This is a genomic window from Rhodoferax sp. ZS1R25, assembly GCF_056521335.1.
In genome coordinates this window covers 2,136,923-2,193,518 of record NZ_JBWMAZ010000001.1, presented here as the reverse complement: position 1 = coordinate 2,193,518, position 56,596 = coordinate 2,136,923, and the positions used below count along the sequence as shown (strand labels likewise).

Genomic DNA, 56,596 nt, shown 5'->3' with positions numbered 1-56,596 from the left:
GCAACGCGTTTCAGGTGCGTTCCATGATCGAGCGCGAGGCGGTGCTCAACTTCGTGCGCAGCGCCAGCGACGCCGAGCTCGCCGCCATCGAGGCCAGCCACCGCGACATCCTGCGTCGCGCCGAAGCGCCCGACGCCCTGAACGACGACGCCCTGCTGGATGACACCCAGGCCGTGGACTGGGGTCTGCACGACCGCATGGTGGACGCGCTGGGCAACGACATCATTTCCGAGCAGTACCGCGTAAACAGCCTGCGCGTGCGCCTCATCAAGTTGGAGCACAGCGTGATCACCCCAGGCCGATTAGTACCTGCCATGCAGGAGCACCTGCGCTTTATTGATGCGCTGCGCCAGCGCGACGCCGCGCTGGCCATGGAGCTACTGGAGGCCCATATCAGCAGTGCCCGCAACCGCGTGATGCATGCGCCACTGGAACAAGTACGCAGCGAATGGACCCTTCCCCCTCAACCCGCCAGGAGAACCCCTTGAACCCAGCTATCCAAGGCCTGTGGCCTGCCCTGCTGCTGCCCGTCAGCACCACGGGCGTGCTCGACACCCCCCGCACCATTGCCCACGCCCAGCGCTTGCTGGCCGCGGGCTGCGATGGCATCACCCTGTTTGGCACCACGGGCGAGGGTCCCGCCTTCACCATGACCGAGCGCAAGGGCCTGCTGAAATCCCTGCTGGGCAGCGGCGTCAGGCCGGACCAGATCGTCGTCACTATCACCGCATTGGCACTCGGTGATGCGATTGAACTGGGCCAACATGCAGCCCGCCATGGGGTCCACCGCCAGATGCTGATGCCGCCCTTCTTCTTCAACCAGCCCAAAGACGCAGGCATCATTGAAGCCGTGTCACAAGTGGTGCGTGGCATTGGAGACGACGACCTCAAGTTGCTGCTGTATCACTTCCCCGCCATGAGTACGTTTGGCTTCTCGCACCCGGCCATTGCCGAGCTGGTGCGACGCCACCCCCAGCAAGTCGTGGGGGTGAAGGACAGCAGTGCCAACCTGGAACACTCGCTAGCCCTTACCAAAACTTTTCCCGAGCTAGCCATTCTGGTGGGCGCGGAGCCTCATGTAGCCCCCGTGATGGCGCAGGGCGGTGCCGGCTCCATCAACGGACTGGCCAATATCGCGCCCAGGCTAATGCGCCGGGTAATGGGCAAACCCAGTCAGGTGGACCCGGAAGACGCGCGGCTGATTCTGGACATCCTGGCGCTGATGTCGGCGCGCCCAGACATGCCGTTTGTCGGCGTCTACAAAGGCATGCTGGCCGAACAAACCCGCGACGATGCCTGGCTGCACATGCGCGCACCGCTGAGCCCACTGGACCCCACCGAGCTGGCCATTGTGCGCAGCGGTTATCGTGCGTTGGGTGCCAGGCTGGACCGCCTGTAAGCGCGCCCCCCCGACCATTCATAAAAACACAGGAGACAAGACCATGATTACATCCCACCTGAACCGCCGCACCCTGCTGGGTGCCGCCGCCGCCCTGGGTGCCAGCGCCCTGCCCGCCATGGCGCAGACCAAGACCGTGCTGCGCATTTCCACCCCTGCCGTGCCCGACGACTGGCACGCCAAGATGTGGACCGTGTTCAAGGAGCAGCTCGACAAGACCGCCCCCGGCGAATTCGACGTGCAGATCAACCTGAACGCCACGCTGTTCAAGCAGGGCGCAGAGCCCGCCGCCATGGCACGCGGCAACCTCGAGCTGTCCAGCATCTCGGCCTTTGACATTGCCAAGCTGGTGCCTGAGTTCTCCATCTTCACGGCCGGCTATGTGGTGCGCGACCCCGAGCAGCAGCAAAAGATTTTCAACGGCCCCATCGGCGCTGAGCTGTTCAAGCTAGTGGCCGAGAAGATGGACGTCACACCGCTGTCCACGGTCTACCTGGGCACGCGCCAGGTCAATCTGCGCGAAGCCAAGCCCGTCAAAACCCCGGCCGACCTCAAGGGCGTGAAGCTGCGCATGCCCGGCTCCAAGGAATGGCTGTTCCTGGGTGATGCGCTGGGCGCCACAGCCACGCCGCTGGCCTTTGGCGAGGTCTATATGGGCCTGAAGACCGGCACCATCGATGGCCAGGACAACCCCCTTCCCTCGGTGCGCGCCGCCAAGTTCTACGAGGTGACCAAACAACTGGTGCTGACCAGCCACCTGGTGGACGGCATCTTCATTGCCATCTCCAACAAGAGCTTCAACGCGCTGACCGCTGCGCAAAAGCAAAAGGTGACTGCCGCCGCCCAAGCCGCAGCCGCCTACAACAACGAAAACCGCATCAAGGAAGAAGCGCAACTCGTCGAGTTCTTCAAGAAAGAAGGCCTGCAAGTCGTTACGCCCGATGTGGACGCCTTCCGCAAATCCGTGCAAGCCACCTACCAGGCGTCCGACTACGCCAAGGTCTGGCCCAAGGGTCTGCTGGACCGCATCAACGCGACCAAGTAAGACACCCGCCCCATGCTGCGCCGACTGCAACAGGCCGCCAATCTTCTGGGCGGTGGCCTCTTCCTGACTCTCTTCGTCGTCTTCATCGTCCAGATCGCGGCACGCTTTGGCTTCAACAAGCCGCTGCCATGGACCGATGAGGCCGCCGTGATTCTCTATGTGTGGGTCATCCTCTGGGGTGCCGCCGCCATCGTGCCTGAGCGCGAGCATGTGGTGTTTGACCTGGTGTGGAACAGCGTGAACTACCGTACCCGCCAGGCCATGCGGATCGTCGGCAACCTGCTGGTGGGCGGCTTGGCGCTGGTGGGCATTCCCGCCAGTTGGGACTACGTGCACTTCATGGCCCGCGAGGGTTCGCCGGTGCTTGGCATTTCCTTCATGTGGATTTTCTTGCCCTTTGTGCTGCTGCTGATCGCTCTGGTGATCCGCTGCGCCTGGGCTATCTGGAACGCCGTGCGTGGCATCGGCCTCGAAGCGGAGTTGCGCATATGACTACGGGTATCTGGATTTTGGTGTTGGTGCTGATCGCGGGCATGCTGCTGCGCATGCCGATTGGCTTCTCAATGCTGGTCTCCGGCATCGCCTACCTAGTGGCCAAGGGCCAGGACATCGGCCTGGTGGCCGAACAGATCTGCAATGGCCTGTACAACAGCTATGTGCTGCTGGCCGTGCCGCTCTTCGTGTTTGCCGCCAACATCATGAATGCGGGCACCGTGAGCGAGCGCATTTTTGACTTCTGCCGCATCCTGGTGGGCCGCATGCGCGGGGGCTTGGCGCAGGTGGACATTCTGGTCAGCGTGATCTTCTCGGGCATGAGTGGCAGCGCCATTGCCGATGCGGCCGGGCCGGGCCTGGTGACGATCCGCCAGATGCTCAAGAAGCCCGAATACACGCGCGGCTTTGCCGGCGCCGTGGTGGTGGCCAGCGCCACACTGGGCCCCATCATTCCGCCCAGCATTCCCATGGTGATTTATGCGCTGGTGTCGGGTGCATCGGTGGGCGCACTGTTCCTGGGCGGCGTGGTGCCGGGCTTTCTCATGGCGGCACTCATGATGGGGGTGGTGCACATCATTGCCGTCAAACGCAATATGCCGCGAGATGAACCCGTACCCCGCTCTGAGTGGGCTGGCCTGATCTTTCGCGGCGCCCTGCCGCTGTCCATGCCCATCGTGTTGCTGGGCGGCATTTACTCCGGCGCGTTCACGCCCACGGAGGCCGCCGCCGTGGCCGCGCTGCATGCGCTGATCCTCGCCGCCGTGGTGTTCCGCGCGCTGACCTGGCGCAGCTTCTGGGGCGTGGTGATGGAATCCACGCGCGGCAGCGCCGTGATCACGCTGATCCTGGCCGGCTCCTTCATGCTGAACTACGCGTTCACCGCCGAGGGCGTACCCCAAAGCATGGCGATGTGGGTGGACAGCATGCAGCTCTCCAGGCTGCAGTTTCTCCTGCTGGTGAACGTGATGTTCCTGGTGTTGGGCTGCTTTCTGGACGTGTCGGTGCTGCTGCTGGTCTTCGTGCCCATGCTGCTGCCTGCGGCCAAGCTGCTCGGTGTGGACCTCGTGCACTTCGGCGTGCTGGTGGTGCTCAACATGATGATCGGCCTGATCCACCCACCGTTTGGCATGCTGCTGTTTGTCACCAAGGCGCTCACGGGCATCCCGATTGGCGAAATGATGAAGGAGGGTTGGCCCTTCCTGGTCATGCTCTTGTGCCTGCTGCTGGCCATGACCGTATTTCCACAAATCGTCTTGTGGCTGCCCCAAACTATGGGCTACGTAACCCACTAGCCTTTCGGACTCCCCATGCAACTCACCCCTGACAACACCCTACCTGCAGACGGCACCACGGGCGCACTGGCTGCGCGCATTTGGCGCGAAGACCAGCAAGGCCCCAGCGTGGTGGCCCTGCGCGACGGCCAGGTGGTCGACATCACGCGCAGCTACCCCACCATGCGCGACCTGTGCGAGGCACCAGACCCCGCCGCCGCCCTGCGCCAGGCTACCGGCAACGTGCTGTGCGCGGTGGCGGAGCTGCTGGGCAACACCGTTACCCGCAACCCGGCGTTGCCCTGGCTACTAGCACCATGCGACCTGCAGGCCATCAAGGCGGCAGGCGTGACCTTTGCGACCTCCATGCTGGAGCGCGTGATTGAAGAAAAGGCGCGCGGCAACCCGGCTGCAGCCGCCACCATCCGCACCGAAATTCAGGCCCTGATTGGCGACGACCTGTCGCGTCTGAAGCCCGGCTCCGACGCGGCCATGGCGCTCAAACAGGTGCTGATTGCCCAAGGCGCCTGGAGCCAGTACCTCGAAGTGGGCATCGGGCCGGACGCAGAAATTTTCACCAAAGCACCGGCCATGGCGGCCGTGGGTACCGGTGCGGACGCCGGTTTGCATCCCGCCTCCACCTGGAACAACCCCGAGCCCGAGGTGGTGCTGGCCGTCAACTCGCGCGGCACCATTGTGGGCGCCAGCCTGGGCAACGATGTGAATCTGCGCGACGTGGAAGGCCGCTCTGCCCTGCTGCTGGGCAAGGCCAAGGACAACAATGCGTCAGCCGCCATTGGCCCGTTCATCCGCTTCTTTGACGCCAGCTTTTCCCTGGACGATGTGCGCCAGGCCACGCTGACCCTGCGCGTAGAGGGAACGGACGGCTTTGTGATGGACGGTTTCTCCAGCATGGCCCGCATCAGCCGCGACCCGGCGGATTTGGCTGCGCAAATGATGGGCCCCCACCACCAGTACCCAGACGGCGCCATGCTGTTCCTGGGCACCCTGTTTGCTCCTGTGCAGGACCGTGACACTCCCGGTGGCGGCTTTACCCACAAGCTGGGCGATGTGGTCACCATCACCACGCCCAAGCTGGGCACGCTGACCAACCGCATGCAGTACACGGACCAGTGCCCGCCCTGGACCTTTGGTGCATCGCACCTGATGCGCAACCTAGCGCAGCGCGGCCTGTTGTAAAGCCACGGCAGTAGCCCGGTTGGATCAGGCGCAACGGCCGGAGGGTGGGTAACATGCTTCACAGCACCGTATTTATCCACCCACCTTCAGGGCTTACACCATGGCTGTCACCCGCTTTCCCACCCAACTCCTGATCAACGGCCAGCGCGTTACAGGTGAGGGGCGCGCAGAGTCCATCCTGAACCCGTCCACCGGGGAACAGCTCTGTGAAGTGCGCGAGGCTAGCGCCGACCAGTTGCGCTTGGCGGTCGACGCGGCCCATGCCGCCTTCCCCGCCTGGGCCGCGCTCACCCCACGAGACCGTGGTGCCTACCTGTTCAAAATTGCGGATGCCATCGAAGCGAATGGTGACGAGTTCGCCATGCTGGAGTCGCTGAACTGCGGCAAGCCGCTGGCCGCGGCGCGCAATGACGAGATTCCGGCGATTGCCGATGTCTACCGCTTCTTCGCGGGTGCCATCCGCACTATGTCGGGGGCCCTGGCGGGCGAATACCTGCCAGGCCACACCAGCATGATCCGCCGCGATCCGCTGGGCGTGGTGGCCTCCATCGCCCCATGGAACTACCCGCTCATGATGGCCGCCTGGAAGCTGGGCCCCGCCATTGCCATGGGCAACACCGTGGTGCTCAAGCCCTCGGAAATGACGCCGCTGACCACGCTGCGCATGGGTGAGCTGCTGGCCGAGATACTGCCGCCCGGCGTGGTCAATATCGTGTGTGGCCGGGGTGACACGGTGGGCGCTCCGTTGATCCGTGACCCGCGCATCCGCATGGCATCTCTCACCGGCGATGTGTCCACCGGCAGCAAGATCATGGAGTCGGCCGCACATGGCATCAAACGCACCCACCTGGAGCTGGGTGGCAAGGCGCCGGTGATCGTGCTGGACGATGCCGATCTGGGCAGTGTGGTGGAAGGCCTGCGTACCTTTGGCTACTACAACGCCGGCCAGGACTGCACCGCCGCCTGCCGCGTCTACGCCACCGAAGGCATTTACGAGAAGCTGGTGGCAGACCTGAGCAGCGCGGTGTCCACCATCAAGACCGGCACCCAGCAAGAAGCTGGTGTGGAAATGGGCCCGCTGATCTCGGCCCGCCAACGCGACCGCGTGGCCAGCTTTGTAGAACGCGCCCGCCAGTTGCCGCATGCGGAAATTACGGCCGGTGGCCATACTGTGGGCAGCAATGGTTTTTTCTACCAGCCCACCGTGGTGGCCGGCGCCCTGCAAGACGACGAGATTGTGCGCAGCGAAGTCTTTGGCCCCGTGGTGTCCATCACCCGCGTGAAAGATGCCGATCAGGCCGTGGCCTGGGCCAACGACTCGGACTACGGACTCTCCAGCTCGGTGTGGACCCGCGATGTGGGCCGCGCCATGGGCATTGCGTCACGCTTGCAGTACGGCTGCACCTGGGTCAACACGCACTTCATGCTGGTGTCTGAAATGCCACACGGCGGCATGAAACATTCGGGCTATGGCAAGGACATGTCGGTCTATGCGCTGGAAGACTACAGCTGCGCCCGCCATATCATGGTCAAGCACAACGCCTAAGTGGAGAGTAACTCGCGCTGGCACCACGTCGGCTAGCCCAAATCAAAGCGCTATTGCCCCTGCTCAATGCTCTGCCCCATTTGGATACGTTGCTCTAGAAAACGCCAGAGGCGTTCGTCCTGGCTGAAAGCTACGTTAAAGCGCAGCCAACCGGTAGGCCGTGGCTCTACCAAAAACAACTGCCCCGGCCCAAGCATGATGCCTTCACCGGTGCCTGCCTGAGACAATTCTGCGCTGTCGGGCAAGTCGGGATGACGAGCCCACAGGTACATGCCAGCCTCGGGCTCGCGAAAGAGTTCAAAGCCCAAGTTGTCCAAACGGCGACCCACTTGGCGTTGTGCGTCTCCGAGCCGGTCTCGCAATGATTTGAGGTGCTTGCGCCAGCGTCCGTCGGTGATGACACCAAAAGTAACGCGCTCCGCAATGTCTGACGATGTCAGGCCCGCAATCATCTTGAGTTGCACAAACTCGGCCAGCAGATCAGGACGCGCCAGCAAATAGCCCACCCGCAGGTTGGGCGAAATGGTCTTGGAATAGCTGCCCACGTACACCACCCGCCGCAGTTGGTCCAAGCTGGACAACGTGGAACGGGAGGACACATCCATGTCAGCGTATATGTCGTTTTCCACCAGCACAAAATCATGCTGCTCCGCCAATTGCAACAACCTATGCAAGTGCGCGACGGAAGCCACCGAACACGTGGGACTTTGCAAGCGCGGCTGGGTAAAAAAGGCCTTGGGCTTGTGCTCAGTTACCAGCGCTTCGAGTGCAGCCAAATCGTAGCCAGCGGGTGTGCGCGGCACGCCAATGGGTCGAGCGCCCAAAAAACGCAACATAAACAACAGGTTGGGGTAGCCAGGGTCGTCGACCAGCACCGCGTCGCCCGGTTTCAAGAGGCAGCGTGCGACCAGGTCCAACGCCTGGCTGGATCCGTGGGTCAGTAACACCTGCCCCGCTTCTACCGAAATTTGATGCTCGGCCATGGCCTCGGCAATGATCATGCGCAGCGCCATGTGCCCATAGGGCAATCCGTAGCCGTCCAGCTCCGGGCCATCGTTGGACAGCTGGCGCATGCTGCGGCGCACAGCATCGCCAAACAGCCAATCGTGTGGCAACCAGCCACAACCGGGCTTCAAGGGCAGGTTGCGGTTCTCAAAAATCTGTTTGAGGTACCAGCGTGCATCAAAACGGGGCGCTTCCGGGGCCAACCTCGCGGCGCCTGCCCCCGAAACACCACCGTCATCACGTCGTTTGACAAAAAAACCAGCGTGCGCGCGGGATACCAACCAACCCTGTGCCACCAGCCGGTCATACGCTTCAACCACGGTAAACACACTGACGTTGTGGGAGACAGCAAACGCGCGGATGGAGGGCAATTTGCTACCGGGTTTGAGCACTTGTCCGGCAATGAGCCCGCGCAACCCATCCACGATCTGGCTAACCAATGGCGTTGAAATATCCGGGCTGAGTGTGAGCATTGAAAGAGAAAAAAGAGTGGATTTTGCGGCAGCACCGTCCGCACCAAATCAGGGAAACCCCGTACAGGATCCCAGACCTGCACAGTGTGCAGAAATTCGTGTCGTTGTGTACATGGACGGTCTTGGATGCGCTTCTTATAGTACCTCCACTTCATTCACAACCGCGCAAAACCATGCAACAAGACAACCCCGCCACCAATGCCGCCCTTTTCGCCCGCCGCCAAGCTGCGGTGGCACGCGGTGTGGGCCAAGCCCACGAAATTTTCATCAAGAATGCTTTGAACGCCGAGTTCTGGGACGTTGAGGGCCGTCGCTTCATTGACTTTGCTGGTGGCATTGCCGTGCTCAATACCGGCCACCTGCACCCGCAGGTGATCGAGGCTGTGAAAGCACAACTCGACCTCTACACCCACACCTGTTTCCAGGTGGTGGCTTATGAACCCTATGTGGAAGTGTGTGAACGCCTTAACGCCATGGCCCCCGGCAGCTTTGCAAAGAAGAGCCTGCTGCTAACCACTGGCGCTGAAGCGGTGGAAAACGCCATCAAGATCGCCCGCGCCTACACCAAGCGCCCTGGCGTGATCGCGTTCACCGGCGGCTACCACGGCCGTACCAACCTGACGCTAGGCCTGACGGGCAAAGTCGTCCCCTACAAAGTGGGTTTTGGCCCCTTCCCCGGCGAAGTGTTCCACGCCCTGTTCCCCAACCCCTTGCACGGCGTGAGCGTGGCTGACGCACTTCATTCGGTGGAGTTGATCTTCAAGAATGATGTGGAACCAGAGCGTGTGGCGGCTTTTATTGTGGAGCCTGTGCAAGGCGAAGGCGGTTTTTATGTAGCGCCGCCCGAGTTCATCAGCGGTCTCAAGGCACTGGCAGACCGCTATGGCATTCTGTTGATTGCCGACGAGGTCCAGACCGGTGCAGGGCGCACAGGCACTTGGTTTGCCAGCGAGCAATGGCCTGTGGCCCCGGATCTGATTGCCACCGCGAAATCCTTGGCAGGTGGCTTCCCCCTGTCAGGCGTCGTGGGACGCGCCGACGTAATCGATGCACCCGCAGCGGGCGGCTTGGGTGGCACCTACGCTGGCAGCCCCGTCGCGTGCGCCGCCGCCCTGGCCGTCATCAAGGCCTTTGAAGATGAAAAATTGTTGACCCGCAGCCAGGACATGGGTGCCTTGTTGGTCCGTGCACTCAAAGACCTGGCCACCAAGGTACCTGCCATCGGTGATGTGCGCGGTCTGGGCGCCATGGTCGCGATTGAGCTGTTTGAAAGTGGCGACGTGCATCGCCCCGACGCGGCTCTGACAAAGAAGGTGGTTACCGAGGCAGCACGCCGAGGCTTGGTACTGTTGTCGTGCGGCACCTATGGCAACGTGATTCGCATCCTCGTTCCGCTCACCGCTTCCGATGCCCTGCTGGAAGAAGGCTTGGCCATTCTGGCCGACAGCTTTGCCGCCGTGGCCTGATTGCCTTCAACGCACGCCATGCAACATCCCTCCTCCACAGACCCCTTAGTGCGCTTCACAGGCGTACAGAAAACGTACGACGGTGAGCAGCTGGTCGTACGTGACCTGAACCTCGACATCCAGCGCGGCGAATTCTTGAGCCTGCTAGGCCCATCGGGGTCCGGCAAAACGACAACGCTCATGATGCTGGCGGGGTTTGAGTCGCCCACAGCCGGAGACATCTCCCTTAACGGGCACCAGATCACCCGCACACCGCCCCACAAGCGCAACTTCGGCATGGTGTTTCAGCACTACGCCCTGTTTCCGCACATGACGGTGGCAGAAAATGTGGCCTACCCGCTGACGGTGCGCAAGGTACTGGCCGCAGACCGGGATGCCAAGGTCAAGCGCGCATTGGAGATGGTGCAAATGGGTGGCATGGGCAACCGCTACCCGGCCCAGATGTCGGGTGGCCAACAGCAGCGCGTGGCCCTGGCCCGCGCACTGGTGTTCGACCCCCAACTGGTGCTCATGGATGAGCCCCTGGGTGCGCTGGACAAACAGCTACGCGAACACATGCAGATCGAATTGAAGGAGCTGCACCGCCAGCTGGGCCTGACCTTTGTTTACGTGACCCACGACCAGTCCGAAGCACTCACCATGTCGGATCGAGTGGCCGTGTTCAACGATGGTGCCATTCAGCAAATTGACGCAGTCACCGCGCTGTATGAGACGCCTGCCAACCGCTTTGTGGCCAATTTCGTAGGTGACAACACGATCTTCAACGGCGCGGTGACCACCACCAGCGAGCGAAAGTGTGAGGTGCGTCTGCCTTGCGGCACATTGCTCTACGGACTCAACATCAACGGTGTGCACACCGGCACGTCGGTGCAGGCCTGCGTCCGCCCCGAGCGCATCGTGGTCCATACCGTGGATGCCAAGCCCGGCGACAACAGCATTCGCGCCGTTCTGAACGACGTCATTTATTTTGGGGATCACCTGCGTCTGCGCTGCACTCTGCAAGAGCAGGCACAAGCCACGGTGAAGATTCCCCTGTCCAGCATTGCAGTGCCGCAACCGGGCCAAGCCCTGTGGTTGCACCTGCCTCCCGAGCATCTGCGCGTCTACCGCTGACACGCCTGCAAATCCCACCAACCTCCGTACACAATTTTTGGAGACACCCATGAAACTCAAACCCATCGTCGTCGCGGCCACGCTTCTGGCTTCCCTTGCCGCCCATGCGCAAAACCAGATCACCGTGGTCAACTTTGGCGGCGCCAATGGCAATGCCCAGAAGAAGGCCTATGTCGAGCCCTTTGAGAAGGCCACGGGCAACAAGATCGTCAGCGTGGAATACAACGGCGAGCAAGCCAAGATCAAGGCCATGGTCGAAGCCAAGAACGTGACCTGGGACGTGGTCGAAGTGGAAAGCCCGGACGTGACCCGCGGCTGCGACGAAGGTCTGTTCGAGAAGCTGGACTACAGCAAGATTGGCAACAAGGCCGACTTCTCGCCCGCGGCCGTGCACGAGTGCGGTATCGGCGTGTTCATCTGGTCCACCGTGATGGCCTACAACGCCGACAAGATCAAAACCGCCCCTGTGACCTGGGCCGATTTCTGGGACACCAAGAAGATTCCCGGCAAGCGCGGCATGCGCAAGGGCGCCCGCTTCAACCTGGAATTCGCTCTGATGGCCGACGGTGTAGCCGTGCAGGACGTGTACAAGGTGCTGGCCACCAAGGACGGCGCCGAGCGCGCGTTCAAGAAGATGACGGAACTGAAACCCAACATCCAGTGGTGGGAAGCCGGCGCGCAGCCGCCCCAGTTCCTGGTGGCGGGTGACGTGGCACTGACCACGGTCTACAACGGCCGCATCGACGCGGCCCAGCGCGAGGGCAAAAACCTTGGCATCACCTGGACCGGCGGCATCTACGACTTGGACTACTGGGTCATGCCCAAGGGCGGCAAGAACCGCGATGTGGCTTTGAAATACATCGCCATGGCCAGCGGTGCCAGCGAGCAGGCGGAGTACGCCAAGCTGATCTCCTACGGCCCCACCAACACCAAGGCCCTGGCCAAGCTGGACGCCAAGACGCTTGCCCTGTTGCCCACATCGCCCGCCAACTCCAAGACTGCGTTGCAGTTCAACGTGAGCTTCTGGGCCGACCAGGGTGAGGCTCTGGAAAAGCGCTTTGCTGCCTGGGCTGCCCAGTAACTTGAGCTGAACACGAGATCGCGATGAACCTGTCCACGACCGCCCCGCCCGCCTCTACCCTATTGCCCGCCGATCTGGCGGGACAGTTGAAACGGGCAGAGCGCCGTAAACGGCTCCTCTCGATCTCGCTCACCATGCCCTTGCTGGTGTTTCTGGTGGTCATCTTCCTAGTTCCCATTGCCGCGCTGCTCATGCGGGCGGCGGAGAACCCGGAAGTAGCCAACACGCTGGGACGCACCGGTGCGGCGCTAGCCCAATGGGACCGCAAATCCCCTCCCCCCGATGCGGCCTATGCCGCCGTAGCCCAGGATATGGCCGCCATCCAGGAACAATCCGATGCGGGCGCACTGGCACGTCGGCTCAATAGCGAAGTCAGCGGTGCCCGCTCTCTGGTGATGAACACCTACCGCGCCCTGCCCTTTGAACAAGGTCTTTCTGCGGCCCAGATCCACGCGCACATACTGTCCATCGACCCGCGCTGGGATGAGATCAGCTACTGGCAGGCCATTGCCAAGAACAGCGAACGCTGGACGCCTGACTACCTGCTCACCGCCGTCGACCTACAGCGCAACGCGCAAGGTGACATCGTTCGCGTACCCGCCGAAGCCGCCGCCTTTGGTCGAATCCTGCTGCGCACCTTCGAGATCAGCGCCGTCGTAACCCTGTTCGCGCTGCTGCTGGGCTACCCGCTGGCGTATTGGCTTTCCACGTTGACGGCGCGCCAGGCCAATATGTGCATGATTCTGGTTCTGGTTCCGTTCTGGACCTCCATTCTGGTGCGCGTGGCAGCCTGGATTGTGCTGCTGCAATCCAACGGTTTGGTGAACCGCGCACTGATGGGTGTGGGGCTGATTGACGAGCCATTGGCCCTGCTGTTTAACCGCCTGGGGGTGGTCATTGCCATGGTGCACATCCTGTTGCCTTTCATGATTTTGCCGCTATACAGCGTGATGAAATCCGTGCCTCCTACTTACCTGCGCGCCGCCGTATCACTGGGCAGTTCGCCATTGGCCGCCTTCTTCAAGGTCTACGTGCCCCAAACCTACCCCGGCATCGGCGCCGGTGGCCTGCTGGTCTTCATTTTGAGCATCGGCTACTACGTCACACCTGCCCTGCTGGGTGGTGCGGACGACCAGATGCTGAGCTACTACATCGCCCAGTACACCAACGTCAATGTCAACTGGGGTATGGCCTGCGCGCTGGGCGCCGTGCTGCTGTTCACCACACTGGTCCTGTACGCCGTGTATCGGCGTGTGGTCAAGTCTGAATTGAGCCTGGGATAAAGAGCCTGCCATGTCCAAACCCATTCTTCCTGTGTTCCCTGCCTACGCCACCTTTGTCGACAAAGTGGGCTGGTATGCCTTTCGCCTCTTGTGTGTCGGCGTATTGGCATTCCTGCTGCTGCCCATCCTGGTCATCATTCCGCTGTCGTTCAGCAACAGCTCCTTCTTGTCCTACCCCATTCCGGGCTGGTCATTACAGTGGTACCACAATCTGTTTTCCTCTGACGACTGGGCCCGTGCTACGCGCAACAGCTTCATCGTCGCCCCGCTGGCTACACTCTTGGCCACAGTGCTGGGCACCATGGCCGCAGTCGGTCTGGCGCGAGTCAATTTCTTCGGCAAAAGCACTCTGATGAGCCTGTTGATCTCGCCCATGGTGGTCCCCATCGTGGTGGTCGGGGTGAGCACCTACCTGTTCTTCGCCAAGATTGGCCTGGCCGACACCTACACCGGCCTCGTGCTGGTGCATGCCGCGCTGGGAGCCCCCTTTGTGCTGACCACGGTGCTGGCCACGCTACAAGGGTTCAACCACAACCTGGTGCGCGCCAGCCTGAGCCTGGGCGCGGGACCGCTGCAAACCTTTTTCCGTGTGACGCTGCCCATCATCGCCCCCGGTGTGATTTCGGGTGGACTGTTCGCCTTTGCCACATCGTTTGACGAAGTGGTGGTCACGTTGTTCATTGCAGGCCCCACGCAGGTCACGCTGCCACGCCAGATGTTCACCGGCATTCGCGAGAATATTTCCCCCACCATTGCAGCGGTGGCGACGCTGCTCATCCTGTTCACCACCGCACTCATGCTAGGGCTGGAGTGGCTGCGGGGCCGTCGGCGTTAGTCCCATGCAACGCGTGAGCAGATTGAAAAACATGAAATTGGGCACACGCTTAGCCCTGGCATTCGGCTTGCTGTTGGTGCTGCTCATGGCAATGGCGACCATGGCCGCGCAGCAGATCGCCGTGATCCATGACGCCCTGGACTACTACACCGCTACGACCACACCTTCCTTCGAAGCGGTGAAATCGTGGCAGGAAAAAGTAGCCGCGATCCGCATGTTGCAGGCCCAACATCTGATGACGGTATCGGCCGACGAAATGGGCACACTCGAAGGCAATATCGATCAAGCCTACACCCAACTCAATCAGGCGCTGGCCGATCACGAAAAGTTGCTGGTCAATGACGAAGACCGCGAACTCTGGAAGGCCGTGACCGAAAGCACCGTGTTGGCCATGGCCAACTGGGACAAGCTTAAAGCCATCGCTCGCCAATCTCTCTCCGAGCCAGACAAGGTCGAGGAAGCACGGCGGCTGTTCACCGGAAAAACGGAGCGCCTGTTTAGGGCCACCATGGGCGCCATCGACAGGGAGTGGGAATTCAAATCCGGTATTGCGACCCAACTCACGAAAAAAGGCAACGCCACCTACAGGCTGTCGCTGTCCTTATTGGCCGCAGCCTGTGCGGTGGCGCTGGCTGTCGGCATAGCCGCTGCGGTGGTCGTGGTGCGCTCCATTGCCCGCCAAATGGGGGGTGAACCAGCAGATGTGGCGCGCATCGCGCTGTCGATTGCCCAAGGAGATTTGACCCTGCAGGTGCAGACCCGTGTCGGCGACGACAGCAGCGTCATGGCCGCCATGGCCACCATGCGGGAGCGGCTGGCCGCATTGGTCGGGGAAGTACGCCAAAGCAGTGACAGGATTGCCACCGGCTCCGCAGAAATTGCCACCGGCAATTCGGACCTGAGCCACCGCACCGAAGAACAGGCCAGTGACTTGCAGCAAACCGTCGCGGCCATGGAGGAACTCACCCACACCGTCAAACACAACGCCGACACGGCCGAACAGGCCAACCGCCTTGCGACCAACGCGTCTACGTCCGCCGTAGCCGGCGGACAGGCCGTAGCACAGGTGGTGACAACCATGCAGGGCATCGCAGCATCTTCGAAGACTATTAGTGACATCACCGGCGTGATTGACGGCATTGCCTTCCAGACCAATTTCTTGGCACTCAACGCCGCCGTAGAAGCCGCCCGTGCAGGCGAACAAGGGCGTGGCTTTGCGGTGGTGGCCAGCGAGGTGCGCTCCCTGGCACACCGCTCCGCAGAGGCCGCCAAGGAAATCAAGAAGCTGATCGGCGACAACGTGGGCAAAGTAGAAGCCGGGACGCGCCAAGTCGATGAAGCCGGCCGTTCGATTCAGGCCATCGTCGCCGAGGTGCAGCATGTGGGTGAGCTGATTCACGACATCCACAACGCCACCGCCCGGCAGTACCAGGGCATCAGCAAAGTCAGTGGTGCAGTCGGCCGCATCGACCAGGTCACCCTGCAAAACGCCGCCTTAGTCGAAGAGAGCAGTGCAGCAGCGGAGAGCTTGCGCGTGCAAGCCGCCAGACTGGCCGAAATAGTGGGCTTGTTTCGTCTCGACCGCGGCGGAGTCTTCCTATCCACACCACCCAACCCCACATTGTTGAGCGCTTGATGCCAACCAAACTCCTGGCCCTAACGGTCCTACTATGCAGCCAAACCTGGGGACAGGGGCTGACCGTCGCCAACTTTGGTGGAGCCAATGGCAAGGCCCAGAGTGCAGCCTTCCTCAAACCCTTCGCGCGAGAGCAAAAAGCCGAAGCGACTGGGGTGGAGTACACCGGCGGCCTAGACGCAATACGGAACATGGTTCAGGACAAAAAGGTCACATGGGACGTGGTGGAAGTGGAGTCCACGGATCTCAAGACCGGCTGTGAATCAGGCCTTTTTGAACGTTTTGACCGCGGCACACTGCCGCACGCAAGTCTGTTGCTGCCGGGCGCGGTACAAGATTGCGGGGTTGGCGCGTTTGTCTGGTCAACCATCATGGCTTTTGATGGCAGCCGTTTTAAAGAACCACCCCGCAAATGGGCAGACTTTTGGGATGTGCAGCGCTTCCCGGGAAAACGCGGCCTGCGCAAGGGCGCGCGTTACAACCTTGAAATTGCACTGATGGCCGACGGCGTGAGCCGGCGTGACGTGTATGCCATGCTGGCGACGGACCAGGGCGTGACCCGGGCTCTGAACAAACTGGAACAGCTGAGCCCGCACATCGTTTGGTGGGAGTCCGGTGCACAGCCACCACAGCGGCTGGCCAGCGGCGAGGTCAGCATGAGCACAGCGTTCAATGGCCGTATTGCAGCGGCGGTCAAAGACGGCGCAACCCAGTTGGGCATAGTTTGGGCGGATGCCATTTATGAGCTGGACTACTGGGCAATTGTCAAAGGAACGCCCAAGCTCAAATTGGCGCAAACCTTCGTCAGTTATGCAACGTCAGAAGAGCCGCAACTGGCTTTTTCCCGCGAGATTCCCTACGGCCCCACGCACATGGGTGCCATCATGCGCGACGACAGCAGCCGCAGCAGGAATGCGACCGCAATTCCATACGCTGTCGATCTTTCGATGGCGGGCAGCGACATTCCTTCTGCACCCAGCAATTTGCGCCGTTCGCTGCCTTTTGATGCGAGCTTCTGGATTCAGAACGGCAATGCCATTGAGAAACGTTTTTCTCAACGTATCAAATGACCTCAAAAAACACCCCTCTCTCCGGCAACGCCATGCCACGCTTCGGTGGCATCGCCAGCATGATGCGCTTGCCCTTGGCCAGTTCTTCGCAGGGGCTAGACGCAGCGTTTATTGGCGTGCCACTGGACATCGGCACCTCCCACCGGCCAGGCGCACGCTTTGGCCCGCGCGAGATCCGCGCAGAGTCCTGCCTGCTGCGTCCCTACAACATGGCCACCGGTGCTGCCCCTTTCGACACCCTGCAAGTGGCGGATCTGGGCGATGTGCCCATCAACACCTATTCACTGGCCAAGTCGCTACCCATCATTACAGCCTTCTATGAAGAGGTCTTGGCCCATGGCTGCATCCCTTTGACCCTGGGCGGCGACCATACCATCGCACTGCCCATCCTGCGCGCCATGGCGACCAAGCATGGCCCGGTGGCCTTGGTCCATGTGGACGCCCATGCTGATGTCAACGACGACATGTTTGGCGAGCGCATTGCACACGGCACGCCGTTTCGCCGTGCGGTGGAGGAAAACCTGCTGGCCTGCGACAAGGTCTACCAGATTGGCCTGCGCGGCACAGGTTACGCGTCCGACGACTTTGACTGGCCACGCCAGCAGGGCTTCACTGTCGTTGCGGCCCACGAAGTCTGGTACCAGTCGCTCGCACCCTTGATGGCCCAGGTACGTGCGCGCATCGGCAACACGCCCTGCTACCTCAGCTTTGACATTGACGGCATCGACCCCGCATACGCCGGTGGTACCGGCACACCGGAGATTGGTGGCCTGAGCGTGCCCCAGGCACTGGAAATCATCCGCGGCTGTCGGGGACTTAACATCGTAGGTGCGGACTTGGTAGAGGTCTCCCCGCCCTATGACACCTCTGGCAACACGGCACTGCTGGGTGCCAACATACTGTTTGAAATGCTGTGCGTGTTGCCTGGCGTCCACTATCGCTAACACTTGTCTATTCAAGGCTTACCTTATGACGTGTCTCCCTCGCCCGTACGCTGTTCCCACTGTGCAAATATCCAACGATCGCGTCATCGTGACCGAATGGAGATTTGCGCCAGGTGCCGAAACAGGCTGGCACATACACGAACACGACTACGTTGTCGTACCGCAAACCTACGGTGTATTGCAACTGGAAACATTGGAAGGAACAAAGACGGTTCCGCTCGTCGCTGGCCAATCCTATGCGCGCAGCGTTGGCGTGCAACATAACGTAATCAACCCTACAGACCACGAGGTAGTCTTCATTGAAATCGAAGTGCGCTAAATAACTAATTCTCTTCTGTCAACATGAACGTCCTATGCAAAACTTGACCCCTCCCCTCTCCCTGCTCAAAGACCCCACCCTCCTTAAGACCGACGCCCTGATCAACGGCGCCTGGGTGCCAGGTGCTACCCGCTTTGATGTGCTGGACCCCGCCACCGGCCAGAAGCTGGCCGATGTGGCCAACCTGGGCCCCAAGGATGCCGAGGCCGCGATTAGCGCGGCCAACGCGGCCCTGCCCGCCTGGAAAGGCAAGACCGCCAAGGAGCGCAGCATCTTGCTGCGCAAGTGGTTTGATCTGCTGATGGCCAATCAGGACGACTTGGCGCGCATCATGACGGCCGAGCAAGGCAAGCCCTTCGCAGAGGCCAAGGGCGAGATCGCCTACGGCGCCAGCTTTGTGGAGTGGTTTGCCGAAGAGGCCAAGCGCGTCAACGGTGAGACCCTGCCCCAGTTCGACAACAACCGCCGCCTGATGGTGATCAAGCAGCCCATCGGCGTGTGCGCAGCCATCACGCCCTGGAACTTCCCCTTGGCCATGATCACCCGGAAGGTCGCGCCAGCGCTGGCTGCCGGATGTACGGTGCTGATCAAGCCCGCAGAACTGACACCGCTGACCGCCCTGGCTGCGGCCGAGCTGGCCATCCGCGCAGGCATTCCGGCCGGCGTTCTCAACATGGTGACCGCCGACAGCGAACAATCCATTGCCGTGGGCAAGGTCATCTGCGCCAGCGATGTGGTGCGCCACCTGAGTTTTACCGGTTCCACCGAGGTGGGCCGCATCCTCATGGCGCAAAGCGCACCCACCGTCAAAAAACTCTCGCTGGAACTAGGCGGCAACGCGCCCTTCATCGTGTTTGACGACGCCGATGTGGACTCCGCCGTGGAAGGCGCTCTGGCCAGCAAGTACCGCAACGCCGGCCAAACCTGCGTCTGCGCCAACCGCTTCTATGTGCAGGCTGGTGTGTACGAGCAGTTCGTGGCGAAGTTCAGCGCCAAAGTGAAAGCCATGAAGGTCGGCAATGGTTTTGAAGACGGCGTGCTGCAGGGCCCACTGATCGAAGACGCCGCGGTAGAGAAGGTCAAACGCCATGTGGCGGATGCCGTGGCCAAGGGCGGCAAGGTGGAAACTGGCGGCCACGCACTGCAAGGCCAGTTCTTCGAGCCCACGGTGGTGTCGGGCGCCACCGCCGACATGCTGTGCGCTCGTGAGGAAACCTTCGGCCCGTTTGCCCCGGTGTTCAAATTCACCACCGAGCAGGAAGCCATTGACGCAGCCAATGCCACCGAATTCGGCCTGGCCAGCTACTTCTATAGCCGCGACATCGGCCGCATCTACCGCGTGGGTGAAGCGCTGGAGTACGGCATGGTGGGCGTGAACGTCGGCATTCTGGCCACCGAACACGTGCCCTTCGGCGGCGTCAAACAGTCCGGCCTGGGCCGCGAAGGCTCCCACTTCGGCATGGACGACTATGTGGAGGTGAAGTACCTTTGCCTAGGTGACATCCAGAAGTAGCCCCAAGCGAAATCACACCCAAAAAGCCAGCGTTTGCTGGCTTTTTTGTTGCCGATTAAATTGCCCAATCAAAAACAGCCTTGACAATTATTGCCTAAGCAATTAATATTCGGGCCATGCAAGATTCCGACACCACCCCCAGCTTTTACTGCGCCGCCGGCTACAAGCCCGAGGGCAGCGTGGGCTATCTGATGCGGCTCATCATCGCCCACGTCGGGCAAGAGGTGGAGCGCCAGTTGGCGCACACCGAACTGACCAATGCCCAGTGGATTCCCCTCTACAAGCTCTACACCAAGCGCGCTTCCACCGTGGCCGAACTGGCGCGCGCATGCCAGCTTGACGCAGGTGCCACCACGCGCATGCTGGACCGGCTGGAAGCCAAGGGCTTGTGCCAGCGCAAGCGCTCGGAAGAAGACCGCCGCGTGGTCCACATAGAACTGACCGAAGCGGGCAACAAAGCTGCATCCGAAATCCCGCGGGTCTTGAGTGGGGTCCAAAACGCCCACTTGGCCGGCTTTTCCACTGAAGAGTTCGAATTGCTCAAGAGCCTGCTGCAGCGCATCTTGGACAACTCCAAAACCATCGCGGCCACCGCGATGGCCCCCAACACAACTATCCCAGGAGGCCCCGATGCGGCTTGATTCCCCTACTTCCGCCCGCTGGGCACGCCACACACTGACCGTGGTGGCCCTGGCTTCGCTGACCGCCTGCGCCAATTTCTCCGGCATCTTTTCACAAGCCAAGCCTATTGCGCCGCAAGCCGTTGGCCTGTCGCAAGACGCCATTCCCGCCGCCAGCCCGGCGCTCGACGCGCAGTGGTGGAAAACCTTTGGCGACAGCCAGCTCAACACCTTGGTCGACCAAGCCCTGGCCAACAGCCCCTCGCTGCGCGTGGCGCAAGCCCGGTTGCAACGGGTGCAGGCCGTCATTGAGAGCGCCGATTCGGCAACCCTGCCCCAAGTCAATGCCAGCCTGGACGCCACCCAGCAGAAGTACACCAAGAACGGCATGATTCCCGCGCCCTTGGCCGGCTCTATCCGCGACAGTGGCACGCTGCAAGCCAGCGCCAGCTGGGAGCTGGACTTGTTTGGCAAGAACCGTGCGGCGCTCGACGCCGCCATTGGCCAAAGCCGTGCCGCCCAGGCCGATGCCCAGGCAGCCCGCATGGTGCTCGCCAGCAACGTGGCGCGCAACTACTTCCAGTGGGTGCGCATCCAAGGCCAGCTGGACGTGGCCCAGCGCACCCTGGCCCAGCGCCAGCAAGCCCAACAACTGGTGCAAGACCGCGTGAAAGCCGGGCTGGACACTGCGCTGGAGCAGCAACAAAGCGATAGCGCCCTGCCCGACGCGCGCTACCAGATCGAGGCACTCAAGGAACAGGAAGCCCTGCTGGTAAACGCACTCACCGCCCTGACTTCACAGCCAAATGGTGCTCTAGCCCTCGTCAAACCTGCGCCAGCAGCTATCAAATCGATAGCAAATGCGCAAGCAGAAGTGAAGTCCATCCCGTTGGACTTGCTGGGTCGCCGGGCCGACGTGTCCGCCGCCCGCTGGCGTGTGGAGGCGGCTACCCACGACGTGAGCAACGCCAAGGCCCAGTTCTATCCCAACATCAACCTGACCGCGTTTGCCGGCTTCTCCAGCATCGGGCTGGAGCGCTTGGTCGAGACCGGCAGCGACCAATGGGGTGTGGGCCCCGCCATTCGCCTGCCCATCTTTGAAGGCGGGCGCCTGCGAGCCAACCTGAAGGGCAAGACCGCGGATCTGGATGCCGCCATCGAGACTTACAACGGCTTGGTGATTGACGCCGTGCGTGACGTGGCCGACCAGTTGGCCAGCACCCAGGCCCTGCGCCGCCAGCAAACCGAGCAGCGCGCTGCGCAAAGCTCGGCGGAATCGGCTTACGCCATTGCCGTGCAACGCTACGAAGCCGGCCTGGGCAACTACCTGAACGTGCTCAACGCCGAAACCGCGGTGCTGACCCAGCGCCGCCTGGCTGTGGACCTGGCCGCCCGCGCGCTGGACACGCAAGTACAGCTGATCCGCGCACTGGGCGGTGGCTACACCGAACCCGACACCACGACCGCCACCACCGTGGCCGCCGCCAAGTAATTGAACCGAACCCCATTCCCTCACTAGGCAGACCCATCATGAACGCACCTACTACCGCCGCATCCACCGCCATCGCCGCTGACGCTCCCAACTCCAAGCGCAAGAAGGCCCTCACCGTCGTATCCATCGTGGTCCTGCTGGGCCTGGCCTATGGCGGCTTTGAGTACTACGGCTCGCGCCACTCCGAGGAAACCGACAATGCCTACGTGCAAGGTAATGTGGTGCAAATCACGCCGCAAATTGGCGGTACCGTAACCGCCATCCTGGCCGACGACACCGACTACGTGAAAGCTGGTCAACCCCTGGTGCAGTTGGACCCCGCTGATGCCAAGGTGGCGCTGGACCAGGCCGAGGCCAACCTGGCCCAAGCCGTACGCCAGGTGCGCACGCTGTACGCCAACAACGGCAGCCTGTCGGCCCAAGTCACCCTGCGCGAATCGGACATCGCCAAGGCACAAACCGAAATCGCCCGCGCCACGGATGACCTGAACCGCCGCCAAGCCCTGTCGGGCAACGGTGCCGTGTCCAAGGAAGAGTTGAACCATGCCAAGTCGCAACTCGCCGCCGCCCAAAACGCGATGGTCGCCGCACAGGCTGGTGTGGCCGCCGCCCGCGAACAGCTCAGCAGCAACCAGAGCCTGACCGAAGGCACCAACGTGGAAGGCCACCCCAGCGTGATGGCCGCCGCCGCCAAGGTGCGTGAGGCCTACCTGGCCCTGCACCGCGCCGCCCTGCCAGCCCCCGTGGATGGCTATGTGGCCAAGCGCACCGTGCAACTGGGCCAGCGCGTGGCCGCCGGCGCACCGCTGATGTCCATCATCCCGTTGAACCAGCTGTGGGTGGATGCCAACTTCAAGGAAGTGCAACTGCGCAACATCCGCATCGGCCAACCGGTCAAGCTCACCGCCGACCTCTACGGCAAGAAGGTGGAATACACAGGCACCGTAGCCGGCCTAGGTGCGGGTACGGGTGCGGCCTTCGCCCTGCTGCCTGCACAAAATGCCACCGGCAACTGGATCAAGGTGGTGCAGCGCGTGCCCGTGCGCGTGGCGCTGGATGCTGAACAACTGGCCAAGAACCCCCTGCGTGTGGGCCTGTCCATGGAAGCTACGGTGGACGTGACCGACCAAAGCGGCAAATCCCTGGCCGATGCGCCCCGCACGGCCAGCAGCGTGCAGACCGAGGTGTACTCCGCCCTGGACGGCCAGGCCGGCAACGAAGTGAAACGCGTGATTGCAGCCAACCTGGGCCATAGCGCTCCGCGGGCTGCGAGCCACGCGGTCGCTCACGCTGCAGCACCCGTGGCCACTGTGCAGGCCAACTAAGCAGGAGCCTCCATGAGCTCCCCCGCCGCTTACACCCCACCGGCGCCACTGCAAGGCTCCGCCCGGCTGTGGGGCACCATTGCCCTGTCCGCTGCCACGTTCATGAACGTGCTGGATTCGTCCATTGCCAACGTCTCGCTGCCCGCCATCGCGGGTGACCTGGGCGTCAGCCCCAACCAGGGCACCTGGGTCATCACCAGCTTTGGTGTGGCCAACGCGATTGCGCTGCCCCTCACCGGCTGGCTGTCGCAGCGCTTTGGCCAAGTGCGCCTGTTTGTCACCAGCGTGCTGCTGTTCGTACTCTCCTCCTGGATGTGCGGGTTGGCTCCCAACATGAACACGCTGATTGCTGCCCGTGCGCTGCAAGGCTTTGTGGCTGGCCCCATGATGCCGCTGGCCCAAACGCTGCTGCTCTCCAGTTACCCGCCGGCCATGGCCGGCATGGCCATGGCGCTCTGGGCCATGACCACGCTGGTGGCGCCCGTGATGGGGCCGCTGCTGGGTGGCTGGATCACCGACAACGCCCACTGGGGATGGATCTTCTTCATCAACATTCCCGTGGGGCTGCTGGCCGGTTTCATCACCTGGACCATCTTCCACAAGCGTGAAACCCCGACCCGCAAACTCCCTATCGACACGGTGGGGCTGGGCTTGCTGGTGGTAGCCGTCACCGCCATCCAGATGATGCTGGACCGCGGCAAGGAGCTGGACTGGTTCCACTCCACCGAAATCGTCACGCTGACGGTGGTGTCCGTGATTGCGTTTGCCTACTTCATCGTCTGGGAGTTCACCGACGACCACCCGGTGGTGGACTTGAAACTGTTCAAGGTGCGCAACTTCTGGACCGGCACGGTGTCCATGTCCGTGGCCTACAGCCTGTTCATGGGCAACCTGGTGTTGCTGCCGCTGTGGTTGCAGCAGTTCATGGGCTATACCTCGACCCAGGCTGGCATGTTGATGGCACCGGTGGGCATCTTCGCCATCATTCTGTCGCCGCTGGTGGGGAAAAACATCGCCAAGTTCGATCCGCGCAAGCTCACTACATTTGCCTTCATCGTGTTTGCCGTGGTGCTGCTCATGCGGTCGCATTTCAATACCTCGGCAGACTTTGGCACCTTGATGATTCCGACGGTGATCCAGGGCGTGGCGCTGGCGTTTTTCTTCATCCCGCTGACCACCATCACCCTGGGTGGTTTGCCGGGCGACAAGATCGCATCCGCCTCGGGTCTGTCCAGCTTTGCGCGGGTCTTGGGCGGGTCGTTCGGCACCTCCATTGCCATCACCATCTGGCAAGACCGCACCACCATGCACCATGCCCAGTTGGCGGAGATGATCAACCGCGGCAACAGCGCCTCGACCAACGCCTTGGCGGGGCTGAATGCCTCGGGCATGAGCAGTGAGCAGGCACTGAGCCAGATCAACCGCATGATTGACCAGCAGGCCGCCACACTGGCTGCCAACGATGTGTTCTACGCCTCGGCCGTGATCTTCATGGTGCTGATTCCGCTGGTGTGGCTGGCACGCCCCAAGCGCATGGGGGCTGCAGCCGCCAAAGAAGCTGCGGCAGGCGCCCACTGATCGGGCGGCAGCTTTACAGGCATAAAAAAACGGGGCTTCAAGCCCCGTTTTTGTTGGCACCGTGTGCTGCGCTTAGCGGCCCAGTTCGGGGCCCTGCGGTGCGGTGGTGGCACGGCTGTTGCGCGCACCGTTGTTCACCGACCAGGGGATCACGGGCGACTGCTCCAGCGGCTTGGCCTTGGTGAACAGCGCCTGCCAGAAGAAACCGCCCTGGAAGGCAATCACTTCAAACAGGATGTAGCTTTGCGAGCTGCTGGACAACCACAGGTTGTACGTGGGGTAAAACACGATGGGTGACACCAGCAGGGGCAACACAATGCGCCCGACCTGCACCGACTCCAGGCCCTTGCCCATGTTGAACAGGTCCCAGTAGTAGTTGGAAAACATGCCCATCACCATCCAGCAGGCCAGGTGCCACACAAACACGATGCCATGGTTGCGCACCAGCAGGGTGATCCAGGGCTGCGAGCCCTCATCGGCGTTCACGATCAGGATCATGAAGGCCCCCGTGGTGAGGAACACCACGGCATAAATGAACATCAGAAATTTAAGCGCTCTGGACATGTTTTCCCCGGGTTTGAATTGGCGATCGCATCTTACCCGGTGTCAGCCCCCTCTCAGAGCAGGGGAACCCCTGTTTTCGCTTGCAATTCCTCGCGGCTCACGCCCGGGGCCAGCTCCACCACTTTCAAGCCTTCAGGGGTTACGTCCATCACCGCCAGGTCGGTGATGATGCGGTCCACCACACCCACGCCCGTCAGTGGCAGGGTGCATTGGGGCAGGATCTTCAGGTCTTCCGTGCCATCTTTCTTCTTGGCCACGTGCTCCATGAGCACAATCACGCGCTTCACACCAGCCACCAGGTCCATGGCACCGCCCATGCCCTTGACCATCTTGCCAGGGATCATCCAGTTGGCCAGGTCGCCCTTGGCGCTGACCTGCATGGCCCCCAGAATGCTCAGATTGATCTTGCCGCCGCGGATCATGGCAAAGCTCTCATGGCTGCCAAAAATGCTGCTGCCCTTGATGGTCGTCACCGTCTGCTTGCCAGCGTTGATCAGGTCGGCGTCCACCTCGTCTTCGGTGGGGAACGGGCCAATGCCGAGCATGCCGTTCTCACTTTGCAGCCACACCTCTTTGTCGGCAGGCACGTGGTTGGCTACCAGTGTGGGAATGCCGATCCCCAGGTTCACATAAAAGCCGTCTTCCAGCTCATGGGCCGCGCGGGCCGCCATTTGGTCTTGGTTCCAGGCCATGGTCAGACTCCTTCTTTCGGGGTGATGGTGCGTTTCTCGATGCGCTTTTCGGGCGTGGCGTTCAGCACAATGCGGTGCACATAAATGCCGGGCAGGTGCACCTGGTCGGGCGCGATGTCGCCGGTTTCCACAATCTCTTCGACTTCCACCACCGTGATCTTGCCGGCCATGGCCGCCGCGGGGTTAAAGTTGCGGGCGGTGTAGCGGAACTGGAGGTTGCCGGATTTGTCGGCACGGTGCGCCTTCACCAGTGCCACATCGGGCACCAGGGCACGCTCCATCACATAGGTCTCGCCGTCAAACTCGCGCAGCTCCTTGCCATCGGCCACGATGGTGCCCACGCCGGTCTTGGTGAAGAAAGCTGGAATGCCCGCACCGCCGGCACGTAGCTTCTCGGCCAGTGTGCCCTGGGGGGTGAACTCCAGTTCCAGCTCGCCCGCCAGGTACTGGCGCTCGAATTCCTTGTTCTCGCCCACGTAGGACGAGATCATTTTCTTGATCTGGCGGGTTTCGAGCAGCTTGCCCAGGCCAAAGCCGTCCACACCCGCGTTGTTGGAAATAGCGGTCAGGTTCTTGGCACCGCTGTCGCGCAGCGCGTCAATCAGCGCCTCGGGAATGCCGCACAGGCCGAAGCCGCCCACGGCCAGCAGTTGGCCGTCCTTGACGATGCCTTCAAGTGCCTTGGCGGCACTGGGATAGATTTTGTTCACTGCGCGTATCTCCTAGGTGGATGAAAACAACATGGCCGCTACGATACTACTTATGTGAATACGTAGTTCTTCGTAAAGCCAAACCCTCGGCCCGACTACCCCACTCCCACGCCCGCTCACCCCATGGACATTGATTACCGCCTTGCTTTCAACATCGCCCCCGTGGGCATGGCCTTGTCGCGCAACCGCAGCATCGTGGACTGCAACCAGCAGCTGTGCGACATGTTTGGGGCCACACGGGAACAGCTCATCGACCAGTCTTTCCAGATTTTGTACCCCAGCGCCGATGAGTTTGAGCGCACCGGCGCCCGCATTGCCCCCATCATGAACCGCGATGGCGCCTACGCAGATGACCGCATCATGAAGCGGGTGGACGGCCGCTTCAAGGGCGAGGCCTTTTGGTGCCACGTGACCGGCCGCGCGCTGAACCAGAGTGCGCCCCACGCGGCCGGCATCTGGTGCTTTGAAGACCTGAGCGCGCGCCGCCCCGTGAAAGCCGAACTCACCCCGCGCGAGCGCGAGGTGGCCGCCTACCTGATGCAGGGCTTGACCTCCAAGCAAATTGGCAAAACACTGACGATCAGCCACCGCACGGTAGAGATTTACCGCGCCCGGCTGATGCGCAAATACAAGGCGTCGACCACCGCGGATCTGGTGCATAAACTAACGGCTGGGTAGCAACATGGCTCTGGGCCGTATCAAAAAATCTGACATGAACCACGAACTGTCCGCTTCCGAACTGATCACGCAAAGAATCGCCGACTTAGGCGACTGGCGCGGTGAAACCCTGCGTACTCTGCGTGCGCTCATCCGCGAGGCGGACCCCGTCGTTGTCGAGGAATGGAAGTGGATGGGCACCCCGGTCTGGTCGCACAACGGCATCCTCTGCACGGGCGAGTCCTACAAAGACAAGGTGAAACTCACCTTTGCCAAAGGCGCATCTCTGGCAGATCCTTCTCAGCTCTTCAACGCAAGCCTGGACGGCAACGCGCGCCGTGCAATTGACATCCATGAGGGGGAAGACGTGGATAGCTCTGCATTCAAGGCCCTCATTCTTGAGGCGGTCGCGCTCAACAGTGCTGCCAAGCCCAAGCCTGCCAAAAAAGCAAAAACCTGATTTGCTGCCATGCCCCGCCTTGCCCAAGCCCCCAATCTGCAAATCGCCACGCTATGGGCCGACGCCTTGCAGGCCGAAGGCATAGACGCGAGCGTGCAGCGGCAGTACCTGGGAAGCGCAGCGGGCGAGCTGCCTCCCGATCAATGCCTGCCAGAGGTGTGGATCAAACACCCGGAGCAAGAAGCCAGCGCCCAACAACTGCTGCACCACCTGCAGAACGTGCCGCAGCACCGATGGACATGCCAATGCGGCGAACTGGTGGAGGGCGGGTTTGAGCAGTGCTGGAACTGCGGCGCGTGGATGCCGCGCTAACGCGCTACGCTGCTCCCGGCTGCACGCCGTCATACCCCTCAATCAGAATCACGTCTGCCGTCGCAGCCCCTAGGCGAAAGCTCTTGGCGTGTTGGTATTCGGGGGAATTCCAGCAGTCCTGTGCGGCCTGGTAGCTGGGAAATTCGATCACCACATTGCGGTTGCGGGCAGCGCCCTCCACCGCGTCAAACAGACCCGAGCGCACCAAAAAACGGGCCCCATATTTGGCAAACGCTGCAGCGTTGGCATCGATGTAGCCCTTGTACTGCTCGAGGTCAGTGACATCCACGCGCGCGATCCAATACCCTTTTGTCATCGTCTAGCTCCTGATTTCAAATACCCGCTATGTTGGGAACCGTACATACCTGCGGATACAAGAATCCGATCATTGTTACGCAGAACATCAGGGACAAAAAAACTTCAAGAACGTTGCCGTGGCGCCACCAGCCGCATGGAAAACGTCCCCATAAAAGTAGACATTGCCATGCTCAGCCCTACCGAAATTCTTGATGCCAGGATCTTGATCATTGACGATCAATTGGCCAACGTTCAATTGCTTGAACTCCTGCTGTCCGACGCGGGCTATACCCAGGTTACGTCTGCGGTCAACTCTGAAGACGCCCACGCGCTGCGACGAAAAACCGACTACGACCTGATCCTCATTGACCAGCAGATGCCCAACCTGAATGGCTTGGCGACAACCACCCATATGCCGGTGATTGTCCTGACGGCCCATCCCAGCCACAGGCTGCGGGCGTTGCAAGCCGGGACCCCCGACATCGTCAGCATGCCGTTCGACCTGGTGGAGATCAAACGGCGTGTCCACACCATGCTGGAAGTCCATCTGCTGCACAAGAAGCTGGATGCGTTTGACCAACTGCTGGAGGCCGCCGTGGTGCAGCGCACCGCCGAACTGCGCGAAAGCGAGGCCCGCTACAAAGCGCTGGCCGAGCTGGCCACCGACTGGTTCTGGGAACAAGACGAGCATGGCAGCTTGACCAAGGTGTCAGGGCCGGTGCATGACATTTTGGGTGTGCCCGCTGCAGAGGGGGCAGACCCAGAGCGCCGCACGCTGCACGCCAAGATCGCTGCGCGCGAACCGTTTTTGAACCACCCCTACAGCTGCCTGACTCCCGATGGCAAGCGCAAACAGTACCTGGTGAGTGGTGAACCCATCTTCGGCCAGTACTGCCGCTTTGTGGGCTACCGCGGCATCGGGCAAGAAACCACATTGCACGCCTGAGGCGGGTTCGCTCAAATCAGATTGCGCATGGCCCGTGCGGTTTCCTGCAACACGGGCAGCACGCGGTTGGCTGCGTCTTCTGTCGATTCATGGGCCATGGGCATGGTCACGTTCAGCGCGCCTACCAACACACCGTGGCGGTCAATCAAAGGGACAGCCACGCCCCGGTGGTGCAGCTCCAACTGTTGCTCCGACCCGGCCCAGCCCTGCAGGCGGACGCGCGCCAGCTCCACGCGCAAGCGGTCTTTGCTGGCAATGGTGTGGGAGGTATAGGCCTTGAGCGGATGCGTAGCCAGCCAGCGCTCCAGCCACTCGGGCTCGCGCATGGACAGCATCAGCATGCCGGCCGCCGTCACCTGGGCGGGCACGCGTGCACCGAGCACAAAGCCGGTATTGGCGCTGCGGTTGCTGCCGTTGCGGGCGATGTAGACGATGTCGTCACCGTCCATCACGCTCACATAGGCGATCTCCTGGGTACCCGCCGTCACCCGCTGCAGAAATGGTTGCACGATGCGTGGCAGCCGCGCCGACTCCAGGTACGACTGCCCCAGGCGCAGCACGCGCGGGGTTAACCAGAACAGCTTGCCGTCGGTGGCCACATAGCCCAGGTGCTGCAGCGTCAGCAGGTAGCGGCGTGCGGCGGTACGCGTCATGCCACAGCGCTCCCCCGCTTGGCTGGCCGTCATGCGGGGGTGGGCATCGTCAAAGGTTTCGATGATGGACAGGCCTTTCTCCAGCCCGGCGATCCAGTCTTTTCTGTCCAGCCCGGGCAGGCGAGGTTCTATCAGTGCGGGGGCGGAGGGGGCGTCAGTTTGCATGGGTGAACCCTGGGAACAGGAAGGGTAATTACCTAGCAAAAACCCTTATTACGATCGATCATCGATCAACATAGATCGATAAACGAACATTTTACAAAGATAACGCTTCGTAAAAATCAAGCCACTCACTACAGTCCGCTGCAAATTGCGCCTATTGCGCGACCTCCGCACAGACCAGACGAGAAAACCCCATGGCTTCCCCCCCCCCCCGCCCCAGCGGCGCAGACCGCGAACACATTGACGAGGGCCCCAACCCCCTGGGCCTGGAGGGCATTGAGTTCATTGAGTACGCCACCTCCAAACCCCAGGCGCTGGGCCAGGTGCTGGAGGCCATGGGTTTCAGGCCCATTGCGCGCCACCGCTCACGCGAGGTGCTGCTGTACCGCCAGGGCGACATCAACATCATCGTCAATGCCCATGGCCGCGGCGCCGCACTGACCGAGAAACCCGTGATTGCTGCCATGGCCCTGCGCGTGCACGACGCCTCGGCCGCCTACCAGCGCGCGTTGGAGCGCGGCGCCTGGGCCGTGCCGGTGCAGGTGGAAGTGATGGAGCTGCACATTCCCGCCATCCATGGCGTGGGCAACAGCCGCATCTACTTTGTGGACCGGCACCGCGAGTTCTCGATTTACGACGTGGACTTCACCCCCGTTCCCGCGGTGGACAAACACCCGCCCGCCATTGCGGGCCTGCACTTCTTTGGTGTGGTGCAGTACATCGGCAATGACCGCAGTGACGACTGGACCGAGTTCTACAGCGCGCTGTTTGGCTTCACCGCCCTGCCCGCAGAAACGCGATTCGGCATCCTGCCCAAGGGGCTGATTTTGCAAAGCCCGTGCAACACCTTTTACCTGCAGCTCATTGAGCCCGAGCCCGGCGTGCTGGACGTGGAAGACGACGAATGCTTCCAGCGCGTGGGCCTGGGTACGCCCGATGTGCCCGCCACCGTAGCGGCGCTGCGCGCACGTGGCGTGGAGTTTGTGCCCAGCAAAGACCCCGCGCAGGACAGCAAGGGCGCGCTGACCCGCCCCACCATGGGTAACGCCATGTTCGAGCTGGTCCACCACACGCGGGGTTGATCACCATGAGCCAATTCGAAGGCAAATTTGACGACTTCGGGATGGACACCATCTCGCTGGCCGGGCCCCTCAAGGCCAAGCTGGACGCCATGCGGGCCGCAGGCTTTGGCCAGGTCATGCTGGCCGCCCGGGACCTGGTGGGCCACCCGCAGGGCTGGGAGGCCGCGGTGCAAGAGGTGAAGGACAGCGGCCTGCGTGTCACCGGCTTTCAGGTGCTGCGCGATTTTGAAGGCCTGTCGGGTCACCTGCATGCCTACAAGATCGACATCGCCAAAAGCATGATGGAAATGTGCCAGGCACTGGGCTGCCGCGTCATGCTGGCCTGCTCCAGCACCTCCACCCACGCCACGGGCGACACCGATGCGCTGGTGCGCGACCTGCGCAAGCTCGCCATGCTGGCCATCCCCATGAACATCAAGGTGGCGTTTGAAGCCCTCTCTTGGGGCCGCACGATCAACGAGTTTCCGCAGGCTTGGGATGTGATCACCCAGGCCGACATGCCCAACCTGGGCCTGGGCTTTGACTCGTTCCACATGTTTGCCACCAAGACCCCGCTGGACGAGCTGGAGATGCTGGACCCCAGCAAGATTTTCCTGGTACAGCTGGCGGACTTCATGTGGAACGAAATCAAGACGGTGGAAGAACGCATCAGCACCGCGCGCACCTTCCGCGTGTTCCCCGGCGAAGGCGTGCACAGCGAGGCCCTGGCCGAGCTGGTGCTCAAGCTGCACCAGTTGGGCTACCGCGGCGACTACAGCTTTGAAGTGTTCAACGACGACTACCAGCAAATGCCCCTGCCCACCGTGGCCGCGCGCGCGCGCCGCGCCGCGCTGTGGCTGGGCGAGGACGTACTGCGCCGCTCTGTGCCCCTGCCCAACCAGCTGCGCCTGAAGCAAGCCACGCGCTAAACACCTTAAGGGAAAGCCCTAGCCGATATTGAAGGAACGGTACAAGCCGTTGAAGGCAGGGTATTGGCGCAAGCCCGTACAGAGACGTAACCTGAGATGCAGATTCTCACTGCATCGTATTGGTTATGAAAACACAAAATCGTTGGATCTGGTCCCTGGTCGCCGCAGCCGTCGGCACATTGGCGTGGGTGCCCGCGCGAGCGGCCACAGACATCACCGTCGCCACGGTGAACAACCGGCAGATGATCGAGATGCAAAAGCTCAGCGTGCATTTCGAAAAGGCCAACCCCGACATCCGCGTCAAGTGGACCACCATGGAAGAGGCCGACCTGCGCCAACGCGTCAGTGCGGACGTGACCAACAAGGGCGGCCAGTTTGACGTGGTCACCATTGGCATGTACGAGACCCCGATTTGGGCCGCCAAGGGCTGGCTGCGCGAGATCACGCCCACCGACGCCTACAACGTGAAGGACCTGATCCCCACGGTGCGCGATGGCCTCTCGTACAACAAGCGCCTGTACGCCGCGCCCTTCTATGGCGAAGGTTCGATGACCATGTACCGCACCGACCTGTTTGACAAGGCAGGCCTCTCCATCAACAACCGCCCTACCTGGGAGCAGATTGCTGCCGCCGCGGCCAAGATCCACAACCCTGCGGCCGGGCTCTACGGCATTTGCCTGCGCGGACGCGCGGGCTGGGGCGACAACATGGCCCTGCTCAGCACCATGGTCAACACCTTTGGCGGCCAGTGGTTCGACATGGCCTGGCGCCCGCAAATCCACACCAAGCCCTGGAAAGACGCGGTGTCGTTCTACGTGAAGCTGCTCAACCAGTACGGCCCCCCCAATGCGGTGAACAACAGCTTCAACGAAAACCTGGACCTGTTTGCCCAGGGCAAATGCGGCATCTGGGTGGACGCCACCAGTGCCGGTGGCGCGCTGATCGATCCCAAGTTCAGCAAGGTGGCCAGCGTCACCGGCTTCTCGCTGGCACCCACCGCGGTCACCACCAAGGGCGCGGGCTGGCTCTGGGCCTGGGCGCTGGCCATACCGGCCAGCAGCAAAAATGCCGACGCAGCCCAGCGCTTTGTGCAGTGGGCCACGTCCGAGCCTTACCTGCGCCTGGTGGCCGATACCAACGGCTGGGCCGCCATGCCATCGGGCACGCGCCTGTCCACCTACCAACGCCCCGAGTTCACCAAGGCCGCGCGCTTTGCCATGACCGAAGCCATTGCCATGGTGACCGCCAACCCGCGGGACGCCACCGAGGGCAAGGCCCCCTATGTGGGTGTGCAGTTTGTGGCCATCCCCGAGTTTCAAGATATTGGTGAGATCACCGGCGCCGAGATCCGTGATGCGCTGGCTGGCAAGCAGACCGTGGACCAGGCCCTGCAAAAAGCCCAGGCCAAAACCGACCTGCTGATGCGCGGGGCGGGTTACTACAAATGACAAGGAGCCCTGCCATGCCCAAACCCTCTTTCTGGACCGTAGGCCGCCAACTGGGCGCGGCCTTTGCCGCCATGGTGGTGCTGGGCCTCATGCTCGCGCTGACCGGCTGGAGTCGCATTGCCGCCATCAACCAGGACCTGCAATCGCTGGTGGACCAGACCCTGCCCACCCTCACCGCGCTGAGCGAGGTGAACGACCGGCTGCAGGTGGTGCGTACGGCCGAACTAAGCCACCTGGCCGCGCTGACCATGCCCGCGAAAGACCGCGAAGAGGCCGCGGTGAAGACCGCCGTGAAAGCGCTGGACACCGCGCTGCAGCGCTACACCGCCACCGGCGGCGCGCAAGACCAAGGCGCCGAGGTGAAGACGCTGACCGATGCACTGGCCAAGTTCAACGCGTCGCGTTCCACCTTCCTGCAAATGTCCAACTCGGCAGCGGGTGCCGAGTCCGAGCGCGCGGTCGAGGCCAGCGACTACTTCAGCGGCCCCAGCCAGCAGGCCTACCAGGGCGCGTACGACGCGGTGCAAAAACTCTGGGCCGCCCACGTAGCGCAGGCCGAAACCGCCAAGGACATGGGCCGCGCCTCGGTGCTACGCGCCAACCTGATGCTGCTCAGCGTCTCGGGCATTGCGGTGCTGGTGTCTATCGTGCTCGGGGTGTTCATCACGCGCCGCCTGCTGGGTGAGCTGGGCGGCCAACCGGCCTATGTGGCGCAGCTGGCGCGCGCCATTGCCGATGCCAACCTGGCCACCCCGATTGCCGTGCGCAGCGGCGACACCACCAGCGTGGTGGCCGCCATGGCGCGCATGCAGGCCTCGCTCACGCGCATCGTGCACGCCGTGCGCCACGGGGCGGACGGCGTGGCCAATGCCAGCTCCGAGATTGCCCAAGGCAACCATGACCTGAGCAGCCGCACCGAACACCAGGCCAGCGCGCTGGAAGAAACCGCCTCCAGCATGGAAGACCTGAACGCCAAGGTGCGGCAAAACGCGCTGAGTGCGGGCCACGCCAACCAGCTGGCGCTGGACGCCTCGGCCGTGGCCGTGCAAGGTGGCGATGTGGTGGGCCAAGTGGTGCAAACCATGAAGGGCATTAACGAAGCCAGCCGCAAGATTGCCGACATCATTTCTGTCATCGACGGCATTGCATTCCAAACCAACATCCTCGCGCTGAACGCGGCGGTGGAAGCCGCGCGCGCTGGCGAACAGGGCCGGGGCTTTGCGGTGGTGGCGTCCGAAGTTCGATCCTTGGCGGGCCGCAGTGCCGAGGCTGCCAAAGAGATCAAGCAGCTCATCAGCACCAGCGTGCAGCGCGTGGAGCAAGGCACGGCGCTGGTGGACCGTGCGGGCAGCACCATGGCCGAGGTGGTGGGCGCCATCCGCAAGGTGACCGACATCGTGGGCGAGATCAGCGCCGCCAGCTCGGACCAGAGCGCGGGGGTCTCGCAGATTGGCGAATCGGTGAACGAGATGGACCAGGTGACCCAGCAAAACGCGGCCTTGGTGGAGCAAATGGCAGCCGCGGCCAGCGGCCTCAAATCGCAGGCCAGCGAACTGGTGCGCGTGGTTGCGGTGTTCCAGACCGACGACAGCGTGCTACAAAATCAGGAGCTGCTTGCGCTGAGTTAACGGGGGCTAGCGGCCTATTTGGCTTACATTCTCGGCCCCAGGCAGTGCCGCACAGGCCTGGGCCACAAACTCACGCAGCAGGCGCAGCGCCGGGGTGAGCTGGCGCCGATCGGGCAGCACCATGTACAGCGGCACATGCTCGGTCTCCCAGTCAGGGCACAGCGCCACCAGCCTGCCCGCAGCCAGGTCATGGGCCACGTCGATCCAGGCCTTGTAGGCCACACCGCGCCCGGCCAGCGCCCAGCGCCGCACCACGTCGCCGTCGTTGGTCACATGGCCGCCCTGCACCCGCACGGCCAGTGGCTGGCCGTCGTGCGCAAAGGTCCAGCGGTGGTTCACCTCACCGCCCAGCATGAAGCACAGACAGTCGTGCTCCGCCAGCGCCTGTGGCGTGGCCGGCGTGCCGTGGGTGCGCAGGTAATCGGGTGATGCCACCAGCACGCGCCGGTTGTCGGGCGCCACCGGCAGCGCCACCAGGCTGGAGTCGCGCGGCTTGCCGTGGCGAAAGGCGGCGTCCACCGGCTCGCTGTACATATTGGCCATGCGGTCGGACAACGTAAGGCGGTACCGCACCTGCGGGTGCTGGTCCTGAAAATCCTCCAGCCAGGGCAGCAGCACATTGCGCCCCATGTCCGACGACGCGGCCAGCCGCAGCACGCCCTGCACCTGGTGGCGACCCGTACTCAGCGCCTGCTGGCCCTCGCCCAGGGTGGTGAGCGCCAGCCGAGCGTGCTCCAGAAACACCGACCCCTCGGGCGTTAGCCGCAGGCTGCGGGTGGAGCGCACCAGCAGGCTGGTGTGCAGCTCGGCCTCCAGCCGCTTGAGCGCGGCACTGGCTGCCGCCGGCGTGATGTCCAGCGCCCGTGCCGTGGCCGACAGGCTGCCGGTGTCCACGGTGCGCACAAAGATGTCCAGGTCTTGCAGGGCTTTCATTTTCAAATTTTATTTGAAAGCTGGTTCAATCCACACCCCATTTTTCTCATTGAGCATAAGACGGAAGATTCGCTCCTCTGTTCAATTTGCAAGGAAACCCACCATGAAAGCCATCGGCTACCAGCATCCCCAGCCCCTCAGCACCGCCACCTCGCTGCAAGACATCACCCTGCCCACGCCTGTGGCCCAGGGGCATGACCTGCTGGTGGAAGTGCGCGCCGTCTCGGTCAACCCTGTGGACACCAAGGTGCGTGCCAGTGCCGCACCCGCTGCCGGCCAGGACTACAAGGTGCTGGGCTATGACGCCAGTGGCATCGTGCGCGCCGTGGGTTCGGACGTGACGCTGTTCAAGGAGGGCGACCGCGTGTACTACGCCGGCGCCATCCAGCGCCCCGGCACCAACAGCGAGCTGCACCTGGTGGACGAACGCATCGTGGGCCACATGCCCGCCAGCCTGGACTTTGCCCAGGCCGCCGCCCTGCCCCTGACCAGCATCACCGCGTGGGAATTGTTGTTTGACCGCCTGGGCGTGCAGCCCGGCAAAAAGCCCAACCCCAAGAGCCTGCTGGTGATTGGCGCGGCCGGTGGCGTGGGTTCCATCCTCGTCCAGCTGGCGCGCCGCCTCACGGCGCTCACCATCATCGGCACGGCCTCGCGCCCCGAGACGCAGGCCTGGGTCAAAGCGCTGGGTGCCCACCATGTGATTGACCACACCCAGCCGCTGACCGAGCAGTTGGCCCGCATCGGCATTGCGCAGGTGGACATCGTCATCAGCCTGACCCATACGGGCCAGCACCTGCCGCAGATTCTGGAGGCGCTGGCGCCGCAGGGCCAGTTTGGCCTGATTGATGACCTGCCCACGTTGGACGTGATGCCCTTCAAGCGCAAGGCCGCTTCGGTGCACTGGGAGATGATGTTTGCCCGCCCCATGTTCAACACGCCCGACCTGATCGCCCAGCACCACCTGCTCAACGAGGTGGCCCAGCTGGTGGACGCGGGCCTGGTGCGCACCACGCTGGCCGAAAACTTTGGCCGCATCAACGCCGACAACCTCAAGCGCGCGCATGCGCTGGTCGAGTCTGGCACGGCGCGCGGCAAGATGGTGCTGGAGGGCTGGAACTAAGTCCGCTATTGAATTAGGAGCTGCTGGCGCATATTCCACGCGGGCTAGAGGTCAACTTTATCGATAATCTTCTGCCACTGGGTATGTGCATAATGCGGGCGAGGGAGGCCCCATCTAGGGCAACACACCATGCAAGCAGATGTCTTCTCACTGGCGTCTATCCACGCGTCGCAGCGGCCCCCGGCCGCTCGGCGCTGGGCTGCGCGCCTGGGCCTGTGGATGGTGCTGGCGGCCGCAAGCTGCGCATGGGCCGAGCCACTGACCCTGGCGGTGTCGCGCTCCCCACTCTCCTTGCCGCTGTACGTCGCCCAGCAGAACGGCTACTTCAGCACCGAGGGGCTGGAAATCAAGTTCAACGAATGCATTGGCGGCCACCGCTGCCTGCGCCAGGTGCTGGAGGGCCATGCCGATGTGGCCACCGTGGGCGACCTGCCCGTGGTGATGAACAGCTTCTCCAGCAGCGACTACGCGGTGATTGGCACCTTCACCAAATCCAGCGATGACATCAAGCTCATTACCAATGCGCGCATGGGCATCAAAACACCCGCTCAGTTGGAAGGCAAGCGCATAGGCGCCATCAAGGGCACGGCCAGCGAGTATTTTCTGGAGCTCTACCTGCTGACCGCGGGTGTGGACCCGCAAGCCCTGACCGTGGTGGACGTGCAGCCCGAAGACATGGTGCAGGCGCTGCAGTCGGGCAAGGTGGATGCCATCTCGGTCTGGCAGCCCTATGGCTACCTGGCGCTCAAGGCCATGGGTGCAGGTGCCACGGTACTGCCCAGCGGCAGCGCCTACATCCAGAGCTTCAACCTGGTGAGCCACCGCAAGCTGGTGGGGGCCCGGGATGGTGCGCTGGCCAAGCTGCTGCGCGCCGTAGAGCGGGCCGAGCGTTTTATCCAGGAACAACCCGCAGACGCCAAGGCGGTGCTGATGCAGCGGCTGGCGATGGAGCACGAGTTTGTGGACACGGTGTGGCCCGGGCTGCGCTACCGGCTGGGGCTGGACCAGGCCCTGCTGGTCACCATGGAGGGTGAAGCCCGCTGGGCCCGCCGGGAGGGCCATGCCACAGGCCCGCTCAAACCCAACTTTTTGCAGTTGGTGCACAGCGCACCGCTGCGCGGCATCAAACCCGAGGCTGTGGCCACTCTGCACTAAACACCCATGAAACTGCGCAGCCTGCTATTCAGTACCAGCTTGGTGTCGGTGGCCGTGGGCCTTGTCGCGACGCTGGTGGCGCTCAGCGCGGTGCACGAGGAAAACCGCACCAGCGCCGTGCGCACCCAGGCGCAGGAAGCCTCGCACGAAGTCACCGGCCTGTTGGTATTGACCCAGGAGTACGCCCGCCATGCCGAATCGCGCACTGCGGAACAGTGGCACCAGCGCCACGCCACCATCGCCGAGTTACTGGGCAACGGCGAGCCCACCCTGGACGAAGACCCGGGGCTGACCGAACTGCGCAACGTGAGCCAGGCCCTGCCCGAGCTCTTTGAAGCCCTGGAAAAAATCCCCCAGGACGATAGACCGTTCAATGTGCGGCGCAAGGAAGTGCTGATGGACCAGCTGCTCACCAGCACCCAGGCCATGAGCGACTACGCCTACCAGTGGTTCCAAAGCGCCACCGTAGCCCGGCGTGCGGCCGACAAAAAGTTCCAGTTCGTGGCGTTTTCCACGCTGGCGACCATGTTGCTGATCTTGGTATCACTGGTGCTGCTGGTGCACCGGCGCGTGCTGCGCCCGCTGCGGCGACTGGATGAAGCCACTGCCGCGGTGACCAAAGGCGACATGTCCCAGCGCCTGGTCAGCCAGACCAACGACGAACTGGGGGATCTGTCACGGCGCTTCGGCAGCATGACGCAGACCCTGGCCTATAACCGCCAACAGTTGCAAGACTCCGCCAAGCGCTTGCGCCTCATCACCGACAACATGCCCAGCCTGATCGCCTACATCGACCGTGATCAGCGCTACCAATTTATCAACGCTTATTTCCAGGAACTGCTGGCGATAGACCCCGGCGACCTGGTGGGCAAACGGGTGGCGGACGCACTGGGCCCCACCAACTATGCCTCGCTGCAGCCCCACCTGCAGGCGGCACTGGCGGGCGAGCGTCAACACTTTGAACGTGTGAACACCGTGCGTGGCAAGGCTGTGTGCCTGCTGACCGACTACATCCCGGATTTCAATGAGGCGGGTGAGGTCATTGGCATCTTTGCGACCGCCAAGGACATCACCGAACTCAAGGCCATCCAGCGCGCCTACGCCCAGGGCGAGGAGCGCCTGCGCGCCATCACCAACAACATTCCCGCCATGGTGGGCCACTTTGATGCGCAGGAACGCTGTCTGTTTGCCAATGACACGATACTGAAGCTGCAGGGCATCGACAGCAAGGATGCGACCCAACACACCCTGCGTTCCGGCCTGCGCGAAGACAGCTACGCCCAGCACCAACCCTATGTGCAGCGCGCACTGCAAGGTGAAGTCTGCGGCTTTGAGGGCCACATCCAGCGTAACGGACAGGACGCCTACTTCCAGGCCCACCTGGTGCCAGACATGGGCCCGCAGGGCGAGGTGCAGGGCTTCTACCTGATGTCCTTCGACATCACCAAGGTGCGCCGTGCCGAACAGGAGCGCAAGCGCAGTGAGCTGCGGCTGCGCCAAATCACCGATAACCTGCCCGTACTGATCTCCTACATGGATGGAGACGGTGTGGTGCAGTTTGCCAACGAAACGTTCCGCACCTGGCTGGGCGCTGACCCGCAGGCGATGGTGGGCCGCAATATCCGCGACATTGTGGGTGCTGAGGTGTACGAGCCGCGCCGCCCCTACCTCGAGCGCGCCTTGCGCGGCCAGCGCGTGCAGTACGAGGCCGAAACCACCGCCTTGGGCGTCACACGCAGCCTGACCACCAGCTACATTCCCGAGGTGGACAGCGATGGCACCGTGCTCGGTGTCTACACGCTCAGTACCGACATCTCGGCCATCAAAGCCTACGAGCGGCAGCTGCAGGCGCTGGCAAGGTTTGACACCCTCACCGGCCTGCCCAACCGGCTGCAGTTCAACGAGAAGATGGCCGAGGCGCTGGAGCGTGCTGAACGCTCCAAAGACGGGCTGGCCCTGATGTTTCTGGATGTGGACCGCTTCAAGTCCGTCAATGACACGCTGGGCCATGCCATGGGCGATGCGGTGTTACGTGAATTTGCCAAGCGCCTGCAGGCCAACGTACGCCAGGTCGACCTGGTGGCCCGGCTAGGGGGCGACGAGTTTGTGGTGATTCTGGAAGGGCTGCACAGCGGTGACGAAGCAGCCGCCGTGGCATGCAAGATTGTGGAGGCCGCGGCCGTTCCCATGGACCTGGATGGCCGGCCGCTTCTGGTCACCACCAGTGTTGGCGTCGCGTTCCATGACCCGACCAGCCCTGCGATCACCGTGCCCCAACTCTTGGCCCGTGCTGACGAAGCGCTGTACGATGCCAAGGCCGCAGGACGCGATACTTTTCACATGGCATGAACTGGTTCTCCACCTTCCGTTTTCCCCGCCTGACCGCACTGATCGTGGCGTGGGCCTGTGGCTGTGCGCTGGCCGCCCCGCTGAACCTGGCGGTGTCCAGCGGCCCCGTGTCGCTGCTGGTGTACGCGGCCGAAGGCAATGGCTACTTCAAGAGCGAGGGGATAGAACTGAATCTGGTGGAGTGCAGCAGCGGGCGCAGTTGCCTGAAGCTGTTGACCGATGGCGCCGTCGACCTGGCGACGGCTGCAGATGTCGTGGTCGCGATCAACAGTTTTGCGCGGCCCGACCTGGCCATTTTGGGCACCCTGAGCGCTTCGTCGCACCAAATCAAACTGATCGCACGGCGCAGCGCCGGCATTGCCACACCCGAGCAGGTGCGTGGCAAACGCCTGGCCACGGTGCAAGGCACATCGGCCCAGTATTTTCTGGACAGCTGGCTGTTGTTCCATGGGATCGAGAGCCGCATGGTCCAACACATCTTTTTGCCACCCGACGAGCTGGGGCTGGTGCTGCAGCTCAAGGACGTAGATGCCGTGGCGATCTGGGAGCCGCTGGCCTCCAACGCCATGAAGCTGCTGGGCGACGACGCCCTGGCGCTGCCCAACCCGCGGGTGTACACCCAGCACTTCAACCTGGTCAGCACCCGGGGCGCGGTGGCTGCGCGCCGGGCAGAGATGGTCAAGGTGCTGCGGGCGCTGGCCCGCGCCCAGCAATTCATTCGCGAGCAACCGGATGCTGCAGCGCAGATACTGGCGCGGCGGCTGAACCTGGACAGCGCTGCGGCCCAGGCCCAGATGAAAGAGCAGGACTACCGCGTGCGGCTGGACCAGTCCCTGGTCAGCACCCTGAGCAGCCAGCTGCGCTGGGCGGTACGCGAAGGCCATGCCAAACTAGACGCTGAGCTGCCCAACCCCCTGCGCTTGATAGAGCCCGCGCTGCTGCGCGAAGCCGCCCCGTCGGCCGTGGACCCTATCAAATAAGCGATAGCACTAGACCGACGCGCCGACCACCTCGTTGGCCGTGCGAAACGCCTCCACCGACGCAGGCACGCCGCAATAGATCGCCGCGTGCAGCAGCACTTCCTGAATTTCGGTCGCAGTCGCGCCGTTGTTCAGCGCGCCGCGGACGTGGCCCTTGAGTTCGTTTTGTTTGCCGAGCGCCGTGAGCATGGCCACGGTGACCAGGCTGCGGGTTTTCAAATCCAGCCCAGGGCGCTGCCAGGTATCGCCCCAGGCGGCACGGTTGATGTGGTCCTGGATGGGCTGGGTAAAGGCCGTGGTGTTGGCGATGGCCGCGGCCACAAACGCTTCACCCATCACCTGCTTGCGGGTGGTCAAGCCTTGGTCATAGGCCGATGAGGGGGAGGACGCGGACAAAGGTGTAGGCACGGCGGTCATAGAGGGTCCGGGAAAAAGCAACATGGTAGCTGCGCCGGATACAAGTCGTTTAGACTGATGAGGCAAAAAAAGACGGAGCTTGCATGCCAGCGAATGTGCAGGAATTTGGAGCCCCGCCGCCCGCCAAAACCACCAGTACGTCCGCCCCTCTTTCCGAACGGCGACAACTGCTATGGCTGGCAGCGGCAGTGGTCGTGGTATCGGCCGGCCTCATCGCCGGGGTACTGGCCTACCTGCGTGAGGAGGCCATTGACACAGCCGAGCGGCTGACCAACTCCTTTGCCCAGGTCATCGAAGAACAGACCACGCGCACGCTGCAGTCGGTTGACCAGAACCTGCAAATCACCGCCACCAAGTTGGCCCAGATGGGAGCGGCAGGCACGCTGAACGAAGCGTCCGCCAACCAACTGCTGCGCGACCAATTGCAATCCATGCCTTTTGCCCGCGGGCTACGCGTGACCGATGCGCAAGGCCGCATCATCCACGGCTCGGGTGTGGACCACCTGGATGCCGATCTGTCAGACACTGCATATTTCAAGGCCCTGCAGGCCGCGCCCCAAACCCCATTCCTCGTCAGCGCACCGGTCAAAAGCCGCCTCGATGGCTTGTGGCTGATACCGGCGGCCAGGCCCTTGTTGGGCGCAGACGGCGCCTTTGCCGGCACGGTCGTCGCGGCCATCGATCCGCTGTATTTTGACAAGCTGTGGCAGTCGATTGACCTGGGTGCAAACGGATCGGTCACGTTGTTCCGCAAGGACGGCGTGTTGATGGCGCGAAGCCCCTTCCACGAGTCCAGCATGGGCAAAAATTTTGCCAGCAACACGGTGTTTGTGGACTACCTGCCCAAAAGCGCCTCGGGCCAATTGCAGACCATCAGTGGCGTAGACGGCGTCTCGCGCCTTTTTGCCTACCGCACGCTGTCGGCCCAGCCGGAACTGCTTGTCATCGTCGGGCAGTCGTTCGAACTGGTTCTCAAACCCTGGCGCAAGCTGGCCCTGCTGGCCTTTGCGATCTGGCTGGCGGCCGCCATCGCGATTGCGCTGATGTGCCATTTTCTTGGCCGGGCCTGGCGGCAGAAAGCCCTGGTGCAGGCCGAGGCCGCTCAGGCGGCCGAAAGGCTGCGGCTGGCTACCGACGCGGCCGAAATCGGCGTCTGGGACTGGGACGTCACCCGCGCCGACCAGTGGTTCGCCAGCCCCACTTACTTCACGATGCTGGGCTACGAACCTTCGGAGGGGATGGCTGACCGGGCGCAATGGATCGCCCGCCTGCACCCCGACGACCGCGAGGGCGTCAACAGTCACATACAGGCCGTGCTGGGGGGAGCCGACATACCCTACCAGTACGAGGCCCGCATGCTGCACGCCAATGGCAGCTATCGTTGGGTCCGCGTGGTGGGGCGTGTGCTCGCCTTCGATGCCCATGGCAAAGCCAGCCGCTTGATAGGTGTGCGCATGGACATCACCGAGCGCAAGCACGCGGAAGAGGCCCTGCGCCAGAGCGAAGACAACCTGGCGATCACGCTGCAATCCATTGGTGACGCCGTCATCGCCACCGATGCCGCGGGCTTCATCACCCGCATGAACACCACGGCCGAGCGCCTGACGGGCTGGGCCCTGCAAGAAGCCCAGGGCCAGCCGCTGACGGACGTGTTCCACATCGTCAACGCCAAGACGCGCATGCTGGCCGTGGACCCCGTGCACCTGGTCATGCAGAAAGGCGAAGTGGTGGGCCTGGCCAACCATACGGCGCTGCTGGCCCGTGACGGCCAGGAGTACCAGATCTTCGACAGCGCGGCCCCCATACGCGACCGCACAGGGCAGATCGTGGGCGTGGTGCTGGTCTTCAGCGATGTGACCGAGCAGTACCGGGTGCGCGAGGAACTGGCCACGACCATGGACCTGATGGAGCGGACCAACGCGTTAGCCAGAGTCGGTGGCTGGCAGGTGGATGTGCGGACCCGTCAGCTCACCTGGTCCTTGCAGACCTTCCGGCTGCATGAGGTGGAGCCGCCGATATCCCCGGACATCGAGGGCGCAATGAACTTTGTTGCCGAGCATGCGCGCCCGCAGATACAGGCTGTGGTGCAGGCGGCTTTCGAACACGGCACTCCCTGGGATATCGAGCTGCCGCTCATCACCGCCAAAGGCCGGCACTTCTGGGCGCGGGTGCAGGGTTTTGCCGAGGTGGACGACGAGGGCAAGCCGACGCGCTTACTGGGGACGTTTCACGACATCACGGAGCGGCGCCAGGCACAGGCATCGGTGCTGCACAGCGAAAGCCGCTACCGCGCGCTGTTCGAATATGCGCCGGACGGCATCCTGATCGCCGATGCGCAGAGCAATTATCTGGACGCCAACGCCAGCGCCTGCCGCATGCTGGGCTACACGCGTGAAGAGCTGATCGGGCTGCACGCCTCCGACATCGTGCTTCCATCCGAGGTGCCACACATTGAGTCCGCGCTGGGCACCATCACCAAGCAGGAAGACTACCACCGTGAATGGCAGTTCCGGCGCAAGGATGGCAGCATGTTCCCAGCCGAGGTCATCGCCACGCAGATGCCGGACGGCAACCTGATGGGCATCATCCGCGATGTATCTGAACGCAAGCGCTCCGAGGCGACGATGCACGAAGCCATGGTGCACACCCAGACCATTCTGGACAACATCGTGGACGGCGTCGTAACCTTCAACGCCCAGGGCATCGTCGAGTCTTTCAACCAGGCGGCCAGCGCGATTTTTGGCTATGCACCGCAGGACATCATCGGATGCAGTGCGGCCATGCTGATCAGCGATCCGGACGCGCATTTTGAGGAAGACTACCTGCGCTACCGCTTCAGCTCGGAACGAACTGGCATTGCGAACCTCTCACGCGAGGTGCAGGGCCGACGCAAGGACGGCAGCCTGTTCCCCATCCACCTGTCGGTATCGCGCATCTTCCGCAACGATCTGGTCCACCTGATCGCCATCGTGCGCGACATCACGCAGCAGCGCCACGACGAAGAGGAAATCCGCCGCCTGGCCTTCTTCGACCCACTAACCGGCCTGCCGAACCGCCGCCTGCTGATGGACCGCCTGAAACAGGCCATGGCCACATCGGCGCGCACTGGCAAGCATGGCGCGCTGATGTTCCTGGACCTGGACCACTTCAAGCAGCTCAACGACACGCAGGGCCACGACGTGGGCGATCTGCTGCTGCAGCAGACCGCTGCCCGCCTGACGGCCTGTGTGCGCGACGACGACAGCGTGGCCAGACTGGGTGGCGACGAGTTTGTCGTCTTGCTCGAAGCCCTGAGCGCCAACAGCCATGAGGCGGCCCAACAGGCCGAGGCCATTGCCACCAAGTTGTTGGACGCGTTCAAGACGCCCTACAGCCTGAACAACTACAGCCACGAAGGTACGACCAGCATCGGCATTGTGGTGTTCATGGGCGACCTCGACTCCATGGACGACCTGCTGAAGAAGGCCGACCTGGCCATGTACCAGGGCAAGTCTGCCGGCCGCAACACCGCTCGCTTCTTCGACCCCGCCATGCAGGCGGCCGTGGCCGAACACGACTCCCTGGAGAAGGACCTGCGCCGCGGCATTGCGATGCGCGAGTTCGTGCTGCACTACCAGATCCAGGTCAACGGCGAAGGCCAGACCATTGGCGCCGAGGCGCTGGTGCGCTGGAACCACGTGCGCAAAGGCCTGGTCACCCCCGCGCACTTCATTGCACTGGCCGAGCAGACTGGTTGCATTCTGGCGCTGGGTCAGCAGGTGCTGGAAGCCGCCTGCGCGCAGCTGGCGGTATGGGCCGACCAGCCCGACCGCGCAGCGTGGACCCTGGCGGTCAATGTCAGCGCATCGCAGTTCGCGCAGGCTGCATTTGTTGGCAACGTGTCGCACGCACTGGCGCAGACGGGAGCCAACCCCAGGCTGCTGAAGCTGGAACTGACCGAAAGCATCCTGGTGCACGATGTTGACGACGTCATCGTCAAGATGGCGGCGCTCAAGGACATCGGCGTGGGCTTCTCGCTCGATGATTTCGGCACCGGCTATTCGTCGCTGTCTTACTTGAAGCGGCTGCCGCTGGACCAGCTAAAGATCGACCAGTCGTTTGTGCGCGATGTGCTGACCGACCCCAGCGACGCCGTCATCGCCCGCACCATCCTGGCCCTGGGTCACAGTCTGGGTTTGACGGTCATTGCAGAGGGCGTGGAGACCGAAGGCCAGCATGCGTTTCTGGCAGAGGCTGGGTGTGATGCGTTCCAGGGGTACTACTTCGGACGGCCTGGGCCGGAGGAGGCGCTGGGATAACTGGCGCAAAAGCCCAACCCGGATACCCGGGCTGGGCGCCCTCCTCTACGTCGAGCTCAGAGATCGAACCGATCCAAGTTCATCACCTTGGTCCACGCGGCGACAAAGTCCGCGACAAACTTCTGCTGGCCGTCCGCGCTGGCGTAGACCTCCGCATAGGCGCGCAGCACCGAGTTGGAGCCGAAGACCAGATCGGCACGGGTGCCGGTGTACTTCACTGCGCCAGTCTTGCGATCCCGGCCCTCAAACACTTCGCCCTCGCCGTCAACCGCCTTCCACACCGTACCCATGTCGAGCAGGTTGACGAAGAACACATTGCTGAGCACGCCCACCTGGTCGGTGAACACGCCGTGCTTGCTGCCATCGGCATTCGCACCCAACACGCGCAGGCCACCGACCAGCGCGGTCAGCTCGGGGGCTGTCAGCGTCAACAACTGGGCACGGTCGAGCAACAGCGCTTCGGTTGCGGCACCCATAGCACCCTTCTTGTAGTTGCGGAAACCATCGGCCGCAGGCTCCAGCGCGGCGAACGACTCCGCATCGGTTTGCGCTTGCGTCGCGTCCACACGGCCCGGCGCAAACGGCACTTCGACCGCAACACCCGCCGCCTTGGCGGCCTGCTCCACGCCCACACTTCCTGCCAGCACGATCACGTCGGCCAGCGACACCTTGCCGGATGCCTTTTGAATTTCCTGCAGTTTAGCCAGCGCAGTGATGGCGATCTTGTTGACGTCCCAATCCTTTTGTGGTGCCAGCGCCAGGCGCGCGCCGTTGGCGCCGCCGCGCTTGTCGCCGCCGCGGAAAGTAGAGGCCGAAGCCCACGCGACAGACACCAGTTCCGAGATCGACAGACCGGAGGCGGCGATCTTGGTCTTGATGTCCGCAATGTCTGCCGCCGTGGGTTTGAGCGTAGCAACGGGCAGCGGGTCTTGCCAGATCAAATCTTCCTTCGGCACTTCGGGGCCAAGGTAGCGCGCCTTGGGGCCCATGTCGCGGTGGGTCAGCTTGAACCAGGCGCGGGCGAAAGCTTCGGCGAAGGACTGTGGGTCGTCGTGGAACTTCTTGGAGATCTTGCCGAACTCGGGGTCGAAGCGCAACGTCAAGTCGGTAGTCAGCATCGTGGGTTTGTGGAACTTGCCCGCAATGTGCGCGTCGGGGATGATGTCCGGCGCGTCCTTGGCGACCCACTGCTTGGCGCCTGCGGGCGAGTGCGTCAACTCCCATTCGAACTTGAACAGGTTCTCGAAGAAGTTATTGCCCCACTGCGCGGGCGTGGTGGTCCAGGTGACTTCCAGGCCGCTGGACACCGTGTCTTTTCCGTGGCCTTGGCCAAAGCTGCTGTTCCAGCCCAGGCCTTGCGCTTCGATGCCAGCGCCTTCAGGTTCTGCGCCTTTGTGCGACTCGGGTGCAGCACCGTGGGCTTTGCCGAAGGTGTGTCCGCCGGCGATCAGCGCGACGATTTCTTCGTCGTCCATCGCCATGCGGTAGAAAGTGGTGCGGATGTCTTTGGCCGCGGCCAGGTAGTCGCCGCTGGCGTTGGGGCCTTCGGGGTTGACGTAGATCAGGCCCATGTGGGTGGCGGCCAGGTTCTTGTCCAGTTCGCCTTCGCCCTTGTTGCGATCAAATGCAGCGCCGTTGGGAGCGCTGAAGCGCTTGTCGGCGGCCAACCAGGAGGTCTCAGAACCGAAATTCACATCCATGTCGGGTTCCCACACGTCTTCGCGGCCACCGGCAAAGCCAAAGGTGCGAAAACCCATGGATTCCAGCGCCACGTTGCCGGCCAGGATGAACAGGTCGGCCCAGGAAATCTTTTGGCCGTATTTCTGCTTGATCGGCCACAGCAGGCGGCGCGATTTGTCGATGTTGACGTTGTCGGGCCAGGAATTCAGCGGCGCAAAACGCTGCTGCCCGCGCCCACCGCCGCCGCGACCATCGTCGGTGCGGTAAGTGCCGGCACTGTGCCAGGCCATGCGGACGAACTGCGGGCCGTAGTGGCCAAAGTCGGCGGGCCACCAGTCCTGGCTGTCGGTCATCAGTTTGACCAGATCGGCCTTCAGCGCGGCGTAGTCGAGCTTCTTGAATTCTTCGGCGTAATTGAACTTTTCGCCCAGGGGGTTGGATTTGTTGCCGTGCTGGTTCAACAGGTCCACGCGCACCTGCTTGGGCCACCAATCCTTGTTGGTAGTGCCGCCACCGGCTGCGTGGTGGAACGGGCACTTGGCTTCTGTCGTCATGGGTCTGTCTCCTGGGGTTGGGGGTAATGAACTGACGAGGGCCAGTGTAGATTTTCAATGCCTATCGATCAAGAAGGATTTATTAATTGAATCTATAGTGAAGTCCAATCCGCGTAACGCGTCGATCCATGGGCCTTACGATGCCACCAGGAGACAACCATGACAACCGCCACAACCCGCTATCCCCTGCCCGACCTCAACACCCTGCCCGACGACATCCGGACCAAGATTCTGGAGGTGCAGGAGAAGTCCGGCTTCGTGCCCAATGTGTTTCTGGCGTTTGCGCGCCGTCCGGCCGAGTGGCGCGCGTTCTTCGCGTACCACGACGCGCTGATGCTGCGCGCCGAGAGCAGCCTGACCAAGGGCGAGCGCGAGATGATCATCACGACCACCAGCGCGGCCAACCACTGCCTGTACTGCGTGGTGGCCCACGGCGCGATCCTGCGCATCTACGAGAAGAAGCCATTGGTGGCCGACCAGGTGGCCGTGAACTACCGCAAGGCCGACATCACGCCCCGCCAGCGGGCCATGTTGGACTTTGCAATGAAGGTCTGCACGGACAGCCACACGGTAGAAGACGCTGACTTTGACGCGCTGCACGCGCACGGCTTTGACGACGAAGACATCTGGGACATTGCGGGCATCACTGCCTTCTTTGGCCTCTCCAACCGCATGGCCAATGTGACCAGCATGATGCCCAACCCCGAGTTTTACCTGCTGGGCCGGGTACCGAAGGCCAAATAGGCACCTAGACCCCGTCCGCATTGCGCGAGTAGCTCCTGAATCGATAGCAAAACTGCCGCCACGGCTTGCCCCAGAAGGCAGCAGGGACGGCGGGCTTCCCTACAATCACGCCATGGCCATCCCGCAAACCTTCATCCAGGAACTGATCGCGCGTACCGACGTGGTGGAGATCGTGGGCCGCTATGTGCAGCTCAAGAAGGGTGGTGCCAATTTCATGGGCCTGTGTCCCTTCCATGGCGAGAAGTCGCCCTCGTTCTCGGTCAGCCCCACCAAACAGTTCTACCACTGCTTTGGCTGCGGCAAGAACGGCAACGCCATCAGCTTTTTGATGGACCACGCGGGCATGACCTTCATTGAAGCGGTGAAGGACCTGGCCGGCCAGTACGGCATGGTGATTCCCGAGGAAGAAGGCAGCCCACAGGACCGCGCCCGCGCCCAGGAGCAGCGGCAAAAACAAAACACCCTGACCAGCGTGCTGGAGAAAGCGTGTGACGCCTACAAGCGGGGCCTGAAAGAATCGCCGTGCGCCATCGACTACTTCAAGGGCCGCGGCCTGTCGGGCGAAGTCGCCAAGCAATTCGGCCTGGGCTATGCCCCCGAAGGCTGGCGCAGCCTGGCCAGCATCTTCCCGCAATACGACGACCCGCTCTTGGTAGAGAGCGGCCTGGTCATCCTGCACGAGGCAGAAAACGGCGGCGAGGAAAAGCGCTACGACCGCTTTCGCGACCGCGTGATGTTCCCCATCCGCAATATCAAAGGCGAGTGCATCGGCTTTGGGGGCCGCGTGCTGGGCGACGAAAAGCCCAAATACCTCAACTCCCCCGAAACCCCGGTGTTCAGCAAGGGCCGCGAGCTCTATGGCCTGTTCGAGGCGCGCAGCTCCTTGCGCGAGCATGGTTATGTGCTGGTCACCGAAGGCTACATGGACGTGGTGGCGCTGGCGCAGCTGGGCTTTCCCAACGCGGTGGCCACGCTGGGCACGGCCTGCACCAACGAGCATGTGCAAAAGCTGTTCCGCTTCACCGACTCGGTGGTGTTCAGCTTTGACGGCGACGCCGCAGGCCGCCGCGCCGCTCGCAAGGCGCTTGACGGCGCCCTGCCCTTTGCCACCGACGTGCGCAGCATCAAGTTCCTGTTCCTCCCCGCCGAACACGACCCCGACAGCTTTATCCGCGCCCATGGCAAAGAGGCGTTTGCCGACTACGTGTCCAAGGCCACACCGCTGAGCCGGTTTTTGGTCGAGGCGGCCCAGGAAGGCTGCGACTTGGCCACTGCCGAAGGCCGCGCCCACCTGTCCAGCAACGCCAAGCCGCTGTGGACACAGCTGCCCGAAGGTGCGCTAAAGCTGCAGTTGCTGGCCGAAATCGCCAGCCTGGTCCAGCTCAATAGCACCGAGTTGGGTGCGCTGTGGGCCAGTACTGCCGCCAAACCGGCCACCGAGCCACAGCGCCGTAAAACGGCCCCGCCGCCCCAGTACGACGGCGCGCCCGACGACGGTCACTTTGCTTACGAAGAGCCCGCCGAGCCCTGGATTCCACAGGAAGAGTGGAAAAAGAAAACCGACTGGAAAAAAGAGGGCTGGACCCCGCGCAGCGGCAAATGGGAAGGCAAAGGCGGCGGCCGCTTTCCCCCACGTGAGCCGCGCCCCAGCGGCCCACGCGCCAAGATTGACAGCCGCGCCGACCACGCCGCACGCATTTTGCTGAGCCATAGCGAGTTGTGGGAAGTGCTGTCCAGCGAAGACCATGGCCTGCTGTGCGAGCTGCCCTCACCGCATGGCGATCTGTTTATCTGGCTGGAAAGCCAACTCCACGAGCACGGCCCGGTGTCTCGGGGAACGTTGCGCGAGACAATCGTGGGTCACCCGGCCGAAGACCTGGCGATGCGCCTGCTGGCCGGCCCCAGCGTGGCCACGGAGCCGCTGGCCGAATCGGGGCCCGAACTGCGCGATCTGGTCAACCGCATGCTGATTGACCGCATCAAGGAACAGGAAACCGAGGCCATCGCGGCCTCCGCCCACGACGCCAGCGCTCTGCAGCGCTACCGGGAGCTGCAGCTGCGCCGCAAACAGCTGGAGTTGGCCGTGCAGCCCAACGCGGCGGCTTAACACAAAAATTGAATAAATCCGATTCCCCACTATAATGCTGGATTGTTTCGGCAAGAGCGACAGCAGCACCTCCGGGCCAGGCCAACCGTTGACACTAGTTCACGACCGGCCACCTTACCGCAAGGACTGCATTCCAAATGATCGCCCTCCCTTCTTGCCATTGGGGAATAACCTTCCCTGTCTTGCCACCTACTTCGCCTGTCGCGTGACGTAGCTGGTTCCTGTTCTGTTTGCCAGTTTTTTTGTTGTCCTGAGGTTTTTGCATGCCCGCTTCAAAATCCGCCAAGCCCGTCCAGCCTGCCAGCAAGTCCGCGTCGAAGACCGAAAAGAAAGCCTCCTCCGTGCCCGCATCCAAATCCAAAGCCGACCTCCTTGCCGCTGCTGACGAGTTACTGAAGAAAAAGAAACCCGGACGCCCTGCCAAGGCGGCCGCTGCCGAGTCCGACGCACCCGCCAAGGCCACGACGGGCGCCAAGCGCGGCCGCAAGCCCAAGGCAGCGGCCGAGTCATCCGGTGGTGGTGACGACATGGACATGTCGGACATCGAAGCAGACTTGGCCGGAGAGCCGGTTGTCACCCCGGGCGAGAAGGTCAAGCCCCTGCGCATGAAGATCAGCAAGGCGAAAGAACGCGCCTTGATGAAGGAATTTGGCCTGGACGAAACCGTCCTGTCTGAAGAAGACATGGCCAAGCGCCGTGCGCGCCTCAAATCCCTGATCACGCTGGGCAAAACCCGCGGCTACCTGACCCACGGCGAAATTTCCGACCACTTGCCCGACAAGCTGGTCGACGCCGAAACGCTGGAAGTCGTGATCTCCATGTTGAACGACATGGGTGTGGCTGTTTACGAACAAACCCCCGACGCAGAAACCCTGCTGCTGAACAACAACGTATCGACGTCCGCCACGGTGGAAGAAGCCGAAGAAGAAGCCGAAGCGGCTTTGTCGACGGTGGACAGCGAGTTCGGCCGCACCACCGACCCCGTGCGCATGTACATGCGCGAAATGGGCACGGTAGAACTGCTGACCCGCGAAGGCGAAATTGAAATCGCCAAGCGCATCGAAGGCGGCCTGATGGCGATGATGGAGGCGATCTCCGCCTCCCCCGCGACCATCGCCGAAATCTTGCGCCTGGGTGAAGACATCCGCGAAGGCAAGGTCGTTATCACCACCATCGTGGACGGCTTCTCCAACCCGAACGAGGCCGACGACTACGTGGCCGAAGAAGACTTTGACGAGTTCGACGAAGCCGACGATGACGACGGCAAGGGCGGCTCCAAGGCGCTGACCAAGAAGCTCGAAGAGCTGAAAAAGCAGGCGCTGGAACGCTTCGACAAAATGCGTGAGCTGTTCGAAAAAGTCCACAAGGTCTATGACAAGGAAGGCTACGGCACCCCGGCCTACGTGAAGGCCCAGAGAGCGCTGAGCGAAGAGCTGATGACCATCCGCTTCACCGCCAAGGCGATTGAAAAGCTGTGCGACATGGTGCGCGGCCAGGTGGACGATGTACGCAAGAAAGAGCGCGAGCTGCGCCGCATCATTGTGGACAAGTGCGGCTACCCGCAAGAGCACTTCATCGCTGACTTCAGCGGCCGCGACAAGAATGGCAACAAGATTGCCTCCAACCTGCTGAACCTCAAGTGGATCGAAAAGCAGGCCGCCTCCGGCAAGCCATGGGCTGCGGTCATGGGCCGCAACATTCCGCCGGTGCAAGACCTGCAGCAAAAGCTGATGGACCTGCAAGCCCAGGTGGTGGTGCCTTTGGACCAGCTCAAGGACATCAACAAGCGCATGAACGAGGGCGAGTACTCGTCCCGCGCGGCCAAGAAGGAAATGATCGAGGCCAACTTGCGCCTGGTGATCTCGATTGCCAAGAAGTACACCAACCGCGGTCTGCAATTCCTGGATCTGATCCAGGAAGGCAACATCGGTTTGATGAAGGCGGTGGACAAGTTCGAATACCGCCGCGGCTACAAGTTCTCGACCTACGCCACCTGGTGGATTCGCCAGGCCATCACCCGCTCCATCGCGGACCAGGCGCGCACCATCCGTATCCCGGTGCACATGATCGAAACCATCAACAAGATGAACCGCATCAGCCGCCAGCATCTGCAGGAGTTCGGTTTTGAGCCCGATGCATCGGTCTTGGCCGAGCGCATGGAGATCCCGGAAGACAAGATCCGCAAGATCATGAAGATCGCCAAAGAGCCGATCTCGATGGAAACGCCGATCGGTGACGATGATGACAGCCACCTGGGCGACTTCATCGAAGACAGCGCCAACACAGCGCCTATGGAAGCCGCGATGCAGGCAGGTCTGCGCGACGTGGTCAAGGACATCCTGGACAGCCTGACGCCCCGCGAAGCCAAGGTGCTGCGCATGCGCTTCGGTATCGAGATGACCTCCGACCACACCCTGGAAGAAGTCGGCAAGCAATTCGACGTGACGCGCGAACGCATCCGCCAGATCGAAGCCAAGGCGCTGCGCAAGCTCAAGCACCCCAGCCGCTCGGACAAGCTGCGCAGCTTCACCGATACGCTGTAAAGCCCGCCGGCTTTTACAAGCCATTTAGCGCCCCAGCCCACATGGAATGTGCGCGGGGCGCTATTTTTTTGATAGTACTTTTGTATTGCTACCCAATGGCCAACGATCAACCCTACCAACTTGCCGGCGTCATGGGCTGGCCCGTCGCCCACTCGCGCTCACCGGTCATTCACACGCACTGGATTGAAGAGCACCGCCTGCGCGGTGCCTATGTGTTGCTGCCCGTGCAGCCCGACACTATTGAACAGGCCTTGCGCGCCCTGCCCACCCTGGGTTTTGCCGGTTGTAACCTGACCATCCCGCACAAGGTGGCGGCCATGGCCATCGTGGACCACTTGGAGCCACTGGCCCAGCGCATTGGTGCAGCCAACACCATCGTGGTTGGCGCAGACGGATCACTCACCGGCCGCAACACCGACGCCTTCGGCTTCATCCAGAGCCTGCGCGATGCCGCCCCGGCCTGGCGCGCGGATGCCGGCCCCGCCTGCGTGATGGGTGCAGGGGGCGCGGCCCGGGCCGTGATTGCAGGTTTGCTGGACGAGGGCGCCAGCGAAATTCGCTTGAGCAACCGCAGTGACGCCAAGGCCCTAGACATGGCACAGGAGTTTGGTCCGCTGGTACGCGCCGTACCCTGGGCCGAACGCCATGAAGCATTGACTGATGTGGCCCTATTGGTTAACACCACCAACCAGGGCATGCACGGCCAGCCTGCGCTGGATTTGGCGTTGCACGCCCTGCCCTCCAGCGCACTGGTGTCGGACATCGTGTACGTGCCGCTGGAAACCCCACTGCTCACCGCTGCGAAGGCCCGTGGCAACACCACGGTCAACGGCTTGGGCATGTTGCTGAACCAGGCACGCCCAGCCTTTGAAGCCTGGTTTGGCGTATTGCCCGCGATTTCGCCAGCGCTGCTGGCCAAGGTGACTGCGACCTTCTAACGAAGGCCTTCAGAGATTGGCCTTGGCCGAGCGCTCGCGCACAAAGCCAAAGGCAAACTGCAGCACCTCTTCGAGCGACAGCTCAATGGCATGGCGCTCCTGCTCGGTCAGGTAGAACATCATGTCGACATCGTGGCGCACATAGCGTGCGGGCAGGCGATTCAGCGCCACACAGGCCGCATCGGCCAGCATATCGTTGGTGAAATCCTCAAACATGGGCGCGCGGCGCACCACTTCTTCGAAGACCAGGCGCTCGTAATAGTTGTGAACTTGCTCAAAGTTGAAATTCATTCCAGTCTCCAGATAGGGCTCGCCTGTGGGCCTCGACACGCTGAACTTAGCATCTCCCCGAAGGGCTGGCAAGAGCATCCGCACGGGTCTGAAAATGGTGTTTTTGAGGGTTAGCCCCCGAAAAATGAGCGCCACCAGCTATGAAACTTGTAGCAGCCAGAAATCTGCGATATAGTTTCCCCTCATTTCAGCGGTTCGTGCCATTGCGCACAACCAGTCATGGTCTAGACAAAGGGTAAGGTAATGAGTGCAAAAGAAACGGTCGCTGTGGGTCAATTGCTGGGATTGCTGGAATCCCGCTACGCGATTCGTGTTTTGTGGGCCTTGCGAGACGGCCACGCACAAACCTTCCGTCTGCTGCAAGACAGCGTGGGCGGCATCACCCCCAACACCCTGAACACCCGCATCAAGGAATTGCGCGAAGCCGGCCTGCTGACCCATGGCAGCGATGGCTACATCGTCACCCCCGCAGGCGCCGATCTGCTCAAACGTCTGGGCGATTTGCAGGCGTTTGCCGTCAAGTGGTCCACCAGCCTGGCCAAGAAGGCCAAGTAAACCAGCCCTCGGGCCCCTGGCGGGCCCCGCTCCCCCACAGACAGGTTTGACCTGTCTTTTTTTCGTCTGCGGCATAATTTAGGGTTTTCTGGCCCGTGAGCGCCTGTGCGCCGTGTGCTGTCAGCTACTGTTTTTATAGCAAAAAGGATTTTTTTCATGCAAACCACCGCCTCTGGCCTGCAATTTGAAGACACCACCGAAGGCACAGGCCCCGTGGCCACCAAGGGACAAAGTGTGACGGTGCACTACACCGGCTGGCTCTACAACGACAGCACCCAGGGTGCCAAGTTCGATTCCAGCAAAGACCGCAACGACCCCTTTGTGTTCCACCTGGGCGCAGGCATGGTCATTCGCGGCTGGGACGAAGGCGTGGCCGGCATGAAAGTGGGCGGTGCCCGCACCCTGATCATCCCGGCAGCCCTGGGCTACGGCGCCCGCGGCGCTGGCGGCGTGATTCCTCCCAACGCCACCCTGAAATTCGACGTGGAACTGTTAGGCCTGTCGGGCTAAAGCACCCCGTGGCACGCCAACGCGTGCCCAGCGCCTCTTGAAATGCTCCTTGCGGGCTCCAACTGAGGCGCAGTCAAGACCAACTTCGATCCAAACGCATGTCAGACACCTCTTCCACCACTCCAACTCCCAACCCCGCTGCGGCCAACTACCAAAGCACCGAAGACCTGGTGGCCGCCCAAGCCCCGCAG

Annotated in this window: 51 protein-coding genes (2 of these 51 cut by a window edge); 41 read left to right on the top strand and 10 right to left on the bottom strand. The window is 62.4% G+C overall.

Annotated features, from left to right (window positions below):
* The 7 genes from AC097R_RS10465 to AC097R_RS10435 form a co-directional block, all read left to right on the top strand.
* Window positions 1-488, top strand: partial view of a GntR family transcriptional regulator gene (locus AC097R_RS10465; protein ID WP_479598013.1) — the 3' portion only. Its footprint begins 265 nt before the window's first position; the window shows 488 of its 753 coding nt (coding positions 266-753); the start codon falls outside the window, past its left edge; its stop codon occupies window positions 486-488.
* Window positions 485-1,399, top strand: a complete 915-nt coding sequence (locus tag AC097R_RS10460) for a dihydrodipicolinate synthase family protein (RefSeq protein WP_479598012.1) — start codon at window positions 485-487, stop codon at window positions 1,397-1,399. The genes AC097R_RS10465 and AC097R_RS10460 overlap by 4 nt, the downstream gene beginning before the upstream one ends.
* Before the next feature lie 43 nt (window positions 1,400-1,442).
* The gene (locus tag AC097R_RS10455) at window positions 1,443-2,444 is read left to right on the top strand and encodes a sialic acid TRAP transporter substrate-binding protein SiaP (RefSeq protein WP_479598011.1); all 1,002 of its coding nucleotides are present in this window, start codon (window positions 1,443-1,445) and stop codon (window positions 2,442-2,444) included.
* Between the two features lie 12 nt (window positions 2,445-2,456).
* Window positions 2,457-2,936, top strand: coding sequence for a TRAP transporter small permease (locus tag AC097R_RS10450; protein WP_479598010.1), 480 nt, complete (start codon window positions 2,457-2,459; stop codon window positions 2,934-2,936).
* Entirely contained in the window at window positions 2,933-4,231 is a 1,299-nt protein-coding gene (locus AC097R_RS10445) for a TRAP transporter large permease (protein ID WP_479598009.1), read from the top strand. The genes AC097R_RS10450 and AC097R_RS10445 overlap by 4 nt, the downstream gene beginning before the upstream one ends.
* Before the next feature lie 15 nt (window positions 4,232-4,246).
* A complete protein-coding gene (locus tag AC097R_RS10440) occupies window positions 4,247-5,410 on the top strand; it encodes a fumarylacetoacetate hydrolase family protein (protein WP_479598008.1) in 1,164 nt (387 codons plus the stop codon).
* 100 nt (window positions 5,411-5,510) lie between these two features.
* Window positions 5,511-6,956, top strand: a complete 1,446-nt coding sequence (locus AC097R_RS10435) for a gamma-aminobutyraldehyde dehydrogenase (protein WP_479598007.1) — start codon at window positions 5,511-5,513, stop codon at window positions 6,954-6,956.
* A gap of 50 nt (window positions 6,957-7,006) precedes the next feature.
* Here AC097R_RS10435 and AC097R_RS10430 read toward each other — a convergent pair whose 3' ends face one another.
* Complete coding sequence (locus tag AC097R_RS10430) at window positions 7,007-8,434, bottom strand: aminotransferase-like domain-containing protein (protein WP_479598006.1); 1,428 nt, start codon at window positions 8,432-8,434, stop codon at window positions 7,007-7,009.
* A gap of 173 nt (window positions 8,435-8,607) precedes the next feature.
* Between AC097R_RS10430 and gabT the strand changes: the two genes are divergently transcribed.
* From gabT to AC097R_RS10360, 14 genes are all read left to right on the top strand, one after another.
* On the top strand, window positions 8,608-9,900 hold the full coding sequence (gene gabT / locus AC097R_RS10425) for a 4-aminobutyrate--2-oxoglutarate transaminase (RefSeq protein WP_479598005.1): 1,293 nt from the start codon (window positions 8,608-8,610) through the stop codon (window positions 9,898-9,900).
* An 18-nt stretch (window positions 9,901-9,918) separates the two neighbouring features.
* Complete coding sequence (locus AC097R_RS10420; RefSeq protein ID WP_479598004.1) at window positions 9,919-11,013, top strand: ABC transporter ATP-binding protein; 1,095 nt, start codon at window positions 9,919-9,921, stop codon at window positions 11,011-11,013.
* Window positions 11,014-11,062: 49 nt separating this feature from the next.
* Complete coding sequence (locus AC097R_RS10415) at window positions 11,063-12,094, top strand: ABC transporter substrate-binding protein (protein ID WP_479598003.1); 1,032 nt, start codon at window positions 11,063-11,065, stop codon at window positions 12,092-12,094.
* A gap of 23 nt (window positions 12,095-12,117) precedes the next feature.
* Window positions 12,118-13,377, top strand: coding sequence for an ABC transporter permease (locus tag AC097R_RS10410; RefSeq protein WP_479598002.1), 1,260 nt, complete (start codon window positions 12,118-12,120; stop codon window positions 13,375-13,377).
* Window positions 13,378-13,387: 10 nt separating this feature from the next.
* Complete coding sequence (locus AC097R_RS10405) at window positions 13,388-14,212, top strand: ABC transporter permease (protein WP_479598001.1); 825 nt, start codon at window positions 13,388-13,390, stop codon at window positions 14,210-14,212.
* A 31-nt stretch (window positions 14,213-14,243) separates the two neighbouring features.
* Window positions 14,244-15,848 (top strand): methyl-accepting chemotaxis protein, encoded by a 1,605-nt coding sequence (locus AC097R_RS10400; protein WP_479598000.1) that lies wholly within the window; start codon window positions 14,244-14,246, stop codon window positions 15,846-15,848.
* Complete coding sequence (locus AC097R_RS10395; protein ID WP_479597999.1) at window positions 15,848-16,918, top strand: ABC transporter substrate-binding protein; 1,071 nt, start codon at window positions 15,848-15,850, stop codon at window positions 16,916-16,918. Before AC097R_RS10400 ends, AC097R_RS10395 begins: the two co-directional genes overlap by 1 nt.
* Window positions 16,915-17,862 carry an agmatinase gene (gene speB, locus AC097R_RS10390; RefSeq protein WP_479597998.1) on the top strand — a complete coding sequence of 316 codons (948 nt, stop codon included), beginning with the start codon at window positions 16,915-16,917 and terminating at the stop codon, window positions 17,860-17,862. The genes AC097R_RS10395 and speB overlap by 4 nt, the downstream gene beginning before the upstream one ends.
* A gap of 25 nt (window positions 17,863-17,887) precedes the next feature.
* Window positions 17,888-18,181: a cupin domain-containing protein gene (locus AC097R_RS10385; protein ID WP_479597997.1), complete on the top strand. Its 294-nt coding sequence runs from the start codon at window positions 17,888-17,890 to the stop codon at window positions 18,179-18,181.
* A gap of 34 nt (window positions 18,182-18,215) precedes the next feature.
* The gene (locus AC097R_RS10380; protein ID WP_479597996.1) at window positions 18,216-19,694 is read left to right on the top strand and encodes an NAD-dependent succinate-semialdehyde dehydrogenase; all 1,479 of its coding nucleotides are present in this window, start codon (window positions 18,216-18,218) and stop codon (window positions 19,692-19,694) included.
* Window positions 19,695-19,810: 116 nt separating this feature from the next.
* Window positions 19,811-20,335 carry a MarR family winged helix-turn-helix transcriptional regulator gene (locus tag AC097R_RS10375; protein ID WP_479597995.1) on the top strand — a complete coding sequence of 175 codons (525 nt, stop codon included), beginning with the start codon at window positions 19,811-19,813 and terminating at the stop codon, window positions 20,333-20,335.
* Window positions 20,325-21,806 carry an efflux transporter outer membrane subunit gene (locus AC097R_RS10370; RefSeq protein WP_479597994.1) on the top strand — a complete coding sequence of 494 codons (1,482 nt, stop codon included), beginning with the start codon at window positions 20,325-20,327 and terminating at the stop codon, window positions 21,804-21,806. The genes AC097R_RS10375 and AC097R_RS10370 overlap by 11 nt, the downstream gene beginning before the upstream one ends.
* 38 nt (window positions 21,807-21,844) lie before the next feature.
* Complete coding sequence (locus AC097R_RS10365; protein WP_479597993.1) at window positions 21,845-23,131, top strand: EmrA/EmrK family multidrug efflux transporter periplasmic adaptor subunit; 1,287 nt, start codon at window positions 21,845-21,847, stop codon at window positions 23,129-23,131.
* A 12-nt stretch (window positions 23,132-23,143) separates the two neighbouring features.
* Window positions 23,144-24,709 (top strand): DHA2 family efflux MFS transporter permease subunit, encoded by a 1,566-nt coding sequence (locus tag AC097R_RS10360; protein WP_479597992.1) that lies wholly within the window; start codon window positions 23,144-23,146, stop codon window positions 24,707-24,709.
* 72 nt (window positions 24,710-24,781) lie between these two features.
* On the opposite strand, the gene AC097R_RS10355 is transcribed toward AC097R_RS10360, so the two are convergent.
* The 3 genes from AC097R_RS10355 to AC097R_RS10345 are packed head-to-tail and all read right to left on the bottom strand — an operon-like array spanning window position 24,782 to window position 26,675.
* Window positions 24,782-25,273 carry a hypothetical protein gene (locus AC097R_RS10355; protein ID WP_479597991.1) on the bottom strand — a complete coding sequence of 164 codons (492 nt, stop codon included), beginning with the start codon at window positions 25,271-25,273 and terminating at the stop codon, window positions 24,782-24,784.
* Between the two features lie 53 nt (window positions 25,274-25,326).
* Entirely contained in the window at window positions 25,327-25,965 is a 639-nt protein-coding gene (locus AC097R_RS10350) for a CoA transferase subunit B (RefSeq protein ID WP_310338355.1), read from the bottom strand.
* A gap of 2 nt (window positions 25,966-25,967) precedes the next feature.
* Window positions 25,968-26,675 carry a CoA transferase subunit A gene (locus tag AC097R_RS10345; RefSeq protein ID WP_479597990.1) on the bottom strand — a complete coding sequence of 236 codons (708 nt, stop codon included), beginning with the start codon at window positions 26,673-26,675 and terminating at the stop codon, window positions 25,968-25,970.
* Window positions 26,676-26,798: 123 nt separating this feature from the next.
* On the opposite strand from AC097R_RS10345, the gene AC097R_RS10340 reads away from it, so the two are divergent.
* Genes AC097R_RS10340 through AC097R_RS10330 form a run of 3 tightly spaced genes read left to right on the top strand, consistent with a single transcriptional unit; the run spans window position 26,799 to window position 28,104 of the window.
* Window positions 26,799-27,353, top strand: a complete 555-nt coding sequence (locus tag AC097R_RS10340; protein WP_479597989.1) for a helix-turn-helix transcriptional regulator — start codon at window positions 26,799-26,801, stop codon at window positions 27,351-27,353.
* A 19-nt stretch (window positions 27,354-27,372) separates the two neighbouring features.
* The gene (locus tag AC097R_RS10335; protein ID WP_479598120.1) at window positions 27,373-27,792 is read left to right on the top strand and encodes a DUF1801 domain-containing protein; all 420 of its coding nucleotides are present in this window, start codon (window positions 27,373-27,375) and stop codon (window positions 27,790-27,792) included.
* Between the two features lie 9 nt (window positions 27,793-27,801).
* Window positions 27,802-28,104 carry a DUF2007 domain-containing protein gene (locus AC097R_RS10330; protein WP_479597988.1) on the top strand — a complete coding sequence of 101 codons (303 nt, stop codon included), beginning with the start codon at window positions 27,802-27,804 and terminating at the stop codon, window positions 28,102-28,104.
* A 4-nt stretch (window positions 28,105-28,108) separates the two neighbouring features.
* On the opposite strand, the gene AC097R_RS10325 is transcribed toward AC097R_RS10330, so the two are convergent.
* Entirely contained in the window at window positions 28,109-28,420 is a 312-nt protein-coding gene (locus AC097R_RS10325) for a DUF1330 domain-containing protein (RefSeq protein WP_479597987.1), read from the bottom strand.
* Window positions 28,421-28,555: 135 nt separating this feature from the next.
* On the opposite strand from AC097R_RS10325, the gene AC097R_RS10320 reads away from it, so the two are divergent.
* Window positions 28,556-29,347, top strand: coding sequence for a response regulator (locus tag AC097R_RS10320; RefSeq protein WP_479597986.1), 792 nt, complete (start codon window positions 28,556-28,558; stop codon window positions 29,345-29,347).
* An 11-nt stretch (window positions 29,348-29,358) separates the two neighbouring features.
* Here AC097R_RS10320 and AC097R_RS10315 read toward each other — a convergent pair whose 3' ends face one another.
* Window positions 29,359-30,165, bottom strand: coding sequence for an IclR family transcriptional regulator domain-containing protein (locus AC097R_RS10315; RefSeq protein ID WP_479597985.1), 807 nt, complete (start codon window positions 30,163-30,165; stop codon window positions 29,359-29,361).
* Window positions 30,166-30,356: 191 nt separating this feature from the next.
* Between AC097R_RS10315 and AC097R_RS10310 the strand changes: the two genes are divergently transcribed.
* The 4 genes from AC097R_RS10310 to AC097R_RS10295 all read left to right on the top strand — a co-directional run bounded on the left by AC097R_RS10310 (window position 30,357) and on the right by AC097R_RS10295 (window position 35,228).
* Window positions 30,357-31,244, top strand: coding sequence for a 4-hydroxyphenylpyruvate dioxygenase (locus AC097R_RS10310; protein ID WP_479597984.1), 888 nt, complete (start codon window positions 30,357-30,359; stop codon window positions 31,242-31,244).
* Between the two features lie 5 nt (window positions 31,245-31,249).
* Window positions 31,250-32,152, top strand: a complete 903-nt coding sequence (locus AC097R_RS10305) for a sugar phosphate isomerase/epimerase family protein (RefSeq protein WP_479597983.1) — start codon at window positions 31,250-31,252, stop codon at window positions 32,150-32,152.
* Between the two features lie 125 nt (window positions 32,153-32,277).
* A complete protein-coding gene (locus AC097R_RS10300) occupies window positions 32,278-33,600 on the top strand; it encodes an ABC transporter substrate-binding protein (RefSeq protein WP_479597982.1) in 1,323 nt (440 codons plus the stop codon).
* A gap of 14 nt (window positions 33,601-33,614) precedes the next feature.
* On the top strand, window positions 33,615-35,228 hold the full coding sequence (locus AC097R_RS10295) for a methyl-accepting chemotaxis protein (RefSeq protein WP_479597981.1): 1,614 nt from the start codon (window positions 33,615-33,617) through the stop codon (window positions 35,226-35,228).
* Between the two features lie 6 nt (window positions 35,229-35,234).
* Here the strand turns inward: AC097R_RS10295 and AC097R_RS10290 are convergent, their stop codons facing one another.
* Entirely contained in the window at window positions 35,235-36,161 is a 927-nt protein-coding gene (locus tag AC097R_RS10290) for a LysR family transcriptional regulator (protein WP_479597980.1), read from the bottom strand.
* 103 nt (window positions 36,162-36,264) lie between these two features.
* Here AC097R_RS10290 and AC097R_RS10285 point away from each other — a divergent pair, with 103 nt between their 5' ends.
* The 4 genes from AC097R_RS10285 to AC097R_RS10270 all read left to right on the top strand — a co-directional run bounded on the left by AC097R_RS10285 (window position 36,265) and on the right by AC097R_RS10270 (window position 41,768).
* Window positions 36,265-37,284, top strand: a complete 1,020-nt coding sequence (locus AC097R_RS10285) for a zinc-binding alcohol dehydrogenase family protein (protein ID WP_479597979.1) — start codon at window positions 36,265-36,267, stop codon at window positions 37,282-37,284.
* A gap of 129 nt (window positions 37,285-37,413) precedes the next feature.
* Window positions 37,414-38,439 carry an ABC transporter substrate-binding protein gene (locus AC097R_RS10280; RefSeq protein WP_479597978.1) on the top strand — a complete coding sequence of 342 codons (1,026 nt, stop codon included), beginning with the start codon at window positions 37,414-37,416 and terminating at the stop codon, window positions 38,437-38,439.
* Between the two features lie 6 nt (window positions 38,440-38,445).
* Window positions 38,446-40,788: a PAS domain-containing protein gene (locus AC097R_RS10275; protein WP_479597977.1), complete on the top strand. Its 2,343-nt coding sequence runs from the start codon at window positions 38,446-38,448 to the stop codon at window positions 40,786-40,788.
* A complete protein-coding gene (locus tag AC097R_RS10270; RefSeq protein ID WP_479597976.1) occupies window positions 40,785-41,768 on the top strand; it encodes an ABC transporter substrate-binding protein in 984 nt (327 codons plus the stop codon). Before AC097R_RS10275 ends, AC097R_RS10270 begins: the two co-directional genes overlap by 4 nt.
* A gap of 9 nt (window positions 41,769-41,777) precedes the next feature.
* On the opposite strand, the gene AC097R_RS10265 is transcribed toward AC097R_RS10270, so the two are convergent.
* Window positions 41,778-42,185 (bottom strand): carboxymuconolactone decarboxylase family protein, encoded by a 408-nt coding sequence (locus AC097R_RS10265; protein ID WP_479597975.1) that lies wholly within the window; start codon window positions 42,183-42,185, stop codon window positions 41,778-41,780.
* An 83-nt stretch (window positions 42,186-42,268) separates the two neighbouring features.
* Between AC097R_RS10265 and AC097R_RS10260 the strand changes: the two genes are divergently transcribed.
* The gene (locus AC097R_RS10260) at window positions 42,269-46,483 is read left to right on the top strand and encodes a PAS domain S-box protein (protein WP_479597974.1); all 4,215 of its coding nucleotides are present in this window, start codon (window positions 42,269-42,271) and stop codon (window positions 46,481-46,483) included.
* 56 nt (window positions 46,484-46,539) lie between these two features.
* Here AC097R_RS10260 and katG read toward each other — a convergent pair whose 3' ends face one another.
* Window positions 46,540-48,717 carry a catalase/peroxidase HPI gene (gene katG / locus AC097R_RS10255; protein WP_479597973.1) on the bottom strand — a complete coding sequence of 726 codons (2,178 nt, stop codon included), beginning with the start codon at window positions 48,715-48,717 and terminating at the stop codon, window positions 46,540-46,542.
* 159 nt (window positions 48,718-48,876) lie between these two features.
* Here katG and AC097R_RS10250 point away from each other — a divergent pair, with 159 nt between their 5' ends.
* The 4 genes from AC097R_RS10250 to AC097R_RS10235 all read left to right on the top strand — a co-directional run bounded on the left by AC097R_RS10250 (window position 48,877) and on the right by AC097R_RS10235 (window position 55,049).
* The gene (locus tag AC097R_RS10250; protein ID WP_479597972.1) at window positions 48,877-49,461 is read left to right on the top strand and encodes a peroxidase-related enzyme; all 585 of its coding nucleotides are present in this window, start codon (window positions 48,877-48,879) and stop codon (window positions 49,459-49,461) included.
* Window positions 49,462-49,573: 112 nt separating this feature from the next.
* The gene (dnaG, locus tag AC097R_RS10245) at window positions 49,574-51,568 is read left to right on the top strand and encodes a DNA primase (protein ID WP_479597971.1); all 1,995 of its coding nucleotides are present in this window, start codon (window positions 49,574-49,576) and stop codon (window positions 51,566-51,568) included.
* A gap of 263 nt (window positions 51,569-51,831) precedes the next feature.
* Window positions 51,832-54,111, top strand: a complete 2,280-nt coding sequence (gene rpoD / locus AC097R_RS10240; RefSeq protein ID WP_479597970.1) for an RNA polymerase sigma factor RpoD — start codon at window positions 51,832-51,834, stop codon at window positions 54,109-54,111.
* A 95-nt stretch (window positions 54,112-54,206) separates the two neighbouring features.
* The gene (locus AC097R_RS10235; protein ID WP_479597969.1) at window positions 54,207-55,049 is read left to right on the top strand and encodes a shikimate dehydrogenase; all 843 of its coding nucleotides are present in this window, start codon (window positions 54,207-54,209) and stop codon (window positions 55,047-55,049) included.
* 9 nt (window positions 55,050-55,058) lie between these two features.
* On the opposite strand, the gene AC097R_RS10230 is transcribed toward AC097R_RS10235, so the two are convergent.
* Window positions 55,059-55,340: a late competence development ComFB family protein gene (locus tag AC097R_RS10230; RefSeq protein WP_310338287.1), complete on the bottom strand. Its 282-nt coding sequence runs from the start codon at window positions 55,338-55,340 to the stop codon at window positions 55,059-55,061.
* Between the two features lie 243 nt (window positions 55,341-55,583).
* Here AC097R_RS10230 and AC097R_RS10225 point away from each other — a divergent pair, with 243 nt between their 5' ends.
* The 3 genes from AC097R_RS10225 to grpE form a co-directional block, all read left to right on the top strand.
* Window positions 55,584-55,895 carry a winged helix-turn-helix transcriptional regulator gene (locus tag AC097R_RS10225; protein ID WP_479597968.1) on the top strand — a complete coding sequence of 104 codons (312 nt, stop codon included), beginning with the start codon at window positions 55,584-55,586 and terminating at the stop codon, window positions 55,893-55,895.
* 156 nt (window positions 55,896-56,051) lie between these two features.
* Complete coding sequence (locus AC097R_RS10220; protein ID WP_479597967.1) at window positions 56,052-56,405, top strand: FKBP-type peptidyl-prolyl cis-trans isomerase; 354 nt, start codon at window positions 56,052-56,054, stop codon at window positions 56,403-56,405.
* Between the two features lie 98 nt (window positions 56,406-56,503).
* On the top strand, window positions 56,504-56,596 hold the beginning of the coding sequence (grpE, locus tag AC097R_RS10215) for a nucleotide exchange factor GrpE (RefSeq protein WP_479597966.1). The gene runs 474 nt beyond the window's last position; only the first 93 of its 567 coding nucleotides appear in the window; it begins with the start codon at window positions 56,504-56,506; its stop codon lies off the right edge, out of view.

Excerpts from the sequence above, each read along its gene's own strand:
- AC097R_RS10235 (WP_479597969.1), top strand. The coding sequence starts at position 54,207 with ATGGCCAACGATCAACCCTACCAACTTGCCGGCGTCATGGGCTGGCCC.
- AC097R_RS10385 (WP_479597997.1), top strand. The coding sequence starts at position 17,888 with ATGACGTGTCTCCCTCGCCCGTACGCTGTTCCCACTGTGCAAATATCC.
- AC097R_RS10315 (WP_479597985.1), bottom strand. The coding sequence starts at position 30,165 with ATGCAAACTGACGCCCCCTCCGCCCCCGCACTGATAGAACCTCGCCTG.
- AC097R_RS10310 (WP_479597984.1), top strand. The coding sequence starts at position 30,357 with ATGGCTTCCCCCCCCCCCCGCCCCAGCGGCGCAGACCGCGAACACATT.
- AC097R_RS10415 (WP_479598003.1), top strand. The coding sequence starts at position 11,063 with ATGAAACTCAAACCCATCGTCGTCGCGGCCACGCTTCTGGCTTCCCTT.
- AC097R_RS10455 (WP_479598011.1), top strand. The coding sequence starts at position 1,443 with ATGATTACATCCCACCTGAACCGCCGCACCCTGCTGGGTGCCGCCGCC.
- gabT (WP_479598005.1), top strand. The coding sequence starts at position 8,608 with ATGCAACAAGACAACCCCGCCACCAATGCCGCCCTTTTCGCCCGCCGC.
- AC097R_RS10275 (WP_479597977.1), top strand. The coding sequence starts at position 38,446 with ATGAAACTGCGCAGCCTGCTATTCAGTACCAGCTTGGTGTCGGTGGCC.
- dnaG (WP_479597971.1), top strand. The coding sequence starts at position 49,574 with ATGGCCATCCCGCAAACCTTCATCCAGGAACTGATCGCGCGTACCGAC.
- AC097R_RS10305 (WP_479597983.1), top strand. The coding sequence starts at position 31,250 with ATGAGCCAATTCGAAGGCAAATTTGACGACTTCGGGATGGACACCATC.
- AC097R_RS10380 (WP_479597996.1), top strand. The coding sequence starts at position 18,216 with ATGCAAAACTTGACCCCTCCCCTCTCCCTGCTCAAAGACCCCACCCTC.
- AC097R_RS10325 (WP_479597987.1), bottom strand. The coding sequence starts at position 28,420 with ATGACAAAAGGGTATTGGATCGCGCGCGTGGATGTCACTGACCTCGAG.
- AC097R_RS10260 (WP_479597974.1), top strand. The coding sequence starts at position 42,269 with ATGCCAGCGAATGTGCAGGAATTTGGAGCCCCGCCGCCCGCCAAAACC.
- AC097R_RS10430 (WP_479598006.1), bottom strand. The coding sequence starts at position 8,434 with ATGCTCACACTCAGCCCGGATATTTCAACGCCATTGGTTAGCCAGATC.
- AC097R_RS10290 (WP_479597980.1), bottom strand. The coding sequence starts at position 36,161 with ATGAAAGCCCTGCAAGACCTGGACATCTTTGTGCGCACCGTGGACACC.
- AC097R_RS10375 (WP_479597995.1), top strand. The coding sequence starts at position 19,811 with ATGCAAGATTCCGACACCACCCCCAGCTTTTACTGCGCCGCCGGCTAC.
- AC097R_RS10445 (WP_479598009.1), top strand. The coding sequence starts at position 2,933 with ATGACTACGGGTATCTGGATTTTGGTGTTGGTGCTGATCGCGGGCATG.
- rpoD (WP_479597970.1), top strand. The coding sequence starts at position 51,832 with ATGCCCGCTTCAAAATCCGCCAAGCCCGTCCAGCCTGCCAGCAAGTCC.
- AC097R_RS10285 (WP_479597979.1), top strand. The coding sequence starts at position 36,265 with ATGAAAGCCATCGGCTACCAGCATCCCCAGCCCCTCAGCACCGCCACC.
- AC097R_RS10280 (WP_479597978.1), top strand. The coding sequence starts at position 37,414 with ATGCAAGCAGATGTCTTCTCACTGGCGTCTATCCACGCGTCGCAGCGG.
- AC097R_RS10410 (WP_479598002.1), top strand. The coding sequence starts at position 12,118 with ATGAACCTGTCCACGACCGCCCCGCCCGCCTCTACCCTATTGCCCGCC.
- AC097R_RS10300 (WP_479597982.1), top strand. The coding sequence starts at position 32,278 with ATGAAAACACAAAATCGTTGGATCTGGTCCCTGGTCGCCGCAGCCGTC.
- AC097R_RS10435 (WP_479598007.1), top strand. The coding sequence starts at position 5,511 with ATGGCTGTCACCCGCTTTCCCACCCAACTCCTGATCAACGGCCAGCGC.
- AC097R_RS10365 (WP_479597993.1), top strand. The coding sequence starts at position 21,845 with ATGAACGCACCTACTACCGCCGCATCCACCGCCATCGCCGCTGACGCT.
- AC097R_RS10340 (WP_479597989.1), top strand. The coding sequence starts at position 26,799 with ATGGACATTGATTACCGCCTTGCTTTCAACATCGCCCCCGTGGGCATG.
- AC097R_RS10270 (WP_479597976.1), top strand. The coding sequence starts at position 40,785 with ATGAACTGGTTCTCCACCTTCCGTTTTCCCCGCCTGACCGCACTGATC.
- AC097R_RS10400 (WP_479598000.1), top strand. The coding sequence starts at position 14,244 with ATGAAATTGGGCACACGCTTAGCCCTGGCATTCGGCTTGCTGTTGGTG.
- AC097R_RS10330 (WP_479597988.1), top strand. The coding sequence starts at position 27,802 with ATGCCCCGCCTTGCCCAAGCCCCCAATCTGCAAATCGCCACGCTATGG.
- AC097R_RS10440 (WP_479598008.1), top strand. The coding sequence starts at position 4,247 with ATGCAACTCACCCCTGACAACACCCTACCTGCAGACGGCACCACGGGC.
- AC097R_RS10450 (WP_479598010.1), top strand. The coding sequence starts at position 2,457 with ATGCTGCGCCGACTGCAACAGGCCGCCAATCTTCTGGGCGGTGGCCTC.
- AC097R_RS10395 (WP_479597999.1), top strand. The coding sequence starts at position 15,848 with ATGCCAACCAAACTCCTGGCCCTAACGGTCCTACTATGCAGCCAAACC.
- AC097R_RS10295 (WP_479597981.1), top strand. The coding sequence starts at position 33,615 with ATGCCCAAACCCTCTTTCTGGACCGTAGGCCGCCAACTGGGCGCGGCC.
- AC097R_RS10355 (WP_479597991.1), bottom strand. The coding sequence starts at position 25,273 with ATGTCCAGAGCGCTTAAATTTCTGATGTTCATTTATGCCGTGGTGTTC.
- AC097R_RS10405 (WP_479598001.1), top strand. The coding sequence starts at position 13,388 with ATGTCCAAACCCATTCTTCCTGTGTTCCCTGCCTACGCCACCTTTGTC.
- AC097R_RS10420 (WP_479598004.1), top strand. The coding sequence starts at position 9,919 with ATGCAACATCCCTCCTCCACAGACCCCTTAGTGCGCTTCACAGGCGTA.
- AC097R_RS10230 (WP_310338287.1), bottom strand. The coding sequence starts at position 55,340 with ATGAATTTCAACTTTGAGCAAGTTCACAACTATTACGAGCGCCTGGTC.
- AC097R_RS10320 (WP_479597986.1), top strand. The coding sequence starts at position 28,556 with ATGGAAAACGTCCCCATAAAAGTAGACATTGCCATGCTCAGCCCTACC.
- AC097R_RS10370 (WP_479597994.1), top strand. The coding sequence starts at position 20,325 with ATGCGGCTTGATTCCCCTACTTCCGCCCGCTGGGCACGCCACACACTG.
- AC097R_RS10360 (WP_479597992.1), top strand. The coding sequence starts at position 23,144 with ATGAGCTCCCCCGCCGCTTACACCCCACCGGCGCCACTGCAAGGCTCC.
- AC097R_RS10265 (WP_479597975.1), bottom strand. The coding sequence starts at position 42,185 with ATGACCGCCGTGCCTACACCTTTGTCCGCGTCCTCCCCCTCATCGGCC.
- AC097R_RS10225 (WP_479597968.1), top strand. The coding sequence starts at position 55,584 with ATGAGTGCAAAAGAAACGGTCGCTGTGGGTCAATTGCTGGGATTGCTG.
- speB (WP_479597998.1), top strand. The coding sequence starts at position 16,915 with ATGACCTCAAAAAACACCCCTCTCTCCGGCAACGCCATGCCACGCTTC.
- AC097R_RS10220 (WP_479597967.1), top strand. The coding sequence starts at position 56,052 with ATGCAAACCACCGCCTCTGGCCTGCAATTTGAAGACACCACCGAAGGC.
- AC097R_RS10250 (WP_479597972.1), top strand. The coding sequence starts at position 48,877 with ATGACAACCGCCACAACCCGCTATCCCCTGCCCGACCTCAACACCCTG.
- AC097R_RS10350 (WP_310338355.1), bottom strand. The coding sequence starts at position 25,965 with ATGGCCTGGAACCAAGACCAAATGGCGGCCCGCGCGGCCCATGAGCTG.
- katG (WP_479597973.1), bottom strand. The coding sequence starts at position 48,717 with ATGACGACAGAAGCCAAGTGCCCGTTCCACCACGCAGCCGGTGGCGGC.